Annotated in this window: 57 protein-coding genes (1 of these 57 cut by a window edge); 31 read left to right on the top strand and 26 right to left on the bottom strand. The window is 68.2% G+C overall.

Annotated elements, in window-relative coordinates:
* Positions 1-121, top strand: partial view of a siderophore-interacting protein gene (locus RU09_RS12495; protein ID WP_042541003.1) — the 3' portion only. Its footprint begins 677 nt before the window's first position; 121 of the gene's 798 nt are visible here — the last part of the coding sequence; its start codon lies off the left edge, out of view; it ends in the stop codon at positions 119-121.
* A 13-nt stretch (positions 122-134) separates the two neighbouring features.
* Here the strand turns inward: RU09_RS12495 and RU09_RS12490 are convergent, their stop codons facing one another.
* The 3 genes from RU09_RS12490 to RU09_RS12480 all read right to left on the bottom strand — a co-directional run bounded on the left by RU09_RS12490 (position 135) and on the right by RU09_RS12480 (position 1,901).
* A complete protein-coding gene (locus RU09_RS12490; protein WP_042541001.1) occupies positions 135-1,124 on the bottom strand; it encodes an aldo/keto reductase in 990 nt (329 codons plus the stop codon).
* A gap of 68 nt (positions 1,125-1,192) precedes the next feature.
* Positions 1,193-1,519, bottom strand: coding sequence for a hypothetical protein (locus RU09_RS12485; protein ID WP_156145926.1), 327 nt, complete (start codon positions 1,517-1,519; stop codon positions 1,193-1,195).
* 61 nt (positions 1,520-1,580) lie between these two features.
* On the bottom strand, positions 1,581-1,901 hold the full coding sequence (locus RU09_RS12480; protein WP_052492964.1) for a DUF952 domain-containing protein: 321 nt from the start codon (positions 1,899-1,901) through the stop codon (positions 1,581-1,583).
* Between the two features lie 52 nt (positions 1,902-1,953).
* Here RU09_RS12480 and RU09_RS12475 point away from each other — a divergent pair, with 52 nt between their 5' ends.
* From RU09_RS12475 to arr, 4 genes are all read left to right on the top strand, one after another.
* A complete protein-coding gene (locus RU09_RS12475) occupies positions 1,954-2,526 on the top strand; it encodes a TetR/AcrR family transcriptional regulator C-terminal domain-containing protein (RefSeq protein WP_042540997.1) in 573 nt (190 codons plus the stop codon).
* Between the two features lie 113 nt (positions 2,527-2,639).
* The gene (locus RU09_RS12470) at positions 2,640-2,876 is read left to right on the top strand and encodes a hypothetical protein (RefSeq protein ID WP_042540995.1); all 237 of its coding nucleotides are present in this window, start codon (positions 2,640-2,642) and stop codon (positions 2,874-2,876) included.
* Complete coding sequence (locus RU09_RS12465) at positions 2,873-3,127, top strand: hypothetical protein (protein ID WP_042540993.1); 255 nt, start codon at positions 2,873-2,875, stop codon at positions 3,125-3,127. The genes RU09_RS12470 and RU09_RS12465 overlap by 4 nt, the downstream gene beginning before the upstream one ends.
* Before the next feature lie 316 nt (positions 3,128-3,443).
* Positions 3,444-3,854 carry an NAD(+)--rifampin ADP-ribosyltransferase gene (gene arr, locus RU09_RS12460; protein ID WP_042541074.1) on the top strand — a complete coding sequence of 137 codons (411 nt, stop codon included), beginning with the start codon at positions 3,444-3,446 and terminating at the stop codon, positions 3,852-3,854.
* A gap of 164 nt (positions 3,855-4,018) precedes the next feature.
* Here the strand turns inward: arr and RU09_RS12455 are convergent, their stop codons facing one another.
* From RU09_RS12455 to RU09_RS12425, 7 genes are all read right to left on the bottom strand, one after another.
* A complete protein-coding gene (locus RU09_RS12455) occupies positions 4,019-4,780 on the bottom strand; it encodes a Pr6Pr family membrane protein (protein ID WP_156145925.1) in 762 nt (253 codons plus the stop codon).
* Positions 4,781-4,820: 40 nt separating this feature from the next.
* The gene (locus RU09_RS12450; RefSeq protein WP_042541072.1) at positions 4,821-5,774 is read right to left on the bottom strand and encodes a sugar kinase; all 954 of its coding nucleotides are present in this window, start codon (positions 5,772-5,774) and stop codon (positions 4,821-4,823) included.
* Positions 5,771-6,439, bottom strand: coding sequence for a bifunctional 4-hydroxy-2-oxoglutarate aldolase/2-dehydro-3-deoxy-phosphogluconate aldolase (locus tag RU09_RS12445; RefSeq protein ID WP_231567569.1), 669 nt, complete (start codon positions 6,437-6,439; stop codon positions 5,771-5,773). Before RU09_RS12445 ends, RU09_RS12450 begins: the two co-directional genes overlap by 4 nt.
* Before the next feature lie 34 nt (positions 6,440-6,473).
* Positions 6,474-7,700, bottom strand: coding sequence for a D-mannonate dehydratase ManD (gene manD / locus RU09_RS12440; protein ID WP_042540987.1), 1,227 nt, complete (start codon positions 7,698-7,700; stop codon positions 6,474-6,476).
* A gap of 81 nt (positions 7,701-7,781) precedes the next feature.
* Positions 7,782-9,173 (bottom strand): MFS transporter, encoded by a 1,392-nt coding sequence (locus RU09_RS12435; protein WP_042540985.1) that lies wholly within the window; start codon positions 9,171-9,173, stop codon positions 7,782-7,784.
* A 50-nt stretch (positions 9,174-9,223) separates the two neighbouring features.
* Positions 9,224-10,228: an L-idonate 5-dehydrogenase gene (locus tag RU09_RS12430; RefSeq protein WP_042540983.1), complete on the bottom strand. Its 1,005-nt coding sequence runs from the start codon at positions 10,226-10,228 to the stop codon at positions 9,224-9,226.
* Positions 10,225-11,754, bottom strand: coding sequence for a mannitol dehydrogenase family protein (locus RU09_RS12425; protein WP_231567567.1), 1,530 nt, complete (start codon positions 11,752-11,754; stop codon positions 10,225-10,227). The genes RU09_RS12430 and RU09_RS12425 overlap by 4 nt, the downstream gene beginning before the upstream one ends.
* 151 nt (positions 11,755-11,905) lie before the next feature.
* On the opposite strand from RU09_RS12425, the gene RU09_RS12420 reads away from it, so the two are divergent.
* From RU09_RS12420 to RU09_RS18955, 3 genes are all read left to right on the top strand, one after another.
* Positions 11,906-12,871, top strand: a complete 966-nt coding sequence (locus RU09_RS12420; protein ID WP_042540981.1) for a LacI family DNA-binding transcriptional regulator — start codon at positions 11,906-11,908, stop codon at positions 12,869-12,871.
* 70 nt (positions 12,872-12,941) lie between these two features.
* Entirely contained in the window at positions 12,942-13,202 is a 261-nt protein-coding gene (locus RU09_RS12415) for a type II toxin-antitoxin system prevent-host-death family antitoxin (protein ID WP_042540979.1), read from the top strand.
* 121 nt (positions 13,203-13,323) lie between these two features.
* Positions 13,324-13,461: a type II toxin-antitoxin system RelE family toxin gene (locus tag RU09_RS18955; protein ID WP_231567565.1), complete on the top strand. Its 138-nt coding sequence runs from the start codon at positions 13,324-13,326 to the stop codon at positions 13,459-13,461.
* A gap of 45 nt (positions 13,462-13,506) precedes the next feature.
* Here the strand turns inward: RU09_RS18955 and RU09_RS12405 are convergent, their stop codons facing one another.
* On the bottom strand, positions 13,507-13,935 hold the full coding sequence (locus RU09_RS12405) for a MerR family transcriptional regulator (RefSeq protein WP_042540977.1): 429 nt from the start codon (positions 13,933-13,935) through the stop codon (positions 13,507-13,509).
* 116 nt (positions 13,936-14,051) lie between these two features.
* Between RU09_RS12405 and RU09_RS18950 the strand changes: the two genes are divergently transcribed.
* Together RU09_RS18950 and RU09_RS18945 are read left to right on the top strand one after the other, a co-directional pair.
* Positions 14,052-14,777, top strand: coding sequence for an SDR family oxidoreductase (locus tag RU09_RS18950; RefSeq protein ID WP_042540975.1), 726 nt, complete (start codon positions 14,052-14,054; stop codon positions 14,775-14,777).
* Positions 14,778-14,822: 45 nt separating this feature from the next.
* Positions 14,823-15,233: an MOSC domain-containing protein gene (locus RU09_RS18945; protein ID WP_331452327.1), complete on the top strand. Its 411-nt coding sequence runs from the start codon at positions 14,823-14,825 to the stop codon at positions 15,231-15,233.
* Positions 15,234-15,273: 40 nt separating this feature from the next.
* Here RU09_RS18945 and RU09_RS12390 read toward each other — a convergent pair whose 3' ends face one another.
* On the bottom strand, positions 15,274-15,900 hold the full coding sequence (locus RU09_RS12390) for a response regulator transcription factor (protein ID WP_042540973.1): 627 nt from the start codon (positions 15,898-15,900) through the stop codon (positions 15,274-15,276).
* On the bottom strand, positions 15,897-17,081 hold the full coding sequence (locus tag RU09_RS12385; RefSeq protein ID WP_042540971.1) for a sensor histidine kinase: 1,185 nt from the start codon (positions 17,079-17,081) through the stop codon (positions 15,897-15,899). Before RU09_RS12385 ends, RU09_RS12390 begins: the two co-directional genes overlap by 4 nt.
* A gap of 164 nt (positions 17,082-17,245) precedes the next feature.
* On the opposite strand from RU09_RS12385, the gene RU09_RS12380 reads away from it, so the two are divergent.
* Together RU09_RS12380 and RU09_RS12375 are read left to right on the top strand one after the other, a co-directional pair.
* Positions 17,246-18,316, top strand: coding sequence for an FtsX-like permease family protein (locus RU09_RS12380; RefSeq protein WP_042541066.1), 1,071 nt, complete (start codon positions 17,246-17,248; stop codon positions 18,314-18,316).
* Positions 18,313-19,008, top strand: a complete 696-nt coding sequence (locus RU09_RS12375) for an ABC transporter ATP-binding protein (RefSeq protein WP_042540969.1) — start codon at positions 18,313-18,315, stop codon at positions 19,006-19,008. The genes RU09_RS12380 and RU09_RS12375 overlap by 4 nt, the downstream gene beginning before the upstream one ends.
* A 7-nt stretch (positions 19,009-19,015) precedes the next feature.
* Here RU09_RS12375 and RU09_RS12370 read toward each other — a convergent pair whose 3' ends face one another.
* Complete coding sequence (locus tag RU09_RS12370) at positions 19,016-20,011, bottom strand: hypothetical protein (RefSeq protein ID WP_042540967.1); 996 nt, start codon at positions 20,009-20,011, stop codon at positions 19,016-19,018.
* Between the two features lie 9 nt (positions 20,012-20,020).
* Complete coding sequence (locus RU09_RS12365) at positions 20,021-21,850, bottom strand: substrate-binding and vWA domain-containing protein (RefSeq protein ID WP_042540965.1); 1,830 nt, start codon at positions 21,848-21,850, stop codon at positions 20,021-20,023.
* Positions 21,851-21,927: 77 nt separating this feature from the next.
* Here RU09_RS12365 and fdhD point away from each other — a divergent pair, with 77 nt between their 5' ends.
* Entirely contained in the window at positions 21,928-22,812 is an 885-nt protein-coding gene (gene fdhD / locus RU09_RS12360) for a formate dehydrogenase accessory sulfurtransferase FdhD (RefSeq protein ID WP_042540963.1), read from the top strand.
* Entirely contained in the window at positions 22,802-25,165 is a 2,364-nt protein-coding gene (locus tag RU09_RS12355; protein ID WP_197066059.1) for an FdhF/YdeP family oxidoreductase, read from the top strand. Before fdhD ends, RU09_RS12355 begins: the two co-directional genes overlap by 11 nt.
* A 47-nt stretch (positions 25,166-25,212) precedes the next feature.
* On the opposite strand, the gene RU09_RS12350 is transcribed toward RU09_RS12355, so the two are convergent.
* From RU09_RS12350 to RU09_RS12340, 3 genes are all read right to left on the bottom strand, one after another.
* Complete coding sequence (locus tag RU09_RS12350) at positions 25,213-26,172, bottom strand: glycoside hydrolase family 43 protein (RefSeq protein WP_231567562.1); 960 nt, start codon at positions 26,170-26,172, stop codon at positions 25,213-25,215.
* Positions 26,163-28,001 carry a glycoside hydrolase family 2 protein gene (locus RU09_RS12345; protein ID WP_042541060.1) on the bottom strand — a complete coding sequence of 613 codons (1,839 nt, stop codon included), beginning with the start codon at positions 27,999-28,001 and terminating at the stop codon, positions 26,163-26,165. Before RU09_RS12345 ends, RU09_RS12350 begins: the two co-directional genes overlap by 10 nt.
* Positions 28,002-28,076: 75 nt before the next feature.
* The gene (locus RU09_RS12340; RefSeq protein WP_042540961.1) at positions 28,077-29,087 is read right to left on the bottom strand and encodes a LacI family DNA-binding transcriptional regulator; all 1,011 of its coding nucleotides are present in this window, start codon (positions 29,085-29,087) and stop codon (positions 28,077-28,079) included.
* A 141-nt stretch (positions 29,088-29,228) separates the two neighbouring features.
* Here RU09_RS12340 and RU09_RS12335 point away from each other — a divergent pair, with 141 nt between their 5' ends.
* From RU09_RS12335 to RU09_RS12320, 4 genes are read left to right on the top strand one after another with little or no spacing between them, the layout of a single operon-like run.
* A complete protein-coding gene (locus RU09_RS12335) occupies positions 29,229-30,539 on the top strand; it encodes an ABC transporter substrate-binding protein (protein ID WP_042540959.1) in 1,311 nt (436 codons plus the stop codon).
* Entirely contained in the window at positions 30,532-31,506 is a 975-nt protein-coding gene (locus RU09_RS12330; protein ID WP_042540957.1) for a carbohydrate ABC transporter permease, read from the top strand. Before RU09_RS12335 ends, RU09_RS12330 begins: the two co-directional genes overlap by 8 nt.
* Positions 31,503-32,357, top strand: coding sequence for a carbohydrate ABC transporter permease (locus RU09_RS12325; protein WP_042540955.1), 855 nt, complete (start codon positions 31,503-31,505; stop codon positions 32,355-32,357). Before RU09_RS12330 ends, RU09_RS12325 begins: the two co-directional genes overlap by 4 nt.
* Complete coding sequence (locus RU09_RS12320; protein ID WP_042540953.1) at positions 32,354-33,346, top strand: glycoside hydrolase family 43 protein; 993 nt, start codon at positions 32,354-32,356, stop codon at positions 33,344-33,346. Before RU09_RS12325 ends, RU09_RS12320 begins: the two co-directional genes overlap by 4 nt.
* Before the next feature lie 17 nt (positions 33,347-33,363).
* On the opposite strand, the gene RU09_RS12315 is transcribed toward RU09_RS12320, so the two are convergent.
* Positions 33,364-33,813, bottom strand: coding sequence for a MarR family winged helix-turn-helix transcriptional regulator (locus RU09_RS12315; protein ID WP_042540951.1), 450 nt, complete (start codon positions 33,811-33,813; stop codon positions 33,364-33,366).
* A gap of 113 nt (positions 33,814-33,926) precedes the next feature.
* Between RU09_RS12315 and RU09_RS12310 the strand changes: the two genes are divergently transcribed.
* Together RU09_RS12310 and RU09_RS12305 are read left to right on the top strand one after the other, a co-directional pair.
* Positions 33,927-35,114: an MFS transporter gene (locus tag RU09_RS12310; protein WP_042540949.1), complete on the top strand. Its 1,188-nt coding sequence runs from the start codon at positions 33,927-33,929 to the stop codon at positions 35,112-35,114.
* Positions 35,115-35,158: 44 nt separating this feature from the next.
* Positions 35,159-35,986 carry an aldo/keto reductase gene (locus RU09_RS12305; protein ID WP_269430338.1) on the top strand — a complete coding sequence of 276 codons (828 nt, stop codon included), beginning with the start codon at positions 35,159-35,161 and terminating at the stop codon, positions 35,984-35,986.
* Positions 35,987-36,016: 30 nt separating this feature from the next.
* Here the strand turns inward: RU09_RS12305 and RU09_RS12300 are convergent, their stop codons facing one another.
* On the bottom strand, positions 36,017-36,835 hold the full coding sequence (locus RU09_RS12300; RefSeq protein ID WP_197066051.1) for a shikimate 5-dehydrogenase: 819 nt from the start codon (positions 36,833-36,835) through the stop codon (positions 36,017-36,019).
* A 543-nt stretch (positions 36,836-37,378) separates the two neighbouring features.
* Between RU09_RS12300 and RU09_RS12295 the strand changes: the two genes are divergently transcribed.
* Positions 37,379-37,585, top strand: coding sequence for a cold-shock protein (locus RU09_RS12295; RefSeq protein ID WP_042540947.1), 207 nt, complete (start codon positions 37,379-37,381; stop codon positions 37,583-37,585).
* Positions 37,586-37,803: 218 nt separating this feature from the next.
* Here the strand turns inward: RU09_RS12295 and RU09_RS12290 are convergent, their stop codons facing one another.
* The 3 genes from RU09_RS12290 to RU09_RS12280 all read right to left on the bottom strand — a co-directional run bounded on the left by RU09_RS12290 (position 37,804) and on the right by RU09_RS12280 (position 40,497).
* Positions 37,804-38,469 (bottom strand): HAD hydrolase-like protein, encoded by a 666-nt coding sequence (locus RU09_RS12290; protein ID WP_042540945.1) that lies wholly within the window; start codon positions 38,467-38,469, stop codon positions 37,804-37,806.
* Between the two features lie 63 nt (positions 38,470-38,532).
* Positions 38,533-39,228 carry an endonuclease NucS gene (nucS, locus tag RU09_RS12285; protein WP_042540943.1) on the bottom strand — a complete coding sequence of 232 codons (696 nt, stop codon included), beginning with the start codon at positions 39,226-39,228 and terminating at the stop codon, positions 38,533-38,535.
* Between the two features lie 9 nt (positions 39,229-39,237).
* Positions 39,238-40,497, bottom strand: coding sequence for an MFS transporter (locus RU09_RS12280; protein ID WP_082041123.1), 1,260 nt, complete (start codon positions 40,495-40,497; stop codon positions 39,238-39,240).
* Between the two features lie 59 nt (positions 40,498-40,556).
* Between RU09_RS12280 and RU09_RS12275 the strand changes: the two genes are divergently transcribed.
* A complete protein-coding gene (locus RU09_RS12275; RefSeq protein ID WP_042540939.1) occupies positions 40,557-41,618 on the top strand; it encodes a LacI family DNA-binding transcriptional regulator in 1,062 nt (353 codons plus the stop codon).
* Between the two features lie 68 nt (positions 41,619-41,686).
* Here the strand turns inward: RU09_RS12275 and RU09_RS12270 are convergent, their stop codons facing one another.
* From RU09_RS12270 to RU09_RS12260, 3 genes are all read right to left on the bottom strand, one after another.
* Complete coding sequence (locus RU09_RS12270; protein ID WP_042540937.1) at positions 41,687-43,186, bottom strand: hypothetical protein; 1,500 nt, start codon at positions 43,184-43,186, stop codon at positions 41,687-41,689.
* Between the two features lie 78 nt (positions 43,187-43,264).
* Entirely contained in the window at positions 43,265-43,591 is a 327-nt protein-coding gene (locus RU09_RS12265; RefSeq protein WP_042540935.1) for an L-rhamnose mutarotase, read from the bottom strand.
* An 11-nt stretch (positions 43,592-43,602) separates the two neighbouring features.
* Positions 43,603-44,931, bottom strand: a complete 1,329-nt coding sequence (locus RU09_RS12260) for an alpha-L-fucosidase (RefSeq protein ID WP_042540934.1) — start codon at positions 44,929-44,931, stop codon at positions 43,603-43,605.
* Positions 44,932-45,017: 86 nt separating this feature from the next.
* Here RU09_RS12260 and RU09_RS12255 point away from each other — a divergent pair, with 86 nt between their 5' ends.
* The 9 genes from RU09_RS12255 to RU09_RS12215 form a co-directional block, all read left to right on the top strand.
* Positions 45,018-46,361, top strand: a complete 1,344-nt coding sequence (locus RU09_RS12255; RefSeq protein ID WP_042540932.1) for an alpha-L-fucosidase — start codon at positions 45,018-45,020, stop codon at positions 46,359-46,361.
* 69 nt (positions 46,362-46,430) lie between these two features.
* A complete protein-coding gene (locus tag RU09_RS12250) occupies positions 46,431-47,687 on the top strand; it encodes an ABC transporter substrate-binding protein (protein ID WP_231567560.1) in 1,257 nt (418 codons plus the stop codon).
* Between the two features lie 13 nt (positions 47,688-47,700).
* On the top strand, positions 47,701-48,663 hold the full coding sequence (locus RU09_RS12245) for a carbohydrate ABC transporter permease (protein ID WP_082041122.1): 963 nt from the start codon (positions 47,701-47,703) through the stop codon (positions 48,661-48,663).
* 4 nt (positions 48,664-48,667) lie between these two features.
* A complete protein-coding gene (locus RU09_RS12240; RefSeq protein WP_231567557.1) occupies positions 48,668-49,519 on the top strand; it encodes a carbohydrate ABC transporter permease in 852 nt (283 codons plus the stop codon).
* Complete coding sequence (locus RU09_RS12235; protein ID WP_082041117.1) at positions 49,519-50,667, top strand: mandelate racemase/muconate lactonizing enzyme family protein; 1,149 nt, start codon at positions 49,519-49,521, stop codon at positions 50,665-50,667. The genes RU09_RS12240 and RU09_RS12235 overlap by 1 nt, the downstream gene beginning before the upstream one ends.
* Positions 50,664-51,689: an aldo/keto reductase gene (locus RU09_RS12230; RefSeq protein ID WP_042540924.1), complete on the top strand. Its 1,026-nt coding sequence runs from the start codon at positions 50,664-50,666 to the stop codon at positions 51,687-51,689. Before RU09_RS12235 ends, RU09_RS12230 begins: the two co-directional genes overlap by 4 nt.
* Before the next feature lie 5 nt (positions 51,690-51,694).
* Positions 51,695-52,411, top strand: a complete 717-nt coding sequence (locus RU09_RS12225) for a GntR family transcriptional regulator (protein ID WP_052492962.1) — start codon at positions 51,695-51,697, stop codon at positions 52,409-52,411.
* A gap of 182 nt (positions 52,412-52,593) precedes the next feature.
* Complete coding sequence (locus RU09_RS12220; RefSeq protein ID WP_042540920.1) at positions 52,594-55,536, top strand: Na+/H+ antiporter subunit A; 2,943 nt, start codon at positions 52,594-52,596, stop codon at positions 55,534-55,536.
* The coding region (locus tag RU09_RS12215) for a Na(+)/H(+) antiporter subunit C (RefSeq protein WP_042540918.1) at positions 55,536-55,948 on the top strand (413 nt) is incomplete at its 3' end. The genes RU09_RS12220 and RU09_RS12215, both read left to right, overlap by 1 nt.

Below are 55,948 nucleotides of genomic sequence, written 5' to 3'. Positions count from 1 at the left end.
TCTGCTGAAGCAGCGCGACGTGCCGAGAGAGTCACTGTCGATCTCGGCCTACTGGGCACGGGGCCGCGCAGAGGATCAGTTCCAGGCCGAGAAGCGCGAGCCCATCGGTCAGATCGAGTAACGCTCGACCTGGGTCAGAAACCCTCCGGCTCGCGAGGCGTATAGGCACTGGTGAGCGCTTCGAGCTCGGCGGGTTCGAGGTGGATGCTGACGGCCGCGACGGCATCCTCGATGTGACCCGCCTTCGTCGCGCCGACGATCGGCGCCGTGACCGCGCTCTGCTGAGCGACCCATGCGAGAGCGATCTGCGCGCGGGAGACTCCTCGAGCCTCGGCGACGCGAGCGACCGCCTCGACGATGGCGCGGTTCGACTCCTCTTCGCGGCGATACAGCGTCGCTCCGAAGGCATCCGTCGCGGTGCGTGCCGTCTTCTCGTCCCAGTCGCGTGTGAGCCTGCCGCGCGCGAGCGGCGACCAGGGCAGCACCCCGACTCCGGAATCGAGGCAGAACGGGTGCATCTCGCGCTCTTCTTCGCGCTGCAGCAGGTTGTACTGGTCCTGCATCGACACGAACGGCGTCCACCCGTTCTGCGCCGCAACGTGCTGAGCCTTCGCGAACTGCCATGCCCACATCGACGACGCTCCGATATATCGCGCCTTGCCGGAGCGGACGACGTCGTGCAGAGCCTGCATCGTCTCCTCGATCGGCGTCTGCGGATCCCATCGGTGGATCTGGTAGAGGTCGACGTGGTCGGTGCCGAGGCGCCTCAGGCTCGCGTCGATGCCCGAGAGGATGTGGGCGCGACTGAGCCCGGCCTGGTTCGCGCCCGGTCCCATGCGCCCGTGCACCTTGGTCGCGATCACGATCTCATCGCGGTTCGCGAAGTCGGCCAGAGCGCGACCGACGAACTCCTCGCTCGTGCCGTCGGAGTAGACGTCAGCGGTGTCGAAGGTGGTGATCCCGGCTTCGAGTGCGTGCCTGATCAGCGGGCGGCTGGCCTCTTCGTCGAGCGACCACCCGTGCGTGCCGCGATCCGGGGCGCCGAAGCTCATGCATCCGAGAACCACCGGGGAGATCCGGAGTCCTGAGCGACCGAGCCTCACGCTGTCTGCTGTGTCGAGCATCCGAATACTCCCTCGTGTCGTGGTCTGCGATCGATGCTCTCACGGTGCGGAGCGGTCAGGGGCGGCGGTCAGCTGAATCCGAACAGCACGAGCACGAGCGCGAACCCGATCGCCTGTCCGAGGAACATCACCCAGACGAGGAGGAGCACCGCGAACCCTCCCTCGACCAGATCGCCTCGCTTGACGAATGCGGCCAGGCCCATGGCGACGACGAGCAGAACCCATGCGATGCCCGGAACTCCGAGGGGGAGCCACTGGATCGTCCACAGCACCCCCGGAACGAGAGTCGAGAGGCCAGCGGCTGCGGCAGTCAGCCCGATCACCAGGATGATGACCTCTGCCGCGATCTCGATGCGCTTGTCTCGGCGCTCGGTGACCGTCATCTCGGTGTCCACGGTGGCGAGCCTAGAGACGGATGCTGGGAGCTCACGGCGACGCTCCCGGTGGCGCCGCGGTTCAGCGCGAGATCGGTGTCTCCGAGGCGACCACGCCACTCGTCATCGGCAGTGCGCCGAGGATGTGCGCATCGCCATCGACCCACTCGACGGCGATGCCTTCGGCGGCCAGACCCTCGGGGCGGATCGCGATGTCGAGGAGCGGCAGGGTGAGATCGCCGAAACGGGCGGCGACCACCGCGCCGAGCCGGTCGGCGGTCGTGGCGTGGATGAAACCGGCGTCATCGAGATGGACTCCCCGGGTCGAGACGACGTATTCGCCGAAGCCTCGGCTCATCTCCCAGTCGTCCTGGATGGCGATGTGGTGGATCAGGTCTGACACGGTGGACTCCTTAATGAAACGAGTGCGTAGCATTTATTGCTAGGGTCATCCTATGACGGGAAAACGAGGTCGGCCTTCCGCCGGTGAGGCGAACGCCCGAGACGAGAGAGTGGTCGACGTCGTCGTCTCTCTCCTCAGCGATGAGGGCTTCGAAGCGCTGACCTTCGATCGCGTCGCGGCCGACGCGCATGTCGCGAAGCGCACACTGTACGGAGTCTTCGGCGACCGCGCCGGCCTCGTGCGGGCGGCGATCCTCAGACAGCACGCCTATCTCGGCGAGGCGGGGGACGCGGGGGACGACCTTCGATCGGCGTGCCGAGCCATCCTGGCGCACCTGCTCGGAGACGAGGCGATCGGCATCCATCGTGCGATCATCGCCGCAGCTGCCCGGCATCCGTCTCTCGCCGTGGAGTTCTATGACGAGGGTCCAGGGCGCGCTCAGGGGTTCATCGCGTCGCACCTGCCGGCGGATGCCGTGGTGACGGCGGAATTCCTTTTCGCCGCGCTGCTCGGAGAACTCCACCGACGTCGGCTGCTCGGCCTCGCCGGACCGCCGACTCCGGCTGAGATCGACAGGCAGGTCGATGTGGTGCTCCGCTCGTCGGGTCTTCCTGTCGAAGCCTGACCCGGACCGGATCGGGCGGAATCCTCCCCGTCTCGAGGTCACCTGTCAACCGCCCTGCGCTCGCCGCGGATCGGACGGATCATTATGGTCCGGACGAATCAGAGGAGGGCACCATGTCGAACATCGACGCATTCGCCAACAGTTTCCCGCCGAACATGCCGGGAGTCCCCCCGGTCGACGACTTCACCGATGGGACGTTCCCCACCGACACCTCGCAGCCTGAGACACAGGGCGACGAGCCGCTCGAGGCCGAGCTCGGCGAGGACGGACAGGGCGACCTCGCCCCGGAAGACGAAGGCCTGCCGCACAGCGGCGATGCGCCGTCGGATCTGCGGGACGGCACCGAGTGACCAGCGACGGTGAGAAGTCCGGCAGGGATGTGAGCGGCGCAGAACCCTCCGAAGACGGGATCGCGGCGCTCATCGAGGATCGGGATGCCGACGACCCCGACCAGGTCGGGGAGATTCCCGCGGGCAATGCCGGCGCGGACTCCGGAGGGTCGGGTCCGGTGCGGGTCGATCCGTCCTCGGAGTCATCCGTGCAGGACGAGTCTGTCCACAACGACGAGCCGGGTGTCGGCACGCGTCGCTCCGGCGACTGAGCGACTGAGACAGGGGCTCCGTCGGGAGGAGGACTGCGCTTCGGGAGGAGAGAATCCGAGGATTCATCCTCCCCAGGCGCAGGTCTCCTCCCCACGCGCAGCGCGCTCTCCCCAGGCATTGCCCTCCCCAGGCATTGCCCTCCCCAGGCATTGCCCTCCCCAGGCATTGCCCTCCCCAGGCGCAGTGCCTTCTCCGGGCGCAGTGTCCTCCCCACGAGCAGTGCCTTCTCCGGGCGCGGATCTTCCCCTCACGTGCAGATCGGCGCCCGGGCAGAGTGCCCTTCCGCGGCATCCGGAGCAGTCGTAGGCTGTGCCGGTGAGCGACGCACTGGATGACGGGCCCTTCTTCCACGGCACCAAGGCGGATCTGCGCCCGGGTGACCTCCTGACGGCGGGGTTCGCGTCGAACTACCGCCCCGAGATCGTGATGAATCACATCTACTTCACGGCCGTGGCTGATGGCGCGGGTCTCGCCGCCGAGCTCGCGCCGGGTGATCGCGAGCCGCGCGTGTACGAGGTCGAGCCGACCGGCGACTTCGAGAACGATCCGAATGTGACGGACAAGAAGTTCCCCGGCAATCCGACCCGCTCCTATCGCAGCAGTGCGCCGTTGAGGGTCGTGCGCGAAGTGCTCGACTGGACCCGTCTCTCACCGGAGGCGCTCGCCACCTGGCGGGAGAGGGTAGCCGCCCTTCACGTCGACGATCGCGCCGAGATCATCAACTGACTCGGCGGCGAGGACGACACATCTGCAGGACTCGAGCACGGATGCGGGACAGACGCTCGAGTTCGGTCCTGCATCCGTGCTTCGCTCCTGCAGATGGAACAGCGGCCTCCCTCGAAGGGAACGGGCCCCGTGAAGGGACCGGAACCGTCAGGAGAGGGACCGGATCAGTGCCGTGCGACCCGTCGAGCGAGTGCGCCGAGCAGGCGGTCGATGATGACGAACACGAAGCCCACAGCGATGAGGGCGATCGTCAGGGCGATGATCCACTGGGCGACGCCGCCGAGACCGAGCGCGTCGACGTCCATGAAGGGGTACGGATACGTCTGGCCGGGCGTGAACTCTCCGCCGAGCGCTCCATAGGCGAACGCCCACGTCAGGTACGCGTAGGGGACGAGCGTCCACAGCAGCGGGTCGACCCACCGGAACGATCCCTTCGGCACGAAGAGCAGCCAGTCGACGATGACCAGCACCGGCGTGATGATGTGGATCAGGTTGTCGGTGAGCGAGAAGATCTCGGCGTCGCCGTCGGCGAACCGCGTGGGCACGAGCACGATCAGATAGATGAGCATCGTGACGGTGATCGCGAACATCACCGCTCCGCTGCCCCTGGCACTGGGCGTCGAGGTGCCGAACGGGCCGCTCTGACGCAGGTCTCGGATGGTCCGGACGATGAGGAACAGCACCCAGGCGAGACAGAGCAGATTGCTGACCATCGTGTAGAACAGCACGGTCGTCCACGAGGGGTCGCCGGTCAGGAGGTTGGCGTGCCGGATGACACCGGTGAGGATGACAGCCAGCGCCAGGAGTCGGTAGACGAGCGCGACCAGTCGGGAGTTCACCGCAGCGTGCGAGAACAGCGCTCTCCGCGCGGGCTCTGCATCGGGTAGGCCGGAAGCCGTGGACGGAGAAATGACGGCTTTGGACATCCTTCGAGGCTACGCGTTCTCGGGCTGCTTCAACGCCGGATCAGCGCCGCACCGGGTCGGAATCGCCGTCGACGAACCGCTCGAGATCGCGCAGGGTCGGAGCGGCCTCCCAGTCACCGGGAACCAGGCAGGCCATCGCGCCGCAGGCGTTCGCTCGCCGCAGCACGGCCTCGAGATCCTGGCCGTCGAGCAGAGCGCTGAGATAGCCGGCGACGAAGGCGTCGCCCGCACCCACGGTGTCGACCGGAGCGATCGTGAATCCGGGCGCGCCGACCACGGATCCGGCTGTGAAGACCGAGGCGCCGTCGGGACCCTGCTTGAGCACGGTCGTCGCGCACCCGGCATCGTGCAGTCGTGCCGCCGCATCCGCCACCGAGATCCCGGGATACAGGATGGCGAACTCCTCGGCGCCGCCGAAGACGACATCGGAACGCTCGGCGATGTCGCGCAGCGCCGGGCCCGCGACCGCGGGGGAGGCGAGCGCCGAACGGTAGTTGATGTCGAAGCTCACCCTGGTTCCGGCTGCACGCGCCCGGTCGATCGCGAGGTGCACGGCAGCCTCGGCCGTGTCGGACAGCAGGGGAGTGATGCCGGTGATGTGCAGCAGGGAGGCGTGTTCGACCCATCCGTCCGGCAGATCCTCCGGCCGCAGCCGGGATCCGGCCGACCCCGCGCGGTAGTAATGCACGGCGGTGGATGCCGCAGACGGGCGCTCCTTCACCATGAGGCCGGTCGCGGCATCCGGGTCGACGATCGCTCGCACGTCGACGCCGTCGCCGCGGATCTCCCGCGCGACGCGCTCACCGAGGGAGTCGTCGCCCACGCGTCCGAGCCACGACGTCGGGATGCCGAGCCGGACGAGGCCGATCGCGACGTTGCTCTCGGCGCCGCCGATGCCGAACGCCAGGGAGTTCGCGTGCCGCAGCGAGCCGATCTCGGTCGTGCGCACGAGCGCCATGGTCTCACCGAGGGTGACGACAGACGGCGAGGTCACGCGGAGTCCCGCGCGCACACCTCGACGAACGCGGCCGCGCGCTCGCGCAACGCGGCGAGATCGCCACCGTTGAACGCATCGCCGAGCAGCGGACCGCCCACGCTCACCGCGACCGCACCGGCTCGCAGCCAGGCCTCAGCACCCGCGAGGTCGACTCCGCCGGAAGGCACCGCGACGAGGTCGGGGAAAGGCCCACGCAGGTCCTTCAGATATGCGGGGCCGACCTGACCCGCGGGGAACACCTTGACCGCAGACGCACCCGCAGACCACGAGGCGAACAGCTCGGTCGGCGTGAGTCCGCCCGGGACGATCGGCACACCGGCATCCGTCGCCTGGGTGACGAAGTCGGTCGACGTGATCGGGGTGACGATGTACGCCGCGCCGACCTCGATCGCCCGAGCCAGGTCGGCCGTGTTGGTGACGGTGCCGATTCCGAGGTCGACCGTGTCGCCGAACCGCGCGAGCAGCTGGGGGAAGTGCTCGAACGTACCCGGAGTCGTGAGCGTGAGCTCGACACTGCGGATGTCGGCGTCCACGAGCACGTCGAGCACGGCGTCGTAGTCCTCCGCCCGCTTCGCCCGTGCCACGACGATCAGTCTCGAGTCGACCGTGCGCTGCGGCAGGGCGACCCGGCGCGGCTCGCCGGTCATGGCCTCACCAGTCATGGCCTCACCAGTCATGGCCTCACCAGTCATGGCCTCACCAGTCATGGACGGTCCCGTCGAGCAGACGGTTCACCGGCAGGTAGGCCTTCGTGTAGTCGTGGCCTGCCGCGGCATCCTCGTCGAGGTCGACACCGAGTCCGGGCTTGTCGCCGGGGTGCAGGAAGCCCTTGTCGAACGTGAAGGAGGTCTGGAACACCTCGAGCGTCTGCTCGTTGTGCGGCATGTACTCCTGGATGCCGAAGTTGTGGATCGCGAGGTCGAGGTGCAGCGCCGCGGCCATGCCGACGGGCGAGATGTCGGTCGGACCGTGGATGCCGGACTTGATGCCGTAGATCGCGGCGAAGTCGAGCAGCTTCTTCATGGCCGTGATGCCACCGGTGTGGGTGACGGCAGAGCGCACGTAGTCGATCAGGCGCTCGGTGATGAGGGTCTGGTAGTCGAAGACCGAGTTGAAGACCTCGCCGATCGCGAGCGGCGTCGTCGAGTGCTGGCGCACCAGGCGCAGCGCGGTCTGGTCTTCACCCGGGGTGCAGTCCTCGAGCCAGAACAGGTCGTAGGGCTCGATGTCCTTCGCGAAGCGTGCGGCCTCGATCGGCGACATCCGGTGGTGTCCGTCGTGCAGGATGCGCAGGTCGGTGCCGAAATCCTCGCGGATCTGCGAGAAGATCCCCGGCATGTGGTTGAGGTAGTTGCGGGTGTCCCACGTCTCTTCGCTGGGGCGGTCGCCCGAGCGCTTGGCGGGCTCGTAGTCGTAGCGCACGCCGGGGCCGGTGGACGAGACGCCGTAGATCTGGCCGAGGCCGGGCACGCCGGTCTGCACGCGCACCGCGGTGTAGCCGAGCTCCTCGTAGCCGGTGATGGCGTTCTTGAGTGCGGCGTAGTCGGTGCCCGACGCGTGGGCGTAGACGCGGACGCCCTCGCGGCTGGCGCCGCCGAGCAGCTGGTACAACGGCATCCCGGCCTTCTTGGCCTTGATGTCCCAGAGCGCCATGTCGACCGCGGCGATCGCCGCCATGGTCACCGGGCCGCGACGCCAGTACGGGCCGCGGTAGAGGTACTGCCAGGTGTCTTCGATGCGGTCCTCGTCGCGGCCGATGAGCATCGAGGCGACGTGCTCGGAGAGATACGAGGCGACGGCGAGCTCGCGTCCGTTGAGAGTGGCGTCACCCAGGCCGACGATGCCGTCGGAGGTCGTGATCTTGAGCGTGACGAAGTTGCGTCCGGGGCTGGTGATGTTGACGTCGACGATCTCGATGGTCATGTCGTTCTCCTGAAGAAGCGGGTCGAAGTGGGGGTGCGGGCGTTCGGGCGCCCGCACCCCGGGTCGTGATGAGCGGTTCGGTCAGATCGCGTCGCGGGGGTCCGTCAGATCGCGACCGGCGACCTCGGGCATCCAGATCGATGCGACGAGCGCGCTCAGGGTGAAGATGAACAGCATGATGATGATCGGGATGAACGAGCCGGTGACGGCCGACACCCATGCGGCGGCGATGACGGGGCCCGCACCGGTCGCGACGATGGCGGCGATCTCTCGTGCCATGGCCGTGAAGGTGTAGCGGTTGCGGGAGCCGAAGAGCTCGGGCAGCGTGAGGTTCTCGAGCGATGCGAAGCTCATCACCGCGAGGTTGTGCAGCACGACATAGCCGACGAAGACCTGCACGGTGTCCTTGCTGCTGATCATGAGGATCGTCGGGACGATGACGATGAGCGCGACGATCGACCAGACCATGTACATGCGCTTGCGGCCGAAGCGATCGCCGAGCCAACCGGACAGCGGCACGGTGATGAAGGCGACGAGCGACGAGACGATCACGGCGTTGACGCCGATCGAGCGGTCGAGCAGCAGCACGACGGTGATGTAGCTGATCAGGTACGTCTGGATCATGCCGGAGTTGCCGGCCTGGCCGAAGCGCAGCAGCAGCGCGATCGAGAACGCCTTCCACGGCTTGCGCTGCAGCGCCTCGAGAGTGCGGATGTCGTTGGTCTCGGTGGCGAGCTTCACGACCTCGTCGCGGGAGAGCGCCTTGCCGTCGACGACGTCGTCGCGCTCCTCGAAGACCGGGGTCTCCTTGAGGTTGAAGCGCACCCAGATCGCGAAGAGCATGATGACCGCGCTGGCGATGAAGGGGATGCGCCATGCCCAGGCGATGACCTCGTCTTCGCTGTAGGCGACGAGGAGGATGGCCCAGATGCCCGAGGCCAGCAGCGTGCCGCAGTTGGTGCCGAGGGCGACGAGCGAGGCGATGATGCCGCGGCGCTTGGCCGGTGCGTACTCGGCGAGCATGACGCCGGCACCGGAGATCTCGGCTCCCGCGCCGAAGCCCTGCGCGATGCGCAGCAGCACGAGGAGGATCGGTGCGAGCACGCCCACCTGGTTGTAGGTCGGCAGGAAGCCGATCAGGGTGGTCGCGAGACCCATCAGGAGGATCGTGTAGAACAGCACCTTCGTGCGGCCGGTCTTGTCACCGAGACGAGCGAAGAAGAACGCACCGACCGGGCGGGCGACGTAGCCGACCCCGTAGGTGGCCATCGCGGCGACCACGGCGACTGCCGGGTTCTCGGAGGAGAAGAACAGGTCGGCGAAGACGAGCGCGGCGGCCAGCGAGTAGAGCTGGTAGTCCATGAACTCGAGCGCCGTGCCGAGCCATCCGGAGATGGCGGCGCGGACGAGGTCTTTGACCGACCTCTTCTCGGCGGGGTCGACGGCGGTGGCCGTCGTCTGCGGTTCTGACATGGGAGGTACTCCTTCGGACCAGGAACAGGCGGGTGTCGGGTGGGGTGTCGCTAGAGGGAGAGCAGGACCTTCGCCGAAGCGGACGAGTTGCGGGCGAGCTCGAAGGCCTGGACGGCGTCGGATGCCGGGAGGACGTGAGAGATGACGGAGTCGAGGGCGTCGGACTCGGCCAGCAGGGCGACCGCGTCGTCGATCTCGGTGGAGAAGCGGAAGGCGCCGCGGATGGTCAGCTCCTTCGCGAGCATCGGGGCGAGGTTCACTCCGATATCGGCGTTCGGGAGCATCCCGACCTGCACGATCGTGCCGGCACGGCGGGCGGCGCGGACGGCCTGCGTGAGGGCGACTCCGACGCCGGAGCACTCGAAGACCACGTCGTACGACTCGTTGTCGATCGTGTCGCGGCCGACGAGCGAGACCTCGGTCGCGCCGAGGTTCTTCGCCCGATCGAGGGGCTCTTCGCGCACGTCGCTGGCGCCGACGACCGATCCCCCCGCGTTGACGGCGGCGGCCACGACGAGGAGGCCGATGGGCCCTGCGCCGATCACGAGCACGCGCTTGCCTGCGATGTCGCCGGCGAGGTTCACGGCGTGGATCGCGACGGCCAGAGGCTCGGCGAGGGCGGCGCGCTCGAGGGGAAGCGAAGCCGGAAGCACGCGGATCATCTGCTCTTCGACGATCAGCAGCTCGGATGCTCCGCCCTGACGGTGCGGGTTCGCCGCGGCGCTGCCGAAGTAGTCACCGCCGGGGCGCAGGTGCGGGCGGTCCTCGAGACCGGGCACCTCGGGGCCGTAGCGCGCGGGGTGCACGGTGACGGGGGTTCCCGGTGCGAGGCGACCTGACGGATCGAGGTCGACGACACCCGAGAGCTCGTGACCGGGGGTCAGCGGCTCCTGGATCGTGTACTCGCCGTTGGCGCCGTGGAAGTAGTAGTGCAGGTCGGATCCGCAGATGCCCACGTAGTTCACGCGGAGGCGCACCTCGCCGTCGCCGGGGGTGGGAACCTCGCGGTCCTCCCAGCGGATGTCTTCTTTGCCGTGGATGGCGAGAGCCTTCATGGCTGCATCTCCTCTGCGCCGGTGAGTGATGATGTGGTCTGGGATGCCGAGACGGCATCGGCGATCGCGGCATCGACGCCGCGTCGCTGGATGGTCTCGACGAGCTCGCCGACGCGGGTGATGAACGCATCCTGAGATCCGAGTTCATCACCGAACAGGTGCAGTTCGCCGATCACGCGCTGCGCGAGCTCGCGTCCGTCGCGAGCGCTCGCCGCGTATCCTGCGAGGCGTTCGCGGGCGCCGTCGGTCATCGCGGCGGCGTGCGGGCCGGGGTCGAAGCCCGGCAGGGGAGCGAGGCACGACAGGTAGCCGGCGACAGTCAGGGCGATCAGGTGCGGCATCCCGCCGTTGCGGATGGCGAGCATGGCCGGCTCGGGGATGCGCTGACGCAGCTTGACCGAGCCGTCGGTTCCGACCTGGCTGGTGCGGTGGCCGAGGGCGCTGTTGGCCCAGCGCTCGAACAGCTCGCTCTCGTAGGCGCGGATGTCGACGCCGGACGGCACCTCGATCGAGGGTTCGTACTCGTCACGCAGCACGGCGCGCGCGGCACTCTCGATGCCGTCGAGTCCGATCGCCTCGGGGATCGTGCCGACTCCGCTGAGCGCACCGAGGTAGGCGATGAGGGAGTGCGTGCCGTTGAGCAGCCGCACCTTCATCTGCTCGTAGCGTCCGACCTCGTCGGTGAACACGGCGCCGCCGGCCTCCCAGGCGGGGCGGCCGCCGGCGAAGCGGTCTTCGATCGCCCACATCGTGAAGGGCTCTGCGGGCACGGGGATGTCGTCGGTGGCGCCGAGCAGGGCGCTCACGCGGGTGCGCAGCTCGGCGGTCGTCGAGGGCACGATGCGGTCGACCATGCTCGAGGGGAACGAGACGGAGCGGTCGAGGAACGCGAGCGCATCTGCGCCCTCCGAGCCCGGCAGCTCGTGCAGGAACTCGCGAACGAGCTTCTCGGTGTGCGCGCCGTTCGACGAGAGGTTGTCGCAGCTGAGGATCGAGATCGGTGCGCCGCCGGCAGCGGCACGGGCCTGCAGGCCGCGGGCGAGCTGGCCGATCGTCGAGCGAGCGGCACCGCCACGGAGGTCGGCGCGCACGGTGTCGTCGTCGAGATCGAGGCGCTGCGTCGCGGGGGAGTAGCTGTAGCCGTTCTCGGTGACGGTGAGGGTCACGATGCGGATGCCGGGGTCGGCGATCTGCGCGATCACGCGCTCGGGCTGCTCGGCGCCGACGAACGCGTCGGTGTGCACGCCGGGGATGGTCAGCGACGTGCTGCCGGGGCTGATGGTCGCGACCGAGTAGAGCATGTCCTGCGCGTGCATCGCGTCGACGATCGAGCGCGAACGCGATGCGACGCCGACGATTCCCCAGTCGCCGCCGGCGGACTGGAGTGCTGCTGCGGTGTAGACGGCCTGGTGTGCGCGGTGGAAGCTGCCGAGTCCGAGGTGCAGGATGCCTGCAGCGGTCGGGGCGACCACGGGGGATGCGGTCGCAGAGGTCGTGCGGCGCAGGGCCGGTGCTGGGATGCTCACGCGGTGGCTCCTTCGCTCGGGGCCGCGCACCGCTGAGGGTGATCGGCGTTGATCGTCATGCAAATCAGTGTGCATCTTTTGTACAAACTTGTCAACACGTTTTACATCCGAGTGGGGGATCGTAGGATTGCTGCGAGAGCGGGAGGTGAAGATGGCAGCGACGCTGACGGACGTGGCACGACGAGCAGGCGTCTCGATCGCGACCGCCTCCCGCGCATTCGGAGAGCCGGATCGTCTCGCGCCGAACACCCTCGGTCGCGTCCTCGAAGCCGCGGGGGAGCTCGGCTACTCCACCCCGCAGTCAGCCACCGCGACCCGCACGTTCGGGGTCGTCGTGCCCGACGTGTCGAACCCTGTCTACGCGACGCTGCTCAAGGCGATCCAGGGGCAGGCGTGGCACGGGCGCCACCGCATCGTGCTGTTCGACGCCGATGAAGACCTGCGCCGTGAGCGCGAGCAGATCGAGCAGGCCCGCAAGCTCGACGGGATGCTGCTGTGCAGCCCTCGCCTTCCCGATGCCGACGTGCTCGAACTGGTCGGCGACACCCCCTACGTCGTGGTGAACCGCCAGATCGACGGCGCCCCCTGCGTGCTGATGGACACCGAGCACGGGCCGGCGCAGGCGATCGAGCACCTCGCAGCGCTGGGCCACACGCATATCGCGTACGCGGCGGGTCCTCGCGGATCGTGGGCCGATGTGCGTCGCGCCGACACCGTGGCCCGCGCATGCGAGCGCCACGGCATCCGTCTCACCGGCCTCAGCCACCACGCCGCATCCATCCAGGGTGGCCGAGCGGCCGCCGCCCCGGCCGCAGCGAGCGGTGCCACGGCCGTGATCGCCTACAACGACCTCGTCGCCCTCGGACTCGAGGCAGGACTGCTCGAGCTCGGCAAGCGCTGCCCCGCCGACATCAGCATCGTGGGCATCGACGACATCGACCTGGCCGGCGCGGTCACGCCAGCGCTCACCACGGTGCGGATGCCGATCGAACGCAGCGGTGCGCTCGCCGTGGATCTGCTGCTGCAGGCGATGAACGGCACGGCGATCGACGACGTCGTGACTCTGGGCTCGCAGCTGATCGTGCGCGCCTCCACCGCTGCTCCTTCCGCTTCCTGAGGGCCGTGTCTTCACAACAGCCGGCGAGGCAGAATGTCGGCATTATGTACATAAGTGATATTCTCGACATATGAACACGATCACCCGCAGCGTACCGTCGAAGGATCTGCGTGACAGCCTTGCCGATGTTCTCGGCGGGGTCGCTTATGGCTCAGAGCGCGTGGGCGTCACGCGCCATGGCAAGCTGACGGCCGTGGTGATCAGCGTCGATGACCTCGAGCTGCTCGAAGAACTCGAGGCGGCCCGCGACGCCGCCGAGTTCGCGGTCGCTCGAGCGGCTGATGATGGTCAGCGGGTGTCGCTGGATGAGCTGCGCGCAGAAGTCGCGTGACGCGCTTTCGGGTCGAGTTCACGACTGCGGCTGCCAGAGACATCCGCAAGCTCGACCCGCAGATTCGCCGACGGATACTCGGCGGGGTGGCCGATCTCGAGCACGATCCGCGTCCACACGGATGCCGCAAGCTGGCCGGTACGACAACGCCTGGAGAATCCGAGTCGGCGACTATCGGGTTCTCTACGAGGTCACCGATGAGCAGGTGCTCGTGACGGTCGTACGTGTCGCGCACCGACGCGCCGTCTACAACATGTGAGCGCCTGCCGCGGTCGCACCTGGTCGCTGAGGCCCTTCAGCGAGCTCAGATCCGGGCGTGCGTGGTTGCGGCCGCCTCGATGGTGACGTGTGGTTCCCACGCTGGATGCCGGAGGGCCGGGCAGTGTTCCGGCGTGGGGTTGTGGGCGGTGTCGATGATGAGGTCCAGGGCATCGCGGGCGGCCGTGAGCCCCTCGATGGCGCCGGTGATGCGATCGCGTTCCGCTGCCAGCAGGGCGAAGGCCTCCGGGGAACCGTGTCCGGTGTCGACGCAGGGCAGCAGCTGCGCGATCGTGCGGCTCGGCACCCCCGCAGTGAAGAACTGCTGAACGAGTCGGACGCGCTCAACGGCCGACGCGGCATACTCGCGCTGTCCGCTGGGCGTGCGCTCCGAGGCGAGCAGCCCCTGCTCTTCGTAATAGCGGAGCGCCCTCGTGCTGACCCCTGCCTGACGTGCGACCTCGCCGATCCGCATCCGTTCCTCCGTGTTCGTGACTGGGACTTGACCTTGACGTCAACGTCAAGTTCTAGCGTAGTGGTGTCGGCCCGATCGGGCCGGAGAGCGCAGAATCCCAGCGAAGCAAGGAACCCATGAACGTCACTGACCAGATCGCCCTCGTGACCGGAGCAAACCGCGGAATCGGCCGTCAGTTCGTGCTCGAACTGCTCGAACGCGGTGCCCGAACCGTCTACGCGACTGCCCGCCGCACCGACACGCTCGACTTCGACGACCGGCGCGTGGTGCCGATGCGGCTCGATCTGCTCGATCACGAATCGATCGTCGCGGCGGCCGGTGTGGCCCAGGACGTGACTGTCGTCGTGAACAACGCGGGGATATCCACGGGTGCCGGCCTGGTGACGGGCGACCTGCCGGATCTGCGCCGCGAGATGGACACCCACCTCTGGGGCACCCTCGACGTGATCCGCGAGTTCGCTCCCATCCTCTCTGCGAACGGCGGCGGCGCGGTCGTGAACGTGCTGTCGGCGCTGTCGTGGTTCGCGTCGCCGGGTGCCGGAGGGTATGCCGCCGCGAAGGCTGCGGCATGGAACATGACCAACGGGGTTCGGCTGGAGCTCGCCGGTCAGGGAACCCTCGTGCAGGGCGTGCATCTCGGTGCCGCCGACACGGATCTCATGGCGAACTACGACGGGCCCAAGATCGATCCTCGCGACGTGGCCCGTCGGTCACTCGACGGCCTCGCGGACGGTTCGATCGAGGTGATCGTCGACGACTGGAGCGCGATGGTGAAGGCATCGCTCGCGGGGGACCCCGCCGTGTTCTACGCCAAGATGACGGAACTGCTCGGCGCCGCCTGAGGTCGCGTCTGCGTCGTCTCACGATCAGCGGAAAGCCCGGCTGAGGTGCAGCATCTCTCCCGGGTTCGACGCGACCCCACGCAGCCCAATCTCCGCCAGGTTCATCTCATGCACCGAGAACTGTTCGATGAGGTCGACGCGGATGTCTCTCCGGGTGAACTGGGCGAGAACATCACCACCGAGGGGATCGATCTGCTCGCCCTCACCCGAGGAACGCTGCTGCGGCTGGGAGCGGACGCCGTGGTCGAGGTGACGGGGCTGAGGAACCCGTGTCTGCAGATCGATCGTTTCGAGTCTGGTCTGCTGAAGCAGGTCGTCGGGACCGACTCCGAAGGTCGCACGGTGCGCAAGGCGGGAGTGATGGGTGTCGTGGTCGCCGGCGGTGTCGTGAAGCCCGGCGATCTGGTCGTGGTGGAGATCCCTGCGGGGGTGGGTGAACCACTCGCTCCCGTGTGAGCACTCGATCCGGCCCGGATCTCCCGGGACGCTCCAGGCCTCAGCGGAGGATGCCCTTCCGGCGGGCCTCCGAGACCGCGGCGGTGCGTGAGCTGACGTCGAGCTTCGAGAAGATGTGCGCGAGATGCGACTTCACGGTCGTCTCGCTGACGAAGAGCCGTTCTGCCACCTCGCTGTTCGATCGCCCGGCGGCGACGAGCTCGAGCACCTCGATCTCGCGACTGCTGAGGCTGACGCGGGGCGCGCGCATGCGGTCGAGCAGGCGGGAGGCGATCACCGGCGCGAGCGCGCTCTCTCCGGCTGCCGCCGCGCGCACGGCGGCGGTCAGCTCATGCGGTGGGGCGTCTTTCAGCAGGTAGCCGCTCGCGCCGGCCTCGACGGCGCCGAGGATGTCGGCATCCGAGTCGTAGTTGGTGAGCACGAGAACGTAGGGCGGAGCCTCGAGCGCACGGATGCGTCGCGTCGCGTCCACGCCCGTGGCCTGGGACTGCGAGCCGAACTGCAGGTCCATCAGCACCACGTCGGGGTTCTCGCGCTCGGCGCAGGCGACGGCCTCGTCGGGTGTCGACGCTTCTGCGACGACCTCCAGGTCCGGTTCGAGGCCGAACAGGGCGGTGAGACCGGCGCGGACGATGGGGTGATCGTCGGCGATGACGAGGCGGATCATGCGAACTCCGTCAGAGGGAGGTCGACGGTGAGCGTCGTTCCCCGTCCTGGTGCCGCATCGATCTCGAGCCTCCCGCCCAACTGCTGCACCCGCTCGGCGGTGGCGCGCAGACCGAAGGAATCCGACTTCTCGGCGGTCCCCGGTGCAGGAATCTCCGCATCGAACCCGGTTCCGTCATCTTCGACGGTGAAGTGGAGGTGGTCGTCCTCGATGCCGATCGTGACCGTCGCCGTCTTCGCGTGAGCGTGCTGGATGACATTGGCGATCGCACCCTGGGTGATGCGCAGCAGGGCCGTCTGCAGATGCATGGGCAGGACGACCGTGTCGGACACCCGCACCTGCACGTCGAGTCCCTGCGTCGCCCATTGCGTGCGGGCCAGTCGGCGCAGCGCCCCGCCGAGGGTCTGGTCGTCGAGCTGGGGAGGCGTCAGCTCGCGGATGAACCGCCGCGCCTCGACGAGGTTCGCAGCAGCCGTCTCGCGAGCGAGCCTGATGTGCTCGATCCCCGGGCGCGCGTCGTCGGCGCGCTCTGCGGCATGCAGCAGCATCTGGATGCTGGAGAGTCCCTGCGCGAGCGTGTCGTGGATCTCACGGGCGAGGCGGGCGCGCTCTGCGAGGACGCCGGATTCATGCTCCCGCGCGGCGAGCTGTCCGCGGGTCGCGAGCAGCTCACTGACCAGCGCTTCGCGTTGCTGGGCCTCCTTCGCCAGAGCCTGGTAGCCGAGGCCGATCAGGAGTGCGACGCCGGCACCGACGAACGGGCCGACCACGCCGCCGACGCTCCACCCGCCGTGAATGCCGAGGGCGTACACCGCGACGATCGTCGACACGAGGATCGCGGCCGATCCCGCCCAGCGTCCCAGCAGGTGGAGGAACAGGAAGAACAGAGGGAAGACGAGATAGGCGGCATCGGCACTCTGCCAGAGCAACCCGAGCCACTCTGCCGAGAGCAGGGCCAACCAGACGAGTGACACGGGTCGTCGACCATGGGAGAGCCGGGCGAGCAGCACACCCGAGGCGTACGTCACGCCGACGATCAGTGCCAGCACGATCGCGGCGACGCTCGACTGCGACGGGTCGAGCACCGCACGGGCGATGACGACCCCCGTCAGGGCGAAGAAGAGGACGTGGAGGCCCGTCCGCAGACCCACGAACACCGGGGTCAGAGCGGTATGCGCCATGGATCGAACTCTACGCCGACGCACCGAGCGCGGCATCGTCCGAAAGGACGATCGAGGCGTACTCATCCTGGGCGGGGAACGCTCTCCGAGTGGCCGATGACCACGATGGCGCCGACGACGAGAGTGGAATGGTCGCCGCATCGGAGACAGGAAAGGCAACCGTCATGTTCGTCGCGTTACGCGATCTTCGCTTCGCCAAGGGGCGATTCATCCTCATCGGCTCCGTCGTCGCTCTCATCACCCTTCTCGTCGGGTTCCTCAGCGGCCTGACGGGTGGCCTCGCCATCCAGAACGTGTCGGGTGTGCTCGCACTGCCCGCTGAACGGATCGTGTTCTCCGCGCCGTCGGGTGGCGACGGCACGGCGAGCTTCGCCGACTCCACGATCACCGAGCAGCAGGCGAACGGCTGGGCGGCGACGTCCGGCGTGACCGACGCGCGCCCCCTCGGCATCAGTCAGACCCGCGCCGAGACCGACGACACCCGTGCTGCGATCGCGGTGTTCGGTGTCGAGCCCGGCTTCGACGCGGGTGCGCCCTCCGGGGACGGGCAGCTGCGCCTGTCGGTGCCCGCTGCGGACGCGCTCGGCGTGAAGGTCGGAGCGCAGATCGAGATCGCCGGCGTCTTCTACGACGTCGAGACGGTCGAGGGGGACGCGTGGTACAGCCATACGCCCGTCGTTCAGATGACCCTGCACGACTGGCAGGCGTACTCGGCATCCACGGGAAACCCCGATGCCTACGCCACGGTGCTCGCCGTCACGGGCGCCCCTGATTGGGATGCCGCGGATGCCGCGAACGACACGATCTCGGAGACGACCCTCGGATCGCTGACGGCGCTGAGCGCCTTCCGCTCCGAGATCGGTTCCCTACTGCTCATGGTGGCGATGCTCTTCGGCATCTCGGGACTCGTCATCGGGGCCTTCTTCACCGTGTGGACCATGCAGCGCAAGGGCGACGTCGCCGTCCTCAAGGCGCTCGGCGCGAGCACGCCGTCCCTGATCCGCGACGCGTTGGGTCAGGCGCTGATCGTGCTGATGGGGGGCATCGGCATCGGTCTGGGGCTCGTCACCGTGCTCGGCATGCTCGCCGGCACGGCCCTCCCGTTCCTGCTCAGCCCGATCACGACCCTCCTTCCTGGGGGCATCATGATCACCCTCGGCCTCGCAGGCGCCGCTTTCGCCCTGCGCTCCGTCACCTCCGCCGACCCCCTCACCGCCCTCGGGAGCAACCGATGATCCGCCTGAATGACATCACCCTGACCTTCCCCGACGGCGACTCCCGGGTGACCGCCGTGGACGGCGTCTCCCTCACCGCCCACCCCGGAACCGTCACCGGCATCACGGGCCCGAGCGGCTCGGGCAAGTCGAGTCTGCTCGCCGTCGCCGGCACCCTTCTGCGTCCGGATTCGGGCGAGATCCTCATCGACGGCAGCGATGTCACGGCCCTCGACCCGGCTGAGGCGACGCGTCTGCGGCGGGAACGGATCGGGATCGTCTTCCAGCAGCCCAACCTCATCCCGTCGTTGACCGCCCGCGAGCAGCTGAGCGTCATGAACGAGCTCGGGGCGCCGCACAGCCGGTGCGATCGCGCCACGGCGGCAGCTCGCGCTGATGAACTGCTCGCCGCGGTGGGCCTCGCCGAGCACGGCCACAAGAGGCCGCACCAGCTCTCGGGCGGACAGCGTCAGCGAGTCAACATCGCACGCGCGCTGATGAACGATCCGAGCGTTCTCCTGGTCGACGAGCCGACCAGCGCCCTCGATCAGGAACGCGGGGCCGCGATCATCGACCTCATCCTGCGGCTCACCGACGAACGGAACACCTCGACGCTGCTCGTCACGCATGATCTCGTGCACCTTCCGCGCATGCACGGGGTGCTGCACCTCGTCGACGGTCGTGTGGTCGACGCCGCCGTTCGGATGCGCTGAGCGGTGACTACTCCCCGGAGCTCTGCTTGAACTGACGCTCCCAGTCGCGCAGCTCGCTGCGACCGATGAGCGAGTCGAGCGACACCTGGAACAGCAGTCCCTTGCGGGCGTTGACCTGCTTGATGTTGTCGACGATCTGGGTGGTCACCGACGACAGCGCCTCGCGCACCTCGGAGATGCGCTCGTCGGGGGCATCCCACAGGTCGGGCCGGGTGAGCAGGTCGAGCAGGTAGTCGCGGTCGAGGGCCGCGACCAGGCGGGCGAGCTTGTCGGAGTACTCGGCCTCGGCCCGCACGCTCTGATCCTCGCCGGCCTTGGCGTCGAGACGGATGAACAGCTGCTCGACGTGCGAGGCGAGGGCGTCGATCCCCGCCGCCGTCTCGGCCGCCACCGGGCTGCCCGGCACTGCGGCGTAGTCGGCGCGGAGTTCACGCAGACGGTTCACTCGCAGACGGATGCCGGCGGGCACCGGGTCGATCGAGACGGCCGGGGTGCGACGTCGACGACGCGCGATCAGGCCGGCAGCGGTCACGGCGGCTGCTACGAGAACCACGCCTCCGATCACCAGCGGGATCACCGGCCCGGCGACACCGGAGTCAGACCCCGATGAGGTCGGGGTCTCGGCTGAGATCTCGGTCACGGTCTCGAGCAGCTGATCCTGCAGGCTGCCACCCGAGGACTCGTTCTCGTTCGCGATGCGCAGCGCGTCGTCGATCGTCGCCGATGCGGCCTGCAGGTCATCGCCGATCGCGACGATCACGGTCTGCTGACTCGCGCCCGCGGTGAGCTGTTCGAGGATGTAGGTGTTGTACGGGGTGTCGCGCGCAGCATCCCCCGGCAGCACGACCACCGCGATCGATCCGTCACCGGGAACGACCCCGGCGAGGGCGTCGGTGAGCGCCTGTCCGCCCGACACGTCGGGGTCGACGTAGATGTTCTGACCGGATATGCCTGCGACGGCATCCTCGAGCCACGGGTTGTTCGACGAGGAGAGATACGGCATCGCGAGACCTCAGAAGTTGTTGATCACGGAGGCGAAGACGAGGTCGATGCGTTCGGCGTCCGAGGCGTCGAAGAGCTGTCCGCCCGTCACATCCGCGATGCGCTGCAGTGCCGAGGTGTCAGCACCCTCTCCATACGCGATCGGGAATATACGCACGGGAGCGTCATCTCCGCCCTCCTTCGTGCTCTTGCCGATCTTGGCGATGAGCGAGTCGAGCGAGGTGCTCGAGTCGGTGTCCTCGCCGTCCGAGAGCACCACGATCGCGTTGATGCGACCGGGTTCGGCCCGCTCGCTCATCGCCTCGTACGCGAGCAGGATCGAGTCGTAGAGCGGAGTGCCGTTGCGCTGCGCGTAGCGCAGGTCATCGAGCGACGAGTCGAGCTTCTCGCCGTCCGAGCCGAGCGCGCTCACGTCGCGGAGCACCTGGATGCCCTCACCCTCGTCGGAGGAGATGCCGGTCGTGAACGCCCAGACGCCGATCTCATCGGTGGAGCGGAAGTGGTTCAGCGTCGACTGCGCACCCTCGATCGCTCCGTCGAGGCGCGAGCGTCCGTCGCCGATCGGGTCGTCCATGGACCCTGAGATGTCGATGAGCTCGAGCACCGACGAGGGCTTGCGCACCTGCGTCCACTGGTCGATCGCCGTCGAGATCACGTCGACCTCGGGCTTCGGCAGCGTCACGGCGGGCTGAGCGGGATCGACTCCGTACTTCGGGGTGAACAGGTCGCCCAGCGGCACCGATTCGTCGAGCGGGCGGAAGCCGTACTCGGGCAGGATCTTCTGCGCCGCGGTCGTCTGCACGAACTCGGCGAAGGCCTCCCCGGCCGTGCGCTGCTCGGCCGTCACCCAATCGGCCCCGAGCACGGTGATCGGGTTGTCCGACCACATGGAGCCACCTTCGGGATAGACGGCGACGAGCTTGGTCTTCGGCGGCGTCAGGGTCTCGCCCGGCTGCACGGTGTGCGAGTCGGGGTTGCCCTGGTTGTAGTTCAGCAGCGAGGTCTCCTCCAGCGCCACGGCCGAGACGTAGGCCGAGCCGTTGGAGCCGTTCTGCGTCTCGTCATAGAGCGTCGAGAGCACGTTTCCGGTGGTGTCGCCGTAGTGGATGACGCACTCCTCGAACACCCGCGAGAAGTCCGCCGCGGCCTCGACATCGGCCGAGGTGAGTCCCTCGAGCTTGCCGGTCGCCTCGTACGACTGCATCAGGATGGTCGAGAGCCCGGTGGTCGAGGTGTTGGGGTTGGTCTTCGAGATCTTGAAGGCACCCCAGATGTCCTTGCCGACGCTGCCCCACCCCGCGGGGTCCTGGCAGAGGGTCTCGAGGTCGGTGATGCTGATGGGGGTGTTCGGCCAGCCGAGGGCCGTGGCCATCGGCTCGGGCATGCCGAACACGACGGGCGTGCGCGTGAACGACTTCGGTTCGCCCACGAGCCTGGGTGATGCGGCGGCCGCCACGCGATCGGTCCAGACGGTGGATGCCGGAGACCACAGGGTGGGCCAGAGCGACGTGTCGTCGCTCGGCCAGTCTTCGCCGGAGGTCAGGAAGCGCGTCGCGTTGCCGGACGACACGTTGGTCGGGCGCACCGTGGCGCACGTCTCGAGCCCCTCGTGCTCAGGTGAATCCTTGAACGCCTCGGCCAGCTCGTCGAGCATGTTGACCTTCTCAGACGAGGTGGCGACCGCGATGTGGGTGCAGCCGTCGTCGGGGAATCCCTGGCCGCCGTCGCTCGTCGTGCCCTGTTCGCCTCCACCGCCGGTGCACGCGGTGAGCGCCAGGGCGACGATCGCCGCCATGGCGAGGGCTGCGGGTGTCCGACGTGAGTTGCGAGGCGCGCTCATGGGCTTAGGGTACCCAGGTATCGGCCTCCCGATGACGTATCGATCCGATCCCGTGACCGCGGAGTACGCTCGCTGGTGTGGGGCGGATCACGACGCGGAGACCGATTCTGAAGCTCACCCTCGGCGAGGGTGCGAGCCGTCGCGCCGACACGCTGGCCGTCGAGGAGCCGCTGGAGATCCGCGTCGCGGGCTCGCCGCTCGCTGTCACGATGCGCACTCCAGGGCACGACGTCGAGCTGGCGGCCGGGTTCCTCGTGTCCGAGGGGATCATCGCCGAAGGCTCCGAGTTCCACTCGGCGATCCACTGCGGCGGCCCGGGCACGGGTGGCCAGGAGAACACGTACAACGTCCTCGACATCAGCCTGGCTCGCGGCGTCGCGCTTCCCGACCCCGATGCTGCCCGACGCTTCTACACCACCAGTTCGTGCGGCGTCTGCGGCAAGGCCAGCATCGACGCTGTGCGCACGGTGTCTCGCCATCCGGTCGACCAGGATGACGTGCAGGTCGATGCCGAGCAGATCGCCGCGCTTCCGGATCGACTGCGTGCGGAGCAGGCTGCATTCGACAAGACAGGAGGTCTGCACGCAGCGGCGCTGTTCGACGCCGACTCCGGTGAACTGCTCGTGCTGCGCGAAGACGTCGGGCGTCACAACGCGGTCGACAAGGTCGTCGGCTGGGCGCTGCTGAACGACCGGCTGCCACTGCGCCGGCAGATCCTCCAGGTCTCCGGTCGAGCCAGCTTCGAGCTCGTGCAGAAGGCCGCGATGGCCGGAATCCCTGTGCTCAGTGCCGTCTCGGCGCCCTCGTCTCTGGCAGCGGAGCTCGCCGAGGAGTCAGGGGTGACGCTCGCCGGATTCGTCCGCGGACGATCGATGAACATCTACTCGCACGCGCATCGGGTGCGCGTCGACGGCCACGCGTCGTCTGCTTACGCCGAAGAAGGGGCACAGCATGCTCGATGACCGGGGAACAGCCGGAACAGCGGGAACCGCCGGAACGGCCTTCGGGCTGATGCCCGCCGAGCCGCGTCAGGGCGGCTACGGTCCGCGCACCGATCGGCCCTGGTCGCGCAAGCCGTACGGTCACCCCGCCGCCGGCTGGGGCGCGGCGGTGTCGGTGGGTCGAGTCGTGCTGAGGGAGAGCGAGCCGATCGCCGGTCCCCTCGCGATGCTGCAGATGAACCACGCGGTCTCGGGCTACGACTGCCCCGGATGCGCGTGGCCGGACGACCCCGGCAATCTGAAGCTCGACATCTGCGAGAACGGCATCAAGCACGTCACCTGGGAGATGACGCGCAAGCGGGTGGATCGTCGGTTCTTCGCCGAGCACACCGTCACGGAGCTCGCGACCTGGCCCGACTTCGATCTCGAAGACCAGGGGCGCCTGACCGAGCCGATGGTCTACGACGCGGCGACTGATCACTACGTGCCGATCTCGTGGGACGACGCGTTCGCGCTCGTCGGCGACGAGCTGCAGGCACTGGACAGCCCCGATGAGGCGTCGTTCTACACCTCCGGGCGGCTCAGCAACGAGGCCACGTTCCTCTACCAGCTGATGGTGCGCGAGTACGGCACGAACAACCTGCCCGACTGCTCGAACATGTGCCACGAGGCCTCCGGTCGCGCGCTCAAAGCGTCGATCGCCACCGGCAAGGGCACGGTCGACCTTCACGACTGGGACGACTGCGACGCGCTCTTCGTGCTCGGCGTGAACGCGGCCTCCAATGCTCCGCGCATGCTCACCGCGCTGGCGGATGCCGTGACGCGCGGCGCCCAGGTCGTGCACGTCAACCCGCTCGTCGAGGCTGCCGCCACCCGCACCATCGTGCCGCACGACTTCGTCGACATGGCGCGGTTCAAGGCCACGGGGACGAGCACCATGAACCTGCAGGTGCGTCCTGGAGGCGACCTCGCTCTCATCAGAGGCATGTCGAAGGTCGTCTTCGAGGCCGCCGCCACCGACCCGTCGGTGCTCGACACCGGGTTCCTCAGCACCCTCACGAACGGGGTCGAGGCGTACCGCGCGCTGGTCGACGCCACCTCGTGGGACGACCTGGTCGCGCAGTCGGGCCTCAGTGAGGAGCAGATCCGAGAGGCTGCCGCGGTCTACCTGGCGTCGGAGCGCACGATCATCAGCTGGTGCCTCGGCGTGAGCCAGCACGAGCACGGCGTCGACACCGTGCGCGAGATCGTCAACCTGCTGCTGCTGCGCGGCAACATCGGGCGCAAAGGCGCCGGTCCCTCACCCATCCGCGGGCACAGCAACGTGCAGGGCAACCGCACCTGCGGAATCGACCACCACCCCACGGACGCCTGGCTCGACCGTCTCGCCGACGCCTGCCGCATCGATCCGCCGCGGCATCCGGGACTCGACACCGTGCGGACGATCGAGGCCATGCATGACGGACGCGTGAAGGTGTTCGTCGGCATGGGCGGCAACTTCGTGCTCGCGGCTCCCGACACCCCGTTCACGGCGCAGGGGCTCGAGAAGTGCCGCCTGACGGTGCAGGTGAGCACCAAGCTCAACCGCAGTCACCTCGTGCACGGCGAGAAGGCGCTGATCCTGCCCTGCCTCGGTCGCACCGAGCGCGACCAGCAGGCTCAGGGCCCGCAGGGCGTCACGGTCGAGGATGCGATGAGCATGGTGCACCTCTCGATGGGGCGCAAGCAGCCGGCATCCGCGTATCTGAGGTCGGAGCCGGCGATCATCGCCGGGATGGCCAAGGCGACGCTGCCCCACACGGCCACGCCCTGGGATTGGTATGTCGGCGACTACGACAACATCCGCGATGTCATGGCGAAGGTGCTGCCCGGGTTCGAGGGGTTCAACGAGCTGATCCGCGACAGGCACGGATTCCGGATCCCCCAGCCGGCGCGGGAGCGGGTGTTCGAGACCCCGTCGGGTCGTGCCGAGTTCTCGCACGCGCCGCTGCCGAACGTCATCCCCGAGTCGTCCGAGACCCTGGTGCTGCAGACCATGCGCTCGCATGATCAGTGGAACACCACGATCTACTCGAACGACGACCGCTACCGGGGCGTGAAGAACCTGCGAGAGCTCGTGTTCCTGCATGAGGACGACATGCGCGACCGCGGTCTCGTCGAGGGCGACCTCGTCGACATCGTGTCGACCTCGAGGGACGGATCGACGCGGATGCTGACCGCGTTCCGTGCCGTGCCCTACGACCTGCCACGCGGCAGCGCCGCCGGCTACATGCCCGAGATGAACGTGCTGATCGGACGCAAGGACTTCAGCGTGCAGAGCGACCAGCCGCTGATGAAGAGCATCCAGGTGACGGTCTCGCGCACCGGTTCGTGACCGCGCTCGCCGCGGGCTGATCCCGGTCCGGTGAATCCCGCCGTGGGTCAGCCGCCGCTGTCGGGGGTGGTCGCGAGCAGCGCCGGCTCCTCGGACCTGAAGTCGATCGACGCGACGTGCATCTGTCGCTCGGAGTGATCCGCATTCCATGCGTGGAACGCGATGCGGTCGCCCCCGTCGGGCCCGACGACGAGCGAGTTGTGGCCGGGGCCGATCAGCGAGGCGCCCGACGAGAGAAGGGGAGGCGCCGTCGGCGGTGCGGCGACCCACGGGCCGAGCGGACTCGCTGACGACGCCCAGGACACCGCGTAGCCGGGGCCCGTCCATGCGCCGCCGGAGAACGTCATCCAGTACCTGCCCTGCCTGCGCACCACCGCGGGTCCTTCGAGCGTGTGCCAGTCGAAGGTCCCGCCGTACATCGGGCGTTCTCTTTCGTAGATCTGCCAATCGGCGTAGGGCTCGAGCACGGCCTGCGTGTCGGCGAGCTGCGCCGGCCCGGGCAGGCGGGCGACAGCGAGATGCGTGCCGGGTCGCTCCGCATCGAGGACGTCACGCGCGAAGTACAGGTACCACTCCCCGTCCGCGTCTTGGAACGGGTGCGGATCGATCGCGAAGGTCTCGTGAGGGGTGAGATCGACACCCAGATCGTGGAATGGACCCGTCGGCTCGGCCGCGCGGGCGACGCGCAGGTGATGACCGCTGATGCCGTGCCCGACGGAGTAGTACATCCACCACGAGCCGTCGCGGAAGCAGACCTCCGGCGCCCAGTACTCGTCTCCCATCTCGGAGTCGAGCCGCATCAGTGCCAGACCGGCACTGCGCCACGTCTCGAGATCGTCCGAGAGCAGGACCTCGAAGACCCCCTCGGTCGACGTCGCCGTCGGGTTGGTTCCATACGCCGCGTAGGTGTCGTCGGGCAGACGCAGCACGAAGGGGTCGGCGAAGTAGCCGGGATGCACGGGGCGATGCCCGGCACCGCCGGCCCGCTCCGGGACGCTCACTCCCACGGCTGGGATCCTCTCGGACCGACCATGATCGCGCGCAGCTCGTCCACGGGGAGCTTGGGGACCCGGTCGGCGCCGACGAGGCCGTTGGTCTCCTGCAGGGTGTCGGTGAGCTGCGTGTAGCAGTACCCGGCGAGGGCGGTGCTGTCGTGGATGCCGGCCATCAGCGAGCTCAGTCGTTCCCGGAAGTCGCTGTCGGAGCTGGCGCTCGTGTAGCCCCAGGCATGGTCGGTGCGGTGCACGTCGAACGAGATGCCGCCGAACTCCGTGAGCATCACCGGCGCGTCGTCGACGTCGCCAGTGAGCACGAGGCGTCTGCCCGCGGGCCCGACACCGGTGATCATCTCATCGACGGCGGCGCGGTCCTTGTATCGGGCACCCATCACCTCGCCGTCGCCCTCGTAGTCGTGGATGGCCACGATGTCGGTGTCGGCCTGCTCCCACCCGTCGTTCGACACGACAGGGCGAGTCGGGTCGAGGGCTTTCGTCAGGTGCACGAGCGCCAGAGCGTGGTGCAGCATGCGGCTGTCGTGCGCGATGTGCTGCACGCCCCAGCTCTCGTTCAGCGGCACCCAGGTGACGATGGAGGGATGCGAGACGTCGCGGTGGACGACTTCCAGCCACTCGCGCACCGTGCGCTCGACGGCCGTCGGTGTGAAGGAGAAGACGGCGGGCGCCTCTGCCCAGATCATGAGCCCGAGCCGGTCGGCCCAGAAGAGGAAACGCGGATCCTCGAACTTCTGGTGCACCCGGGCGGCGTTGAACCCGAGTTCCTTGATGAGCTCGACCTCTTGGCGCAGGGCGTGCGCCGACGGGGCGGCGAGATGGGTGTCCGGCCAATATCCCTGGCTGAGGACGGAACGGACGAACCGCGGCTTGTCGTTGAGCAGGAAGCAGCGCCGATCGACGCTCGTCGCACGAAGCCCGAGGTACGACGACACGGTGTCCAGGGGTGCCCCGTCATCCGATGTCCGGATGACGGCGTCGATGAGCCGCGGGTTCTCCGGCGACCACACCAGCTCTTCGTACGCTTGTCCGTTCGCCTGGCTCGGAATCGGGATGTCGATCTCGATCTCGGATTCGCGAGCGAGAGTCGAGGCGCGTGCCAGCAGGGTGTCACCATGACGCAGTTCGACGTCGACCACGCACTCGGATGCCGGCGTGGTGGTCAGACCGATGCGCGCGTGCACGCGTCCTGACGGCAGATCCGCGCGCCAATGGATCCACTCGATCGCCGGGCCGGCGGGTACGGATTCGAGCCAGACGGGCTGCCAGATTCCGCTCGTCCGGTGGTACCAGATCGCATGGGGCTCGTCACGCCAGTCCTGCTTGCCACGGGGCTGGGCGACATCCGTCGCCCGGTCCTCGACCCGCACCACGACATGGCCCCCGCCGTCTCGCTCGAGAGCGTCGGTGATGTCGACCGCGAACGGCGTGTGCCCGCCCTCGTGTGAGCCGACTCGCTGCCCGTCGACCCAGACGACGGCGCGGTAGTCGACTGCCCCGAAGCGGAGGATCAGTCGGCGCCCGTCACGATGGCCGGCGGCCAGCACCTCGTCGTGCGTGAGGGCGCGGTGGTACCACAGCGCCGTGTGCGGACGGGGGTCGCCGATTCCCGACGCCGACGACTCGGGCGGGAAGGGCACCACGATCGACGCGTCGAAGGAGGGATTGGCGAACCACTTCTCGCGGATGCCGCGGTCGTCGTCGTCGACGGCGAAGCCCCAGCGGCCGGTCAGGTCGCTCCACTCGCTCCGGACCAGCTGAGGGCGCGGGTAGGTTCCGTCCCCCTGGCTCGCGATGGGCGGGAGTGGCGGATCGATTCTCAGCATGCAGTCCAGCATGCATGATTTATGCAGCGCTGTAAACCACGCGGAATCCGAGTCCGCGTGCGACACGCATCCCGATCACCGAGGGGACGGCGCGCTCTCGCGGACGGCCAGCCGGTAGCCGACCAGCTCGTGGCGTCCGGCCTCGGAGAACCCGGAGATCCGCTCGATGAGCATCTCGACGGCGCGGCGGGCGAGCTCGTGCAGATCGGGAGCGATGGTGGTGAGGCTCGGGAAGGTCACCCGGCTCAGCTCGATGTCGTCCCAGCCGGTGACGGCGACGTCGTCGGGAATGCGGCGGCCGCGCTCGTGCAGCGCGCGCAGGGCGCCGATCGCGGCGAGGTCGTCGCGGCAGACGAGCCCGTCGAAGTCGGCTCCGGCGTCGAGCGCGCCGCCGACGCCCTCGACCGCTCCGGACGGCGAGATCTCTCGGCTGGGGAAGAGGAGGAGGGGGTCGGGCCGAAGGCCCGCATCCTCCAGGGCCTGCTGATAGCCAGCGATGCGCTGCAGGGAGGTCGACGACATCTCCTGCGTCTCGTGGCCGGCGAAGCCGATCCGCCGTCTCCCCAGCGTCACCAGGTGCGCCGTGGCGGTGCGAGCGGCTTCGAAGTTGTCGATCATGACGCGATCCACGGGGAGGGGTGCTGCCCCTTCTCCGAGGATCACCATCGGCAGGTCGCTGCGGTGGCGCGAGATCTCGGCCGACGACATCGCGGACGGCTGGAACAGGATGCCGTCGACCATCCCGGACTCGGAGCTGGTGAGCACGGCGCGCTCGCCCTCCAACGTTCCGTCGGTCTCCTCGAGCAGCACCCGATAGCCCGCCTCGCCGGCCGCCGCCGAGACGGCGCGGGAGAGCTCGGCGAAGTACGGAAGGGCGACGTTCGCGAAGGCGAGGGCGAGAAGACCCGTCCGGCCGGTCGCGAGGCGTCTGCCCATGAGGTTGGGCCGGTAGTCCAGCTCGTCGATCGCGCGCTGCACGCGTTCGCGCGTCGATGCGCTCACGTGCTCGTATCCGCGCACCACATTCGACACGGTCTTCATCGAGACGCCGGCGAGCTCCGCGACATCCTGCAAGCGCACACCCATGCGGTCTCCAATTGGTCGCTACGTCGTCACCCGCGATACTACCTTGACAACAAAATTCCAGCGCTGTAAATTGCGAACACGGCTGGGGTATCCGGTCATCCCGCTCCGGTGCGCCGGAGTCACTCAAAGGAGAGCAATCACATGAACAGTCCATGGGCTCGCCGAGCGATAGGTGCAGGCATCGCACTCGCCATCGGCATCACGGCATCAGGGTGCGCGGCGTCGGCCGGCACCGGTGGGGGCGGCGTCTCCGGCGACGGGGAGTACACCGGCCCCGATGTCGAGATCACCTTCTGGCACGGCTGGACGGGTGGAGCAGCCCCCAAGATCGTCCCCGAGCTCATCAAGGAGTTCAACGCGGAGCACGACAACATCACGGTGAAGGCCGTCCCGCAGGAGTGGGCGGACATCACGGCGAAGATGCCGCTCGCCATCAAGGCGGGCAAGGGGCCGGACGTCGCCGTGCTGCACGGAGACGACCTGGCCACGTATGCGGCGCAGAACCTGCTGCTCGACTCCGGCGAGATCATCGACGGGCTCGGATATGCGGCGGAGGACTTCCCGCCCACCGTCTTCGACAAGGGCAACTACCAGGACACCCAGTACGCGGTGCCGTGGAGCGTGACGCCGCTGGGCCTGTTCACCAACAAGTCGGTGCTCGCGAAGGCCGGCATCAGCGAGATCCCCACCGACGAGGCGTCGTATCTGGCCGCACTCGACGCGCTGAAGGGTGCGGGAGTCCAGGGCGAGTGGGTCGACGGCTACGTCTTCACCGGCACGTTCGAGTTCCAGAGCCTGATCTGGCAGTTCGGTGGAGACCTCTACAACGACGACGTCACCGAGGCCACGTTCAATTCAGAGGCGGGCGTGAAGGCCCTCACCTGGATGACCGACATGGTCGACAAGGGGTACAGCCCCGCGAACGTCGCACAGGACGGCAACATCAAGGCGCTCATCGCCGGCGACACCGCATTCAACTGGAACGGCGTCTGGCAGACGACGAACACCGCCTTCGACGATCTCGACTGGGCACCGGCACCCGTGCCGCAGATCGGCGACGAGAAGGCCGTCTGGTCGAGCTCGACCCACTGGGTCTTCCCCGCCAACAAGGGCCAGGACGCGAACGAGACTGCCGCCGCATCGGTCTTCGTGAAGTGGATGAACGACAACTCCCTCGGATGGGCCGAGACCGGCGAGCTGCCTGCCGCGAACTCGGTGCGCGAAGACCCGGAGCTGCTGTCGACCTACCCCAACCTCGCCCCCTTCATGGAGCAGCTGGAGTACGCCCACTACGAGACGGTCTCGCCGGGGATCTCCGAGGTCAACGCGCAGATCACCCTCGCGCTGAACGAGGCACTCACCGGCAAGAAGGATCCGAAGACCGCGCTCGACGACGCTGCGGCCAAGGCCGATCAGATCCTCGAGCAGAACCGGGCCAAGTACGGTGACTGAGACAGCCACCCTCGTCGCCCCCCAGCGCAGCAGCGCTGGGGGGCGACACCCGCGCAGACCTGCGGGCTCCGCATCCTCCCGGCGCAAGACGCTCACCGCGTATCTGTTCCTCGCTCCGTTCCTCGTGCTCTTCCTGACTTTCGTCGCCGGCCCGGGGATCTTCGGCATCTGGATGAGCCTCACCAACTGGAGCCCGTTCCGGGACGTGCAGGAGTTCGTCGGCTTCCAGAACTACATCGATCTGTTCACGCCGGGCAACGTGCTCTCCAGCGACTTCTGGAAGTCGATGAGCGTCACCGGGATCTTCATCGTGATCAGCGTGCCGTTCCTCGTCGTCATCCCGCTTCTCGTGGCGATCCTGCTGAACCAGCGCATCCGCGCGGCCACGACGTTCCGCACGATCTTCTTCGCGCCGTATGTGCTCGGCGTCGCGGTCATCGGCGTGATCTGGGGCTACATCTTCGACACGCAGTCCGGCATCCTCAACCACCTGCTCGGCGTGATCGGGCTCCCCTCGGACGTCCCGTGGACGGTCGACGTCCCCTGGGTCTGGGTCTCCATCGTCGGCGTCACCGTCTGGTGGACCATGGGTCTCAACACGATCATCTTCCTGGCCGGCCTCAAGGGCATCAACGGCGACCTCTATGAAGCGGCCGCGCTCGACGGCGCCGGAGCGATGCGGAAGTTCTCGAGCGTCACCCTTCCAGGACTCCGCCCGGTGATGACCTTCATCACCACGACCACGATCCTCGCGTCGGCGAACATGTTCGGCCAGTCCTACCTCCTCACGAAGGGCGGCCCGGGCACCGAGACGCGGACGGTGATCATGTACATCGCCGACCAGGGTCTCTCGCAGAACAACATGGCGCCGGCTGCCGCCATGAGCTACATCCTGTTCCTCGCGCTCGCGATCGTCAGCGTGATCAATTTCCGGCTGCAGCGCGAACGAGTCGAGAAGGCATCATGACCACAGCACTGACCCGTCGCCCGTCCGCTCGCCGCACGTGGGGGCGCGTCGCCCTCTATGCCGCGCTCGTCGCACTGGCTCTCGTGATCGTCCTCCCGCTTCTGTGGATGCTGATCACGTCGTTCAAGACCGATGCCGATGCGATCAGATCGCCGTTCTCGCTGCCGGACCCGTTCTCGATCGAGGCCTACCAGAGCCTGCTCGGCTCGGGAGAGCAGCCGATCTTCCTCTGGCTCTGGAACAGCTTCGCCGCCGCGACCCTGCAGACCGTCCTGATCCTCGTGACGGCGTCGATGGGGGCGTATGCACTGGCTCGGCTCGAGTTCGCAGGCAAGAGGATCATCTTCGGCGTCATCATCGCGACGCTTCTCGTTCCTCCGGTGGTCTTCCTCATCCCGAACTACCTGATCGTGCAGAACCTCGGCTGGCTCGACACGATCTGGGCCATCACGGTGCCCGGCGCCGCCGGTGCCTTCGGCATCTTCTTCCTGCGACAGTTCTTCGTCGGGCTGCCGCCCGAGATCGAGGAGGCCGCCCGCATCGACGGTGCCGGCGACATCCGGATCTTCGTGCAGGTGGTGCTTCCGCTCGCTCGACCCGCGCTGGCGACTCTGGCGGTGCTGTCGTTCCTCGGCAACTGGAACGACTTCCTCTGGCCGGTGTACGTGCTGCTGAGCCCCGAGAACCTCACGTTGCAGCCGGGACTCAGCCAGTTGCAGGGCGCCTACTCGACGCACTTCGCGATCGTCATGGCAGGAGCGGTGATCGCATCCGTCCCCGTTCTGATCCTCTTCGCGATCGCGCAGCGGCAGATCGTCGAATCCGTCGCCGGATCGGCGGTCAAGGGGTGACCCAGGTCGCGAAGAAGCTCGCGTCCACGGTCGCCGCGAGCATCATCCTCGCCCTGGGCGTCGGTGTCGTGGGATGCTCCGGCGAGGCCGAACCCGAGGCGACCGTGGAGCGGGCGCCGTTCCTCATCGATCAGGACTTCGCCGATCCCGACGTCGTCCACGGCGACGACGGGTACGTCGCCTTCGCCACCGAGAATCAGGGCGCGAACGTGCAGTTCGCCACCTCGACCGACCTGGTCACATGGGACGTCTCGACCGATGACGCGCTGCCGGTCCTTCCGGCATGGGCCAGCGCGGGGCGGACCTGGGCGCCGGACGTCTCGGAGCGAGCCGACGGGAGCTTCGTGATGTACTTCTCGGCCGAGCACGCCGACTCCGGGAGGCAGTGCATCGGATCCGCCACCTCCGACTCGCTCACGGGTCCCTATGTCGCTGTCGGCGCGGAGCCGATGATCTGCCCGCTCGAAGAGGGCGGCGCGATCGACCCCGCCGCCTTCGTCGACGACGACGGGTCGCGGTTCCTCCTGTGGAAGAACGACGGCAACTGCTGCGAGCTCGACACGTGGATCCAGATCGCGCCCGTCTCCGCCGACGGCACCCAGCTGGCGGGACCGGCGACCCCATTGGTCATGCAGACCGAGGCCTGGGAAGGGCATCTGGTGGAGGCGCCGGTGCTGGTCGAGCGCGACGGCACCTACGTCCTGCTCTACTCGGCGAACGACTACGGCTCCGAGGACTACGCGATCGGCGCGGCGACGTCCCCGTCGCTGCTCGGACCCTACGAGAAGCTGCCGGACCCCGTCCTCTCCACCTCGTCCGCCGACGACCTCTACATCGGCCCGGGGGGTCAGGACGTCGTCTCCACACCCGACGGCGATGTGCTCGTCTTCCACGGGTGGGACGACCTCTTCATCTACCGGGGTATCGCCGCCCTGCCTCTCGACTGGGAGGGTGCCATGCCCTCCGTTCGACTCTCGACCACCGACTGACGACGGCGAGCGGGCGCTCAGGCGTCGACGGTCACTGCCTGCAGAGCATGCACGACGGGCGCGAGCTCCGGCTGCGCGACCGCGTCTCCGAGAGCGCGTTCGAGCGTCTCGTCGTGGATCGGATGCGCCTGTTCGTAGAGCGCCTGGCCGGCGGCGGTGAGCTCGGTGTAGATGCCGCGGCGGTCATCGGCGCAGAGGATGCGGGTGAGCAGCCCGCGGTCTTCGAGGCGGGTCACGAGTCTGGTCGTCGCGCTCGGGCTCAGCGCCGTCGCGCGGGCGAGCTGCTGCATCCGCATGTGCCAGCCGTCCTGCCTGCTGAGGGCGTCGAGCACCGTGTACTCGACGACCGAGAGGCCGACCGAGGCGCCGAGCGCCTTCTCGAGATCGGCCTCGATGATGCCGTGCAGTGCGGCGAGCGTGCGCCAGCCGCGCGCGCGGATCTCGACAGCGTCGTCTGAGATGCCCACAGTGACCTCCGAAGTAGTTGCTTGCGCTGAATAGTTGCGTGTGCAATGATTATCCGTCGGACGCAATATCCCGCGTCTGCAACTACTTTAGCAGAGGACCACGGAGCGCACCCATGCCACTCGGACTCATCGCACTCGCCATCGGCGCCTTCGGGATCGGACTCACGGAGTTCGTGATCATGGGCCTGCTCCCCGAGGTCGCGACCGACTTCGGCGTCACCGAGGCCACGGCCGGCTGGCTGATCTCGGGTTACGCGCTGAGCGTCGTCGTCGGCGCCCTCGGCCTCACCGCAGCCACCACGCGCCTGCCGCGCAAACCCGTGCTGCTCGGCCTCGTCGTGCTGTTCATCGTGGGCAATGCGATCACGGCCCTCGCCCCTGACTACTCGGTGGCCATGATCGGCCGCATCATCGCCGCCCTGTGCCACGGCGCGTTCTTCGGCATCGGATCGGTCGTCGCGGCCGAGCTCGTCGCTCCCGAGAAGAAGGCCAGGGCGATCGCGATCATGTTCACCGGCCTCACGGCGGCCAACGTGTTCGGCGTTCCCTTCGGCACGTTCCTCGGACAGCAGTTCGGCTGGCGCTCGACGTTCTGGGTGATCTCGGTCATCGGTGTCGTCGCCTTCGCCGGCATCGCGCTGCTCGTCGCCGCCCCGAGGTCGGCCGGTGCGCAGGTGAGTCTGCGCAGCGAACTCCGTGCCTTCCGATCGGGTCAGGTGTGGCTCTCGCTCATCGTCACAGCCCTCGCGTTCGGCGGGATGTTCGGCGCCTTCACGTACATCGCCTACACGCTCACCGACGTCACCGGATTCGCCGACACCGCCGTGCCGTGGCTGCTCGTGCTGTTCGGCGTCGGGCTCGTGGCGGGCAATGGGATCGGCGGACGCCTGGCCGACCGCTCGATCGACCGCACCCTCCTCATCTTCATCTCGGCCCTGGTGGTCGTGCTCGTGCTGTTCGGGTTCTTCGCCTGGTCGCAGCCCGTGACGACGGCGATCCTCGTGCTGATGGGCGCGTTCGGATTCGGCACGGTGCCCGCGTTGCAGAGCCGCATCATGCACTACGCCGGCGGAGCACCGACTCTCGCCTCCGGCGCCAACATCGGCGCGTTCAACGTCGGCAACGCCCTCGGCGCCTGGGCGGGGGGCCTCGGCATCTCGGCGGGGCTCGGCTACACCTCGCCCATCTGGATCGGCGCCGCGATCACGGCATCCGCTCTGGTCGTCATGGTGATCGCCGTCGTCGCGGCCCGGCGGCCCTCGCGCGCAGCGACCGGCGCCCTCCAGACCGTCGCCGCATGACCGCACACACCCGCAGACAGAACGAGAAGGAATCAGCAGTGAACATCCCCGCAATCCCCTCAGTCACCCTGAACAACGGGATCGAGATGCCTCAGCTCGGCTACGGCGTCTTCCAGGTGCCGGATGCCGAGACGACGGATGCCGTGGCCGCGGCCCTCGACGCCGGATACCGCAGCATCGACACCGCAGCGGTCTACGGCAATGAGGCGGGCGTCGGGCGCGCGATCGCCGACTCGGGCATCGCGCGCGACGAGCTGTTCATCACGTCGAAGGTGTGGATCTCCGATCACGGATTCGATGCCACGCTGCGCGCCTACGACGCATCGCTCGAGCGACTGGGGCTCGAAAGCCTCGACCTGTATCTGATCCATTGGCCGACGCCGGCTCTGGCGACGTATCCCGAGACCTGGCGCGCGCTCGAGCGTCTCTACGCTGACGGACGGGTGCGGGCGATCGGGGTCTCGAACTTCGAGCCGGAGCACCTCGAACGGCTCGCTTCCGAGGGCGGCGTCGTGCCCGCGGTCAACCAGGTCGAGCTGCACCCGGCGCTGCAGAACCGTGCGGTTGCGGCGGCGAATGCTCAGCGGGGGATCATCACCGAGGCGTGGAGCCCGCTCGCACAGGGCGCCGTTCTCGGCGACGGCTCGGTCATCGAGATCGCCGACCGCCACGGCAAGACCCCTGCGCAGATCGTGCTGCGGTGGCATCTGCAGCAGGGGCGAGTCGTGATCCCCAAGTCGGTGACCCCCGCCCGCATCGCGGAGAACCTCGACGTGTTCGGTTTCGAGCTCAGCGCCGACGAGCTCGCGGCCGTCGATCTCCTCGAGCGCGACGGACGCACCGGCCCGCACCCCGCCGAGTTCAACGGCTGACGCCACCGCCGGGTCATGCGGGCGCGGTGGTCACTGCGCCCGCATGAACTCCTCGGCCGCCGCGACCTGCTCGGCGGTCGGGCGGATGCCCGTGTAGAGCACGAACTGCTCGAGCGCCTGCAGCGTCGCCACCTCGGCGCCGGTGATGACGGTCTTCCCGGCCTCGCGCCCCGCCGCGATCAACGGCGTCTCGGCAGGCAGGGCGACGACGTCGAACACGACGGATGCCGCAGCGATCTGCCCCTCGGTGAACGACAGCGCATGCTCGTCCGCCCCACCCGCCATGCCGATCGGCGTGATGTTCACGATGATGTCGGCGGTCGCGGCATCCGCATCGGCCGTCCAGGCGAACCCGTAGAGGTCGGCGAGCCCCCGACCGCGCGCTTCGTTGCGGGCGGCGATCGTCACACGAGCGAAGCCTGCGTCACGGAAGGCGGCGGCCGTGGCCTTCGCCATTCCGCCCGAGCCGCGCAGCAGCACGGATGCCGCGGAGTCGAGCGAGTTGCGCTCGATCAGCTGCGCGATCGCGCTGTAGTCGGTGTTGTAGGCCGTGAGCACCCCGTCGTCGTTCACGATCGTGTTCACCGAGTCGATGGCGGTCGCAGAGGGATCCATACGGTCGACGAGTGCGATGACGTCCTCTTTGTAGGGCATCGAGATCGCGCAGCCGCGGATGCCGAGACCCCGTACGCCGGCGATCGCCTGGCCGAGGTCGGTCGGCGCGAACGCTTTGTAGATCCAGTTGAGGCCGAGCTCTTCGTAGAGGAAGTTGTGGAATCGCGTGCCGTTGTTGCTCGGGCGTGCAGACAGCGAGATGCACAGGGTCATGTCCTTGTTCAGCATGGTCACCGCACCAGGCTACTCGGGGACTCTGCTGCATCCGACCCACTGATGACCGCGATCGTCAACCCCCCTTGGCGGGATCCGATCGCCTCCCCTAGGGTGAAGCTGCATGCACAGGGGATTGATCGTCTTCGTCTTCCCCAGGGACGAGCTGCCTTCCCCAGAGGCAAAGGCGATTCGTGCATGCGATTGGGCCCTCTCGAGTAGTTCTGTCCCCAACGGATTGCTCGAGAGGGCCGCTATCGTTTGTCTTCTTCTCACAAGTTTTCGGATTTGTCCCCCAAATGGGGGACAAACGCGTGCCGGAGGGGTTAGGCTGGAATCTGACGCACCCTCCGGTCGTCTTCGGCCCTCATCGCTCCCCCCGCGGTGAGGGCCACACCATTTTCTGGGCGCGTTCGTGTGCCCCCTCGTGTGACCGCGGATGACCGCTCATGCAACATTTGGGTTACGGGCTGACCTCGGGACTTCCGCTCAGCGCGTGCTCCACTAGCGTGGAGCACGTCGGGGCATCCTGCGTCGGCTTCTTTCCAGCAGAACAGGCAGTACATGAGCACCCAGGGCACGGTTAAGTGGTTCAACTCGGAGAAGGGCTTCGGCTTCATCTCCCCCGACGACGGCGGCGCTGACGTTTTCGCGCACTACTCCGCCATCGAGTCATCCGGCTACCGCTCTCTTGAAGAGAACCAGCGAGTCGAGTTCGACGTGGCGCAGGGCCCCAAGGGCCTGCAGGCTGAGAACATCCGTCCGCTCTGAGAGCGGACGTCATAGAACTCCCCGACCGGAGGCCCGCACCCGTTGCGACCCTCCGGCGGGGAGTTCTGTGCTTTGTGAGCTGATCTCGCGGGCTGACGCTCGCTCGACGGACGTGCCCGGACACCCTCCCGGGAGGAGATCTGCCTCTCAGGAGGAGATCTGCGGGCTGAGGCTCCTCCCCAGGGAGAGTTCTCCTCCGGAGGCGGCGGGCCCGCCGGTCAGTTCAGCAGAAGCGCGCGCAGCTCGTCGGGCGATGCGGCGCGGAAGGCCGCCTCGTCGCCTTCATGCGTGTCGCTGAAGCCCCACTCGACGAAGATCACCGGGACGCCGTTCGCGTTGCCGCCCTCGACATCGTGGTGACGGTCGCCGATCAGCACCGGGCGCGAGACGTCGGCGCCTCGGTCGGCCAGTCGGCGCAGCGCCTCGGCGACGATGTCGGTCTTCGACGCGAGGGTCGATTCGTCGGGTGTCGCGCCGACTGTCGTGAGGAAGTACGGGCGGAGTTCGAAGAAGTCGATGATCGCGTCGACCTGGATCTCGGGCTTCGAGCTCGCGGTCGCCTGCGGGATGCCGGCGTCGTGCAGGTCGCGGATGATCTCGGGCACGCCGGGGTACGTTCTGACATCGGTCGTGTAGCCGTCGGCCTTGCCGAGCGTGCGGTAGAAGCTCACGGCCTCGGCCGACTGCTCGGGGGTCATGCCCACCTGCGCCTGGAACGACTGGAACATCGGCGGCCCGATCCAGTGCACCAGCTGCTCGCGCGTGGGAGCAGGGTGACCGAAGTGCGTGAGGGCGACGTTCAGGCGGCGGAGGATGCCGACCGACGCGTCGGCGATGGTGCCGTCGACGTCCCAGAGCACGCACGAGTAAGGGGAAGAAGCCATGCCTTCCAGCCTATGGGCAGTGCGCGAAGCGACCGAACGCCGTGAACATCTGTGCAGCTCGCCTCAGAAGAGGCGGGGGATGCCGGACTCGATGCCCTTCATGTCGTCGTAGTCGAGCACGAGGCAGCGGATGCCGCGATCCTCGGCCAGCACACGCGCCTGCGGCTTGATCTCCTGCGCGGCGAAGACGCCCTGCACGGGGGCGAGGTGCGGATCGCGGCCCAGCAGCTCGAGGTAGCGGGTGAGCTGCTCGACGCCGTCGATGTCGCCGCGGCGTTTGATCTCGACGGCGATGGCCGCGCCGTCGGCATCCCGCACGAGGAGATCGACGGGGCCGATGGCCGTCGGGTATTCGCGGCGCACCAGCGTCGCACCGTCCGAGATGCGGTCGACCTGCTCGGCCAGGAGGCGCTGCAGGTCGGCTTCGACGCCGTCCTTCTGCAGCCCGGGGTCGACGCCCAGGTCGTGGTTCGTGTCGTGCAGGATCTCGTAGATCTGCACGCGAAGCGCGTCGCCGGTCTTCTTGTGAGTGACACGCCAGACCTCGGTGACGCCGGCGATCGACTCCTCCTCGCCCGGCTCCTCGGAGGCGAGCGAGCAGGGCGGGCTCATCCAGTTCAGCGGCTTGTAGCTGCCGCCGTCGGAGTGCACGAGCAGACTCCCGTCTCCCTTGTGCACGAGCAGACGCGTGGCAAGCGGAAGGTGGGCATTGAGCCGGCCCGTGTAATCCACGGAGCAGCGGGCGATGACGAGACGCACCCGTCGAGCCTACTTCGTCGGGCGCACTCCTTCTGCGGCGGCGGGCTGACTCGACATCTCGTCTGTGCGCAGGGGACGGGCGGCACCCGAGAAGAGGCCGGACAGCACGACCAGTCCGACCAGGATGTAGAGCGTGTTGAGCAGGCCGATGTGCTCGCTGATGAAGCCGAGCACCGGAGGGCCGCCGAGGAAGGAGATGTAGCCGATCGTCGCCGCGGCGCTCACGCGCGCGGCGGCCTTGGCCGGGTCGTCTGCTGCGGCTGACATTCCGAGCGGGAAGCCGAGCGATGCGCCGACGCCCCACAGGGCCGCACCCACGAAGACCAGCGGGAGGCTGGGCGCCAGGATGAACAGCAGGATGCCGGATGCCGCGGCGACCGAGAGGATGCGCAGCACCGCGACGCGTCCGAACCGGTCGACCAGCGGGCCGCCGAACACGCGGACGACGGTCATCGCGACCGAGAACGTCGCGAGGGCCGCGGCGCCCAGCGCTGTTCCGCCGCCGTGGTCCTCCGCGACACCGAGAGCCAGCCAGTCGTTGGCGCCGCCCTCGGCGAACGACATGCCGAGCATCACCACGCCGATCGCGTAGGTACGCGGCTCGCGCCAGGCCGACAGGGCGACGTGCATGCGCTCGCGCCAGTGCACCTTCTCGCCGTCTTCCGTCGTCGGGTCGAGCGCTTCGGCGCGGCGTGGGACGCTGGCGATGCTGATGACGCCGATGGTGGCGATCGCCACCGCGACGACGAGCGTGTGCGTGAAGACGTTGATCTGCAGCTGGGCGGCCAGGGCGCCGAGGCCGGCGCCGATCACGGTGCCGAAGCTGAAGAAGGCGTGGAAGAGCGGAAGGATCGTCTTGCCCGAGTGCTGTTCGATCGCGGTGGCCTCGACGTTCATCATGACGTCGACGCAGCCGTTGCCCAGGCCGAACAGCACGAGACCGATCAGCACCACCGGGTACGAGCCCAGCACGTTGGCACCGATGCCGATCAGGGCGACGCCGGAGGCGAACGTGAAGATCGACACCATCATGCCCAGGCGTGCGCCGGTGCGCGCCATGATCGCGGGGCTGGTCGAGATTCCGATGATCGACGCGATTCCCGCGCCGAGCAGCAGCATGCCGACCTGCGCCTTGTCGACCTCGAGCGCGAGCTTGATGTCGGGGACACGCGATGCCCAGGTGGCGATGGACAGACCGCTGGCGAGGAAGATCGCGAAGATCGCCGTGCGCCAGCGCACGTACTGCGATCGAGAGAGAGCCGTGTCCATGGTGCACAGCATATCGAATCGATTCGATGGACGGGAACCGGGGGAGCTATCCTCGGAGTATGACGAGTCACGAGACCCCGCGCCGAGCGACGATCGCCGATGTCGCCCGCGCGGCGGGAGTCGCGACGTCGACCGCCTCCGTCGTCTTCAGCGGCAAGACCAACGTCGCACCGGCGACGCGCGAGCGGGTGCTCGCCGCCGCGGCCGAACTCGGCTACGCCGGACCCGATCCGCGCGCAGCCTCGCTGCGCCGGGGACGCAGCGGCATCGTGGCCGTGGTGCTCGAGGGGCATCTGCGCGCCGCCTTCCTCGACCCGGTGACGACCGCCATGATGGACGGCCTCACCGACGGGATGGCCGACCTGAGCGCCGGCATCCTGCTGATGCGCGACGAGCCGGGCGATGACGGATCATCGCTCTCGAGCGCGCCGGTCGACGCGGTCGTGCTCATCGGATGCTCGGGGCGCGCCAAGGCATCGCTCGACATCGTCCGCAGCCGTGGACTTCCCGTGGTCGTGATCGAGGGCGACGCCGGAGAGGGCATCCCGAGGATCACCCTCGACAACGCCGCCGCTGCCGCGGACGTCGCCCGGCACCTGCGCGATCTCGGCCACCGCGACGTGGCGCTCGTCACACTGCCGCTCGACACGGGCCGCGAGCGGGGCCCCGTCACTCAGGAGCGCATCGAGGCGGCGACGGTGGATGTGACGATCGACCGCCTCGCCGGCATGCGCGAGATCTTCCCGGATGCACCGGCGATCTCGGCGGGAGGCAGCTTCATCGACGAGGGCCTCCTAGCGGGGCGGACGCTGCTGGCGGATGCCGAGACCAGGCCGACGGCGATCCTCGCCCAGAGCGATCTCATCGCGGTGGGCGTCATCCGTGCGGCGGAGGAGCTGGGGCTGCGGGTGCCCGAAGACCTGTCGGTCGCCGGCTTCGACGGCATCGCCGCCGACGGGCTCGGCGACCTCGTGCTCACGACCAGCGTGCAGCCGGCGGTCGAGAAGGGGCGTGCCGCGGGTGAGCAGGTCGCGCGGATGCTGCAGGGTGAGCCGGGCCTCACCCTGCACCTCACCTGCCGGTTCCGCGAAGGCACCACTACGGCGGCGCCCGCCCGCTGAGCAGGCGGCGGACGTGTGGGTGGGGCGAGACGGGTTCGCGCCACTCCACGAGCGAGGGACCTCGGGGGTCAGGAGCGCTGCGGACCCAGCGGCAGCGTCTCGGTGCCCAGATCGAGGATCGAGTACCGACCGCAGTCGACGACGCTCTCGGGGAGAACCGCTTGCGGCGGGTCCCACGGCACCGTCTGCGAATCCTCGACGAGGAACGACACCTCGCCGACTGCGAAGTCCGTGCGGTCGACCAGCCAGGCATACGCGTCGAGCTGATGATCGACCTGCACGAGCTGTGAGGGATCGGCCAGGTGCAGCTTGGGCAGGCGCACTGTCCAGAACTGCCCGGCACCGGTGCGACCGGAGGCGTCGACCCAGTCGGTGACGCAGGTGAGATCGGCATCGGGCCGGGTTGCGGCATCCGCGAGTCGAGGGATGCTGAGCCCTCCGGCGACGAGCAGCAGGACACCGACCATCACCGCCGCGGGTCGCCGCGCACGGTCGCCGACCTTCAGGGCGTGCGGAGCGGCGACGAGTGCGAGCACCGGTGCGAAGGCGAACGGCTGCAGATAGCGTGCCGCGTGGGTTCCCAGCATGACGGCACCGACCACGACCATGACCGGCGCGACCCACGCCATCGCCGCGACCAGCCGTGAGCCGGGGTCGCCCGCCCGCACGGTGCGCACGGCGGCTGCGACGATGAGTGCGGCAGCGATCAGCAGCCCGATCACGCCGAGGGGGCTCTGCATCCGTTCGCCGACGAGCCGGCCGTAGTAGTCGATCGATTCGTGCCACTGCCCGGGCTGTATGTAATCGACGCCGGTCTTCGTGATCCATGCCGCGAGCGGAATACGTGACAGGAATCCGAGCGTGGTGCCGGCGAGCAGCACCGCGATGATGACCGGCGCACGCGAGCGCAGCCCTGGGGAGACCGACGCGATCGCCAGCAACATCACGAGCGGAATCGTCGCCCACGCCGCGTAGAGCGGGTTCGAGAGGGTCGACACGAAGGCGACGACGCCGAGTCCGATCGACGGCCACGCCATGAGCGCGCGGATGTCGATCATGCGCCGCACGATGCCGATCGTCAGGACGGCGGCGACGACGGTCGCGGAGTAATAGGTGGTCGTCAGCTGCAGCGACGCGAGGTCGAGCGCCTCGCGCGACGCCGAGACGTCGGTCATCGCGAGCACCCCGAACACCGAGAGTGCGAGCACGGACCAGGCAACGGGGGCCATGCCGGCACGGGCGCGGCCGGCTGTCAGACGGATGGCGCCGTAGAGGGCGAGCAGGTTGACGACCGCGCTGATCGCGAAGAGACCGCTCGCATCGACGGGCACCGCTGCGTCGAGGGCGGTGAACGCTGCGGACTCGGGCAGGAACAGCACGCTCGACATCGCCCAGTCGAGCGGTTCGCCGGAGAGCAGCGAGCGGGCGAGCATCGCGACGACCATCGAGTCGCCGTCGCGGAAGAGCAGATCTGCTCGGGCCGACGACGCGACCTCACCGGCGGTGACGAGCGACACAGCGGCAGCGCCCAGCCAACCAGCCAGCTCCCGCACCCACGCCCGCGTCACGGGGCTACTCTGCCACGACCGCCGCGAAGACTCCGGTCTTCGCCGGTCCGCCGGTCACGCGATCTGCCGATCAGGCGATCAGGCGATCTGCGACCTCAGATCCCAGACCTCTTCGAGAGGAGCGGTTCCCTCGGCGCCATCCGCATCGCGGAAGAGCTCGACGAAACGCCCGATGTCGGCCTGCCAGGCGTGATCGGCCGGGTCATCCTCGAGCGCGGCGACCGCAGCGTCCCAGTCGTCGCACTCGACCAGGTGGAAGAGGCGGTGGCCGGATCGCCAGATGGTCCAGTCGTGGATGCCGATCCGCGAGAAGGTCTCAGCGAGGGCATCGGGGATGCGCGCGTGGTTCGTGCGGTAATCGTCGATCGCGCCGTCGCGGATCTCGGAGTGCAGGGCGATGCGCATGGGTGTGCCTTTCAAGCCAGGGGGCGGAACGAGATCGCGACGGGGGTCGCGGCATCCGCCACATCGACCAGGATGGCACCGTCGACGCGCTCCGCGGAAACCCCGGTGTCACCGATACGGGCCGTCTGCTCGTCGAGGAGGCCATCGGGATCGGGCAGGCGAACGCTCCCGTTCTGATCGATGACCGCGTGCACCGCGTCGTCGGTGCGCGTCCAGCGCAGCCAGGGTTCGTCGGACGCCCGCAGTCGCTCCTCCGGTCGCGCGCCGAAGACCGCGTGACCGTGACGGCTGTTCCACTCGCCGAGGCCCTCGAGGGTCTGCCGCTGGAGCTCGGGGATGCGCCCGGATGCCTCGAGCCCGATGTTCAGCAGCAGATTGCCGCCTCTCGAGACGACGTCGACGAGCAGGCGCACCGCCTCATCTGCCGACAGCAGGTGCTCTCTCGTCTCATTGCGGTTGTGCCCGAAGGAGAGACCGATGCCCCGGGTGTTCTCCCACGCCTCGCCCACCTCGACCGCCGTGCCGTGCACGTACTCGCTGGTGCGGAAGTCCCAGTGCGACTCACCCCAGCGGTCGTTCACGACGCCCTCTGGCACTCGCGCGTAGAAGGTCTCGAATGCGTGCGCGAGACTCTTGGGTCCCGGTGCGATGCCGGCATCCGGCCAGCGGATGTCGCCCCACAGGATGTCAGGTCGGTATCGGTCGATCAGGTCGATGACGTGGTCGTGCGCATACTCGGCGTAGGCGAGGTCATCGGGGGCGGGGTCGCCGTCGTGCTCGATCGGCGGAAGGTCGGAGAAGTGCCAGTCGAGCCCGCCCGAGTAGTAGACGCCGAAGCGGAGTCCCGCGGCGCGGGTGGCCTCGGCGAAGGCCCCGATCAGGTCCTGCTGAGGCCCGCGTGCGACGGTGTTGCGTCCGTCGGTGCCCGGTGCGTCCCACAGGGTGACCCCGTCGTGGTGCTTGGTGGTCGGGATGAAGTAGCCGGCTCCCGTCGCCGCGACGACCGCGAGCACCTCGTCGGCGTCGAACGCCTCGGCCTTCCACTGGTCGAGGAAGTCGTCATAGGGGGCTCCGCCGTGCACCTCCTGCTGATGCGCGTGTGCGGGGGAGCCTTCGATGCGGATCGTGTTCGCGTACCACTCGGCGTAGGGATTGTGGGCGTACCACTGCTCTCGCGGCACTGCCCCGAGTTCGCCTGTCGGCTCGGCCCACGCGGGCACGGAGTAGGGGCCCCAGTGCACGAATATCCCGAGCGCCGCACCGCGGAACCACTCGGGCAGGGGCCGTTCGAACTCTCGGTAGGCCTCGGGGCGAACGGGGTCGGTCTCGAACATCGCCATCGGAAAACACCTTTCATCACACCCTTGTGAACCGTTTCGTCTATCACGTATCCTATAGGAAATCTTGAACTCAAGGGAGAGCTTCGATGACTGACGCAGGATTCCGCCGCCCCACCGACCGCATCCCCGGCGGTGAGTGGTTCAGCGGCGCGGGCTTCGGCATCTTCGTGCACTGGGATCAGGCCTCGCAGCAGGGGATCGAGATCTCCTGGCCGCTCGTCGGCCGCTCGATCATCCCCGGCGAGGACGCCGTCGAAGATGCGGTGACAGTCGCCCAGTATCAGGCGACGGCGCCGACGTTCGACCCGACGGAGTGGGACGCCGCCGATCTCGCCCGCCGCGTGCGCGACGCGGGCGCGACCTATGTCGTCTTCACCGCACGCCACCACGCCGGCTACAACATGTTCTTCACCGAGCAGTCCGACTTCGGCGTCGAGCACGGCCCCTTCGGCCGCGACATCACACGCGAGTTCGTCGACGCCGTGCGGGCCGAGGGGCTGAAGGTCGGCATCTACTACAGCCTTCCCGACTGGAACCACCCCGACTACCCGGCGTTCCGCGACGAGGACCTGCCGTACAAGCTCGAGCACTGGCCCGCCGCGGGGCTGGCCGAGTTCGCCGACACCCCGGATGCCACCGATCGCCATCGTCGCTCGTCGCCGGAGGAGTGGTCGCGCTATCTCGAGTACGTCCGCGCGCAGCTCACCGAGCTGCTCACGAACTACGGACAGATCGACCTGCTGTGGTTCGACGGAGACTGGGAGCGCTCGGCGGTGGAGTGGACCTCTCCCGGCCTGCGTCGACTGATCAAGGAACTGCAGCCGCACGTCGTCATCAACGATCGTCTTCCCGGTCAGGGCGACTACCGCACGCCGGAGCAGGGATTCCCGCTCACCCCGCCGACCGGTCCATGGGAGCTGTGCCTGACGATCGGCGATCACTGGGCATGGCGCAGGGGGCCCGACAACGAGAAGTCCGCGCGGTCGCTGCTCGTCACCCTGATCGACGTCGTCGCCCGCGGAGGCAACCTGCTGCTGAACGTCGGCCCCGGCCCCGACGGCACGCTGCCCGCGGTCGAGCAGGAGCGTCTGCAGGAGTTCGCCGAGTGGATGCAGTCGCACGCCGAGGCCGTGATCGGCGTCGAGCCCACCGTGGGCATCGACTTCCACGGCCCGACCACCGCCCGTGCCGGCCGTCTCTACCTGCACCTGACCGCGCTGCCGGTCGAGGAGATCATCGTGCGCGGGCTGCCGGTGCGTTCGATCACCCGAGTGCATCGCCTCGCCGACGATCTCGAGCTGCAGCATGACGCCAGCTTCGAGGTGCACGAGGCGTCCATCGCGGGCGACGACCTGGGCGAGCTGCGAATCGTGGCACCCGCACCCAGCGGTGCGCTGATCGACGTCATCGCCATCGACTTCTCCGAGTAACCGCACCACCCGAGCGACACCCCCTCACCCATCGCATCGAATCAGCATCCAATGAAGGAGGCAGACAGAATGAATGCACTCTCATCCCGACGCGCGAAGCGTCTCGTCCTGACCGGGGCCGCGGGCCTCACCGTGGTCGCCCTCGCCGGTTGTGCCGGGGCATCCGCCGGAGGCACCGGCGGATCCGGCGGTCCGCTCGTGCTCTACACCTGGGCCGCCAGCGAGGGCGACCAGGCGCAGTGGGCCGACTTCATCGACGGCGCGCAGGTCGAGGATCCCGACCTCGACATCTCCGTCGAGGGCCCGAGCTTCTCGGACTACTGGACCAAGGTGAAGACCCGCCTCAGCGGATCGAACCCGCCCTGCCTGCTCACGACCCAGGCCGCGCGCGCACAGGAGCTGGGCGACCTGCTCATGCCTCTCGACGATCTGATCGAGAAGAGCGGTTTCGACATCGACAGCATCGACGCCTCGATGCTCAGCGGCATGACGGTCGACGGGACGATCCGCGCGATCCCCTATGACGCCGAGCCGATCGTGCTCTTCTACAACGTCGAGGCGTTCCAGGCGGCAGGGCTCGAGCTGCCCGGCACCGAGTACACGCGCGACCAGTTCATCTCGGACGCCAAGGCGCTCACCGACGGAGAGAAGAAGGGGCTCGCGCTCGCGCCGGGCATCTTCATCCCCAACGCCTGGTCGCTCGCCGACGGCGTGCCCGCCGTCACCGAAGACGGCGAGCTCGACCTCACGAACTCCGATTTCGTCGACCAGATCCAGAGCTTCTTCGACCTCGTCTCGGTCGAGCAGGTCGCGAAGGCTCCCGAAGCCGCCGACGGCTCCGAAGTGTCGCAGCAGGCGTTCACCTCGGGCGAGGTGCCGATGCTCATCGAAGGCCCCTGGATGTACGGCAGCTTCGCCGACGCCGCCGACTTCACCCTGGGCGTCACGATCGTCCCGTCGACGAGCGGGACGGCAGCCGCGATGACCGCAGGCTCGGGATTCGGCATCGCTGCGAACTGCGACCGCCCTGATGAGGCCTTCGCCGCGATCGAGGCGCTGACCTCGGTGTCGGTGCAGGAGAAGCAGGCCGAAGCCCGAGGCATCGTCCCCTCTCGCATCGAGGCGCTTCCGGCCTGGGCCGAGGGCAAGACCGAGGGTGCCGCCGACGTCGTCGAGGCACTCCTCGCAGACGCGACGCCGCAGCGCACCACCTCGACCTGGAACCAGGTCGAGACCCTGATGACCCAGTACGGAGTGCAGGGCTACCGGGGTGAGCTGACGGCTGCGGAGATCATGGAGACGATCCAGAACTCGGTCGCGGGCTGAGCGGATGGCGATCATGAGCGACCGGAGTGAGGCGACGGCCTCCTCGGTGATGCCCGGCGTGGCGGGGGTGCCGATCGGTGCCCCCGCCCCGCGGGCTCCACGTCTGCGACATCGGCGCGGCGACGGCTGGGTCGCTGTGGCCTTCCTCGCCCCGGGGCTGATCGGGTTCGTCCTGTTCATCCTCACTCCGCTGTTCGGATCGGCCTTCATCAGCCTGTTCGACTGGAAGCTGTTCGGCAGCCCCGACTTCATCGGGTTCGAGAACTACGTCAAGCTGTTCCGCGACCCGACCTTCTACACCGTGCTCGGCAACACGCTCATCTTCGCGGTCGTCTACACGGCGCTGAACCTGTTCGTCGCCCTGACCATCTCGCTGTGGCTGAACACTCGCATGAAGGCCGCTGGTGCGTGGCGGGTCATCTTCTTCCTTCCCGTGATCACCCCGATGGTGGCGAACGCGCTCGTGTGGCGGCTGCTCCTCTCGCAGGACGGACTCGTCAACTCGATGCTCGCGACCGTCGGCATCGACGGCCCCAACTGGCTGTCCGACTCGGCGTGGGCGCTGCCCTCGGTGATCGCGATGTCGGTGTGGCAGTCGTTCGGCTACAACGTGATCGTCCTGTCGGCCGGCCTCAGCGCGATCCCGAAGGAGCTGCTCGAGGCCTCCCGCATCGACGGCACCTCGGCCTGGCAGCGGCTGCGGTTCATCATCCTGCCGCTGCTGTCGCCGTCGCTGTTCTTCTGCTCGACCATGACGATGATCGGCGCGTTCCAGGTGTTCGTGCAGCCGCTGTTCCTCACGCAGGGCGGGCCGGGCGAGAGCACCAACACGTTCGTGCTCTACCTGTATCGCAACGGATTCGTCTTCGATCGGCTCGGATACGCATCCGCCCTCGCGTGGATCCTCTTCCTCGTCGTGATGCTCATCACCGCCCTGCAGTTCGTCGGCCAGCGCAGGTGGGTGAACTATGAGTGACGTCGTGAGCCTTCCCCGCCGCGCACGTCAGCGCCGGGACTCCCTCAAGGAATGGCTGAACACCGCAGCCATCGCCGTGGTGGCGCTGATCTTCGCGTTCCCCTTCATCTGGATGTTCCTCACGGCGCTCAAGCCCGAGAACGAGGTGTTCACCGCGACCCCTCAGATCTTCGGATCGGAGATCCGCTGGGCGAACTTCGTCGAGGCCTGGACGGTCGTGCCGTTCGGCCGCTTCATCCTCAACGGCCTGATCGTCGCGATCCTCGGCGCCGGACTGTCGGTGATCGTCGCCGTGCTCTCGGCATACGCGTTCTCGCGGCTGCGCTTCAAGTACCGCGACAAGCTGTTCCTGCTGTTCGTGCTCACGCTCGTGCTGCCTCAGGAGGTGCTGGTCGTGCCCCTGTTCATCATGATCAACAGCTGGGGATGGAACGACAGCTTCGCGGCGCTCATCATCCCGTTCGCCTTCACGGCGTTCGGCACCTTCCTCATGCGGCAGTTCTTCCTCACCATCCCGATGGAGTACGAGGAAGCGGCGCTGATCGACGGAGCCTCGCGCCTGCGCACTCTCTGGTCGGTGCTGCTGCCGCAGCTGGTCGCGCCGCTGAGCGTGCTCGCGGTCTTCTCGTTCATCGGCTACTGGAACTCGTACCTGTGGCCGCTGATCATCATCAACACACAGGACATGGCCACCGTGCCCCTCGGGCTCGGCATGTTCACCGGTCAGTTCGGCACGCAGTGGGCTCTGCTCATGGCGGCGTCGACGCTGGCCGTCATCCCCTCGCTGATCCTGGTGCTGCTGCTGCAGCGGCAGCTCATCAAGGGGGTCACCCTGGGCGGACTCGGAGGACGCTGATGCACACGACACAAGACACCGCCGCGAGACTGCTCGAGGTCAGGGCGGATGCGACGGCAGGAAGCCGCATCGTGCACGTCGAGGCGCAACTGTGCGACCTTCCGGTCGAGACGGAGCGGACGGATGCGCTGCAGACGTTCGTGAAGCAGGAGACGATCCTCGTGCGACTGCGCACCGCCGACGGCACCGAGGGCATCGGCTACAGCTACACGATCGGCACAGGCGGCGGTGCCGTGCTCAGCCTGCTGCGCGAGACACTGCTGCCGGCGCTGATCGGCCTCGAAGCAGAGCGTCCGGAGGCCGTATGGCTGGCCCTGTTCGGCATCACCCGCGCGACCACCGTGGGGCCGATCACCGCGCTCGCGCTCGCCGCGGTCGACACCGCCGTGTGGGATGCGAAGACGCGGCGATCCGGGCTGCCGCTGTGGGTCGCCGCCGGCGGCGCCTCGCCCTCCGTCCCGGTGTACGACACCGAGGGTGGATGGATGCACTTCGGCACCGATGAGCTCGTGGCGCACGCCGTCGATGCGAAGGAACGAGGCATGGGCGGGGTCAAGATCAAGGTGGGGATGCCGCGGGGCCACCAGGACCTGGAGCGACTGCGGGCCGTGCGGGACGCGGTCGGACCCGGCATGGACATCATGGTCGATGCGAACCAGTCGTTCTCGGTGGCGGAGGCGATCAGGCGCGCCCGTCTCTTCGAAGAGGTCGACGTCTTCTGGTTCGAGGAGCCCCTGCCGGCCGAGGACATCGAGGGTCACCGGCAGCTCGCCCGCTCGACATCGGTGCCCATCGCGGTCGGCGAGAGCATGTACTCGCTCGGGCACTTCCGCGAGCATCTGCAGCGCGGCGGTGCGTCGATCGTCCAGGCCGACGTGGCGCGGGTGGGCGGCATCACGCCGTGGCTGAAGATCGCGCACCTCGCCGAGTCGTTCAACGCCCCCGTGGCGCCGCACTTCCTCATGGAGCTGCACGTCTCGCTCGTGTGCGCGATCCCCAATGCGCTGTATCTCGAGCACATCCCGCAGCTGCGTGCCGTGACGAGGGGCGAGCTGCGCATCGAGAACGGGCGGGCCTGGGCGCCGAACGAGGCAGGGCTCGGGATCTCCTGGAACGACGACGCGCTCGGGCGCCTGGTCGTCGCATGAGCAGTGTCGTCTCCGGAGTCGCGCAGCCGGTCGCGCAGTCGGTCGCGATCGGACGCGGCGGGCTCGCCGCTCCACCCGTCGGGTACGGCGCCGCGGCGCTCGGCAACCTCTATCAGGCGCTGGGCGATGACGAGTGGCCGGGCATCGTGCCTGCGGCGTGGGCAGGAGGCATCCGGTATTTCGACGTGGCTCCGCACTACGGGCTCGGTCTCGCCGAACGACGACTCGGCGACAGTCTGCGGCAGCTGCCGCGCGACGAGTACATCGTCTCGACCAAGGTCGGGCGCCTGCTCGTGCCGCAGGATGCCGCCGGTCGCACCGACGTCGACAACCTGTTCGACGTACCCGCCGACCATCGCCGCGTGCAGGACTACTCGCGAGACGGCGTGCTGCGCTCGATCGAGCAGTCACTCGAACGGCTCGGTCTCGATCGCATCGACATCGCACTGGTGCACGACCCCGACGCGCACGAGCGCGAAGCCCTCGAGGGTGCGTTCCCCGCGCTCAGCGAGCTGCGCGATCAGGGGGTCATCACCTCGTTCGGGGCGGGGATGAACCAGAGCGCGATGCTCGCGCGGTTCGTGCGCGAGACCGACGCCGACGTGATGATGGTCGCCGGGCGCTGGACCCTCCTCGACCAGTCGGCCGCCGATGACCTGCTCCCGCTCGCACACGAGCACGACGTGACGGTGCTCGCCGCGGCGGTCTTCAACTCGGGCATCCTCGCGACGGATGCGCCCGCGCAGGATGCGCTCTTCGACTACGGGCCCGCCGAGCTCCCGGTCGTCGAGCGAGCCCGATCGATCGCGCGCATCGCCCGGCGCCACGGCAGCTCGCTTCCCGAGCTCGCCGCACAGTACCCGCTGACCCACCCTGCGGTGGCGGCGGTGGTGATGGGCGGCGCGAGCGCCGAGCAGGTCTCGAGGAACAGCCGCCTCGTCGCGCGCCCGGTCGCCGCCGAGGTGTGGGACGAGCTTCGAGAACACGGGCTGATCAGCCGAGAAAGGCACCCCGTACGATGAGACTCATGTTCGGCGACGACGAAGCACGCGGACCGCGGCCGCTCCCGGCGCGGCGCGCCCTCGTCGACGATGTGTACGACGCCGTGCTCGGCCTTCTCATGGACCGCGTGATCGAGCCCGGCGCCCGCGTGAACATCGACGCGGTCGCTCGCGATCTCGACGTGTCGCCCACTCCGGTGCGCGAGGCGCTCACACGCCTCGAGGCCGAGGGGCTCGTCGCGAAGCGCGCACTCAAGGGCTACGTCGCGGCTCCTCTGCTCGACGCTGCGGGGCTCCGTGACCTGTACGACATGCGCGAACTGCTCGAGCCCGAGGCCGCGCGTCGCGCATCGACCCATCTCGACGCCGACATCGAGAGCGAGCTCGCGGAGTCCGTCGTTCAGATGCGTGCAGCGTCGGCGCCCGACGCGGAGGAGAGCTTCCGCAACTACCGCCGGTTCATCGACGAGGACCTGCATTTCCATCACCTGATCGCCGAGCAGGCGCAGAGCCCGCTGCTCTCGGAGGCCATCGTGCGGCTGCGGTCGCACATGCACCTCTACCGCCTGAACTTCCGTCACGACTTCGAAGACGACACCCTCAGCGAGCACGAGAGCATCCTGGCGGCGCTTCGCCGACGCGATCCCGAGGCCGCAGCAGAGGCGATGCGCACCCACATCGCGAAGTCGTACGACAGGCTCGGCCCCGCGATCGCTCGACGGGCCGAGAACGCATCCGAATGATCTGATTTCGCGATCGACATCGCGCAAAGTGCCCGAAATCCCGGGCAATACCGGCCATTTGCGCGGTCCGACGCCGACATGATCGACCCGGAACAGCGAAGAATCAAGGTAAACTCGATATCGACACCCGCCCGCCCGCCTGCGCCGCACCCCCGGCCGACGAGCTTTGAGGAGCCGCATATATGCTGACGCTCCTCGCCGTGTTCCTTCTCGGGTCGATCCTGATGCCCGTTCTGGTGCGCTGGCTGGGATCCCAGGCATTCGCCATCGCGGCTCTCATTCCCGCCGCGGCATTCATCCACGCACTGGTGCTCACCCCCCAGGTGCTCGACGGCCCGACGCCCTTCGTCTCGGTCGCGTGGATTCCGCAGCTCGGGTTGAACCTGTCGATGAACATGGATGTGCTCGGCTGGGTGCTGACCCTCATCGTCACGGGTGTCGGCGCGCTCGTGCTGCTGTACTGCCGCTGGTACTTCCACGACGACTCCGCGGGGATCGGCCAGTTCGCCGGTGTCCTGCTCGGATTCGCGGGTGCGATGTACGGCCTCGTCCTGACCGACGACCTGGTCATGCTCGTCATGTTCTGGGAGGTGACGAGCATCCTCTCGTACCTCCTCATCGGCCACTACCGTCGGCGTGCGGCCAGCCGACGAGCTGCTCTCCAGGCGCTCCTGGTCACCACCCTCGGCGGACTCGTGATGTTCGTCGGAGTCGTGCTGCTGGTCGTCGATGCCCGCACCTCGAGCATCCGCGAGATCCTCGAGATCGCTCCCACCGGGGCGATCGTCGATGCCGCCGTGGTGATGCTGCTCGTCGGTGCCATCAGCAAGTCCGCGATCTTCCCGTTCCACTTCTGGCTCCCCGGCGCGATGGCCGCGCCCACCCCCGTGAGCGCCTACCTGCACGCTGCGGCGATGGTGAAGGCGGGCATCTACCTGATCGCGCGCTTCGCTCCGATCTTCGCGTTCACCGGACCCTGGCGGCCGATCATCATCTCGCTGGGGATCGTGACGATGCTGCTCGGCGGCATCCAGGCGCTGCGAGAGACCGACCTCAAGCGCATCCTCGCCTTCGGAACCGTCAGCCAGCTCGGGTTCTTCTCGATCGTGATCGGCTACGGCACGCAGGCGAGCGCGCTGGCGGGCCTTGCACTCGTGATCGCGCACGCGCTGTTCAAGTCGGCGCTGTTCCTGATCGTCGGTGTGATCGACCGCCAGCTGTCGACGCGTGACATCACCGAGCTGAGCGGTGTGGGCCGGCAGGCGCCGGTCATGGCGACTGCGGCATTCATCTCCATCGCCTCGATGGCCGGCATCGCGCCGACCCTCGGATTCGTCGCGAAGGAGTCCACCCTCACAGCCCTCCTCGACGACGCGCTGCACGGATCGCCATGGGGACTCGTCGCCATCATCGGCGTCAGCGTCGGATCCATTCTCACTGCGGCATATGGCATCCGCTTCCTCTGGGGCGCGTTCTGGACCAAGCGCGACGCAGCAGGCGATCGTCTTCCCGACACCGCGTGGCCGGACCCGCCCGTCGGATTCCTCTCGGCGCCGATCATCCTCGCCGGCTTCACGCTGGCCACCGGCATCGGAGCCCCTGCTCTCGACGTCGCGCTCCAGGGATACGCCCTCACGGCCACGCCCGGCCTCGACGCCGAGGGCGTCGCCGCCGAGGGACCAGGGCACCTCGCCCTCTGGCACGGTCTCGAGCCCGCTCTCGGCATCTCGATCCTGTCGATCCTGCTCGGCGCCGCGGTGTTCCTCCTGACCCTGCGCACGGGGTGGGATCGCAAGGCACGGCTGATCCGCTTCACCGCGGCAGACGTCTACTACCTGGTCATGCGCGGCGTCGACCGGCTCTCGGTGCTGAGCACGACCCTCACCCAGCGAGGCTCGCTTCCGGTCTACGTCGGCACGATCTTCGTGGTCTTCGTCGCCGCCGAGATCACGGCTCTCGTCGCCAGCGACATCGACCGCTTCCAGCTCTCGGCCTGGCACACCCCCGCGCAGCTGGTGGTCGCGCCGATGATGGCCGCCGCCGGCGTCATGGCCGTGCGGGCGCAGAAGAGGTACACCGGGGTCGTGCTCGTCTCGATCACGGGTCTCGGCATGGTCGTGCTGTTCGCGACCAGCGGCGCCCCCGACCTGGCGCTGACGCAGATCCTCGTCGAGACCGTGACGATGGTCACCTTCGCGCTCGTGCTGCGTCGCCTGCCTGCGCGAATGGGCGAGCACAACGCCTCCGTCGGTCGCATTCCGCGGGCGCTGCTGGGTGTCGGAGTCGGACTCACCATGGCCCTCGTCGCGGTCGTGGCGACCCAGTCGCGTATCGCGGACCCGATCTCGGCGGCCTTCCCGAAGCTCGCGTACGAGATCGGTCACGGCAAGAACGTCGTCAACGTCGCGCTGGTCGACCTGCGTGGCTGGGACACGATGGGCGAGCTCTCGGTGCTCGTGCTGGCCGCCACCGGCGTCGCCTCGCTCGTGTTCGTCACTCACCGGGCCGACATGCTGTCGGCGACCAAGACGCTGCCCAAGGCGCGGCGCCGTCGAACCCTCAGCCGTCCCCTGGTCGAGACGACCGAGGGCGTGCGCTTCCAGACCGACGAGAACGAGAGCAGCCCCCGCGCCTGGCTCGTCGGCGGACCGAAGATGAACCCGGAGAACCGGTCGATCCTGCTCGAGGTGATCGTCCGCATCCTCTTCCACACGATCATCGTCGTGTCGATCTTCCTGCTCTTCTCCGGCCACAACCTTCCGGGCGGCGGCTTCGCGGGCGGACTCGTCGCTGGCATGGCACTCGTCATGCGCTACGTCGCCGGCGGACGCTGGGAGCTCGGCGCGGCCGCGCCCACGGATGCCGGTCGACTGCTCGGCGCCGGTCTGATCCTCGCGGTCGGCACTGCCGTGGTGCCGCTGTTCTTCGGCCTCGCCCCGCTCACCAGCAACTTCTGGGAATGGGAGATCCCCGGCATCGGCCACATGGAGTTCGTCACCTCGACGATCTTCGACGTCGGCGTGTACCTCGTCGTGATCGGACTCGTGCTCGACGTGCTGCGCAGCCTCGGTGCCGAGGTCGACCGCCAGGCACAGGAGTTCCGCGAGCGGGGGGTGACCCGCTGATGGATGTCTCACTGACCCTGATCGTGATCATGGCCGTGCTGTTCGCCTGCGGCGTCTACGCGATGCTCGAGCGCAGCCTCACCCGCGTGCTGATCGGCTTCCTGCTGCTCGGCAACGCCACGAACCTGCTGCTGCTCATCGTGATGGGCGTGCCGGGGAGCGCACCGTTCTACGGCGCTGAGGGGGAGGTCAGCGACCCGCTGCCGCAGGCGCTCACCCTGACGGCCATCGTCATCACCTTCGCCGTCTCGGCCTTCCTGCTCGCGCTCATCTACCGCTCGTGGCAGCTGGGCCAGGCCGACACCGTCGAGGACGACGAGGCCGACATCGCGCTCCGCGAGCGCACCGACGCCGACGAAGACCTCATGGACGACGAGGCCGACGCCGCCGACGACGAGGCGACCACCGACTT

This window comes from Microbacterium sp. MEJ108Y, assembly GCF_000834175.1.
GTDB classification, from domain to species: domain Bacteria; phylum Actinomycetota; class Actinomycetes; order Actinomycetales; family Microbacteriaceae; genus Microbacterium; species Microbacterium forte.
This window is presented reverse-complemented; position numbering and strand designations above follow the sequence as displayed.

Excerpts from the sequence above, each read along its gene's own strand:
- RU09_RS12490 (WP_042541001.1), bottom strand. The coding sequence starts at position 1,124 with ATGCTCGACACAGCAGACAGCGTGAGGCTCGGTCGCTCAGGACTCCGG.
- RU09_RS12475 (WP_042540997.1), top strand. The coding sequence starts at position 1,954 with ATGACGGGAAAACGAGGTCGGCCTTCCGCCGGTGAGGCGAACGCCCGA.
- RU09_RS12470 (WP_042540995.1), top strand. The coding sequence starts at position 2,640 with ATGTCGAACATCGACGCATTCGCCAACAGTTTCCCGCCGAACATGCCG.
- RU09_RS12455 (WP_156145925.1), bottom strand. The coding sequence starts at position 4,780 with ATGTCCAAAGCCGTCATTTCTCCGTCCACGGCTTCCGGCCTACCCGAT.
- RU09_RS12445 (WP_231567569.1), bottom strand. The coding sequence starts at position 6,439 with ATGACTGGTGAGGCCATGACCGGCGAGCCGCGCCGGGTCGCCCTGCCG.
- manD (WP_042540987.1), bottom strand. The coding sequence starts at position 7,700 with ATGACCATCGAGATCGTCGACGTCAACATCACCAGCCCCGGACGCAAC.
- RU09_RS12435 (WP_042540985.1), bottom strand. The coding sequence starts at position 9,173 with ATGTCAGAACCGCAGACGACGGCCACCGCCGTCGACCCCGCCGAGAAG.
- RU09_RS12430 (WP_042540983.1), bottom strand. The coding sequence starts at position 10,228 with ATGAAGGCTCTCGCCATCCACGGCAAAGAAGACATCCGCTGGGAGGAC.
- RU09_RS12420 (WP_042540981.1), top strand. The coding sequence starts at position 11,906 with ATGGCAGCGACGCTGACGGACGTGGCACGACGAGCAGGCGTCTCGATC.
- RU09_RS12415 (WP_042540979.1), top strand. The coding sequence starts at position 12,942 with ATGAACACGATCACCCGCAGCGTACCGTCGAAGGATCTGCGTGACAGC.
- RU09_RS18955 (WP_231567565.1), top strand. The coding sequence starts at position 13,324 with ATGCCGCAAGCTGGCCGGTACGACAACGCCTGGAGAATCCGAGTCGGC.
- RU09_RS12405 (WP_042540977.1), bottom strand. The coding sequence starts at position 13,935 with ATGCGGATCGGCGAGGTCGCACGTCAGGCAGGGGTCAGCACGAGGGCG.
- RU09_RS18950 (WP_042540975.1), top strand. The coding sequence starts at position 14,052 with ATGAACGTCACTGACCAGATCGCCCTCGTGACCGGAGCAAACCGCGGA.
- RU09_RS12390 (WP_042540973.1), bottom strand. The coding sequence starts at position 15,900 with ATGATCCGCCTCGTCATCGCCGACGATCACCCCATCGTCCGCGCCGGT.
- RU09_RS12385 (WP_042540971.1), bottom strand. The coding sequence starts at position 17,081 with ATGGCGCATACCGCTCTGACCCCGGTGTTCGTGGGTCTGCGGACGGGC.
- RU09_RS12380 (WP_042541066.1), top strand. The coding sequence starts at position 17,246 with ATGTTCGTCGCGTTACGCGATCTTCGCTTCGCCAAGGGGCGATTCATC.
- RU09_RS12375 (WP_042540969.1), top strand. The coding sequence starts at position 18,313 with ATGATCCGCCTGAATGACATCACCCTGACCTTCCCCGACGGCGACTCC.
- RU09_RS12370 (WP_042540967.1), bottom strand. The coding sequence starts at position 20,011 with ATGCCGTATCTCTCCTCGTCGAACAACCCGTGGCTCGAGGATGCCGTC.
- RU09_RS12365 (WP_042540965.1), bottom strand. The coding sequence starts at position 21,850 with ATGAGCGCGCCTCGCAACTCACGTCGGACACCCGCAGCCCTCGCCATG.
- RU09_RS12355 (WP_197066059.1), top strand. The coding sequence starts at position 22,802 with ATGCTCGATGACCGGGGAACAGCCGGAACAGCGGGAACCGCCGGAACG.
- RU09_RS12345 (WP_042541060.1), bottom strand. The coding sequence starts at position 28,001 with ATGCTGAGAATCGATCCGCCACTCCCGCCCATCGCGAGCCAGGGGGAC.
- RU09_RS12340 (WP_042540961.1), bottom strand. The coding sequence starts at position 29,087 with ATGGGTGTGCGCTTGCAGGATGTCGCGGAGCTCGCCGGCGTCTCGATG.
- RU09_RS12335 (WP_042540959.1), top strand. The coding sequence starts at position 29,229 with ATGAACAGTCCATGGGCTCGCCGAGCGATAGGTGCAGGCATCGCACTC.
- RU09_RS12325 (WP_042540955.1), top strand. The coding sequence starts at position 31,503 with ATGACCACAGCACTGACCCGTCGCCCGTCCGCTCGCCGCACGTGGGGG.
- RU09_RS12310 (WP_042540949.1), top strand. The coding sequence starts at position 33,927 with ATGCCACTCGGACTCATCGCACTCGCCATCGGCGCCTTCGGGATCGGA.
- RU09_RS12295 (WP_042540947.1), top strand. The coding sequence starts at position 37,379 with ATGAGCACCCAGGGCACGGTTAAGTGGTTCAACTCGGAGAAGGGCTTC.
- RU09_RS12290 (WP_042540945.1), bottom strand. The coding sequence starts at position 38,469 with ATGGCTTCTTCCCCTTACTCGTGCGTGCTCTGGGACGTCGACGGCACC.
- RU09_RS12280 (WP_082041123.1), bottom strand. The coding sequence starts at position 40,497 with ATGGACACGGCTCTCTCTCGATCGCAGTACGTGCGCTGGCGCACGGCG.
- RU09_RS12275 (WP_042540939.1), top strand. The coding sequence starts at position 40,557 with ATGACGAGTCACGAGACCCCGCGCCGAGCGACGATCGCCGATGTCGCC.
- RU09_RS12265 (WP_042540935.1), bottom strand. The coding sequence starts at position 43,591 with ATGCGCATCGCCCTGCACTCCGAGATCCGCGACGGCGCGATCGACGAT.
- RU09_RS12260 (WP_042540934.1), bottom strand. The coding sequence starts at position 44,931 with ATGGCGATGTTCGAGACCGACCCCGTTCGCCCCGAGGCCTACCGAGAG.
- RU09_RS12255 (WP_042540932.1), top strand. The coding sequence starts at position 45,018 with ATGACTGACGCAGGATTCCGCCGCCCCACCGACCGCATCCCCGGCGGT.
- RU09_RS12250 (WP_231567560.1), top strand. The coding sequence starts at position 46,431 with ATGAATGCACTCTCATCCCGACGCGCGAAGCGTCTCGTCCTGACCGGG.
- RU09_RS12245 (WP_082041122.1), top strand. The coding sequence starts at position 47,701 with ATGAGCGACCGGAGTGAGGCGACGGCCTCCTCGGTGATGCCCGGCGTG.
- RU09_RS12235 (WP_082041117.1), top strand. The coding sequence starts at position 49,519 with ATGCACACGACACAAGACACCGCCGCGAGACTGCTCGAGGTCAGGGCG.
- RU09_RS12230 (WP_042540924.1), top strand. The coding sequence starts at position 50,664 with ATGAGCAGTGTCGTCTCCGGAGTCGCGCAGCCGGTCGCGCAGTCGGTC.
- RU09_RS12225 (WP_052492962.1), top strand. The coding sequence starts at position 51,695 with ATGTTCGGCGACGACGAAGCACGCGGACCGCGGCCGCTCCCGGCGCGG.
- RU09_RS12220 (WP_042540920.1), top strand. The coding sequence starts at position 52,594 with ATGCTGACGCTCCTCGCCGTGTTCCTTCTCGGGTCGATCCTGATGCCC.